Source organism: Maricaulis maris (assembly GCF_049116555.1).
Classification (GTDB): Bacteria; Pseudomonadota; Alphaproteobacteria; order Caulobacterales; family Maricaulaceae; genus Maricaulis; species Maricaulis maris_C.
This window is the reverse complement of sequence record NZ_JAGDYT010000003.1, coordinates 57,672-115,342: the sequence shown is the minus strand read 5'-3', so window position 1 is coordinate 115,342 and position 57,671 is coordinate 57,672. Positions and strand designations below refer to the sequence as shown.

General features: G+C 58.7%; 38 protein-coding genes and 1 pseudogene (2 of these 39 cut by a window edge). 13 read left to right on the top strand and 26 right to left on the bottom strand.

The genetic code is table 11. The annotated features are described in order from the left end of the window. From JXQ94_RS05205 to JXQ94_RS05190, 4 genes are all read right to left on the bottom strand, one after another. Nucleotides 1-1,498, bottom strand: the 5' portion of a protein-coding gene (locus tag JXQ94_RS05205) for a TonB-dependent receptor (protein WP_421922751.1). It extends 731 nt beyond the left edge of the window; the window shows 1,498 of its 2,229 coding nt (coding positions 1-1,498); the start codon lies at nucleotides 1,496-1,498; its stop codon lies beyond the left edge, outside the window. A 163-nt stretch (nucleotides 1,499-1,661) separates the two neighbouring features. After that, nucleotides 1,662-2,297, bottom strand: a complete 636-nt coding sequence (locus JXQ94_RS05200; protein ID WP_421922750.1) for a glutathione S-transferase — start codon at nucleotides 2,295-2,297, stop codon at nucleotides 1,662-1,664. Further along, the gene (locus JXQ94_RS05195) at nucleotides 2,294-3,229 is read right to left on the bottom strand and encodes a rhodanese-related sulfurtransferase (protein ID WP_421922749.1); all 936 of its coding nucleotides are present in this window, start codon (nucleotides 3,227-3,229) and stop codon (nucleotides 2,294-2,296) included. Before JXQ94_RS05195 ends, JXQ94_RS05200 begins: the two co-directional genes overlap by 4 nt. Before the next feature lie 154 nt (nucleotides 3,230-3,383). Next, nucleotides 3,384-4,235, bottom strand: a complete 852-nt coding sequence (locus JXQ94_RS05190) for a hypothetical protein (RefSeq protein WP_421922748.1) — start codon at nucleotides 4,233-4,235, stop codon at nucleotides 3,384-3,386. A 93-nt stretch (nucleotides 4,236-4,328) separates the two neighbouring features. Here JXQ94_RS05190 and JXQ94_RS05185 point away from each other — a divergent pair, with 93 nt between their 5' ends. Beyond that, nucleotides 4,329-4,988 carry a Fe2+-dependent dioxygenase gene (locus tag JXQ94_RS05185; RefSeq protein WP_421922747.1) on the top strand — a complete coding sequence of 220 codons (660 nt, stop codon included), beginning with the start codon at nucleotides 4,329-4,331 and terminating at the stop codon, nucleotides 4,986-4,988. A 14-nt stretch (nucleotides 4,989-5,002) separates the two neighbouring features. Here the strand turns inward: JXQ94_RS05185 and JXQ94_RS05180 are convergent, their stop codons facing one another. The 7 genes from JXQ94_RS05180 to JXQ94_RS05150 all read right to left on the bottom strand — a co-directional run bounded on the left by JXQ94_RS05180 (nucleotide 5,003) and on the right by JXQ94_RS05150 (nucleotide 11,271). Then, a complete protein-coding gene (locus tag JXQ94_RS05180) occupies nucleotides 5,003-5,305 on the bottom strand; it encodes a GNAT family N-acetyltransferase (RefSeq protein ID WP_421922746.1) in 303 nt (100 codons plus the stop codon). After that, nucleotides 5,305-5,472, bottom strand: coding sequence for a hypothetical protein (locus tag JXQ94_RS05175; protein ID WP_421922745.1), 168 nt, complete (start codon nucleotides 5,470-5,472; stop codon nucleotides 5,305-5,307). Before JXQ94_RS05175 ends, JXQ94_RS05180 begins: the two co-directional genes overlap by 1 nt. Before the next feature lie 116 nt (nucleotides 5,473-5,588). Beyond that, nucleotides 5,589-6,398: a crotonase/enoyl-CoA hydratase family protein gene (locus tag JXQ94_RS05170; RefSeq protein ID WP_421922744.1), complete on the bottom strand. Its 810-nt coding sequence runs from the start codon at nucleotides 6,396-6,398 to the stop codon at nucleotides 5,589-5,591. A 91-nt stretch (nucleotides 6,399-6,489) separates the two neighbouring features. Continuing rightward, nucleotides 6,490-7,377: an alpha/beta fold hydrolase gene (locus JXQ94_RS05165; RefSeq protein WP_421922743.1), complete on the bottom strand. Its 888-nt coding sequence runs from the start codon at nucleotides 7,375-7,377 to the stop codon at nucleotides 6,490-6,492. 115 nt (nucleotides 7,378-7,492) lie between these two features. Then, nucleotides 7,493-8,545, bottom strand: a complete 1,053-nt coding sequence (locus JXQ94_RS05160) for an SMP-30/gluconolactonase/LRE family protein (protein ID WP_421922742.1) — start codon at nucleotides 8,543-8,545, stop codon at nucleotides 7,493-7,495. Nucleotides 8,546-8,756: 211 nt separating this feature from the next. Beyond that, nucleotides 8,757-9,821 (bottom strand): NAD-dependent epimerase/dehydratase family protein, encoded by a 1,065-nt coding sequence (locus JXQ94_RS05155; RefSeq protein ID WP_421922741.1) that lies wholly within the window; start codon nucleotides 9,819-9,821, stop codon nucleotides 8,757-8,759. A gap of 67 nt (nucleotides 9,822-9,888) precedes the next feature. Continuing rightward, the gene (locus JXQ94_RS05150; RefSeq protein WP_421922740.1) at nucleotides 9,889-11,271 is read right to left on the bottom strand and encodes a cytochrome P450; all 1,383 of its coding nucleotides are present in this window, start codon (nucleotides 11,269-11,271) and stop codon (nucleotides 9,889-9,891) included. A gap of 162 nt (nucleotides 11,272-11,433) precedes the next feature. Between JXQ94_RS05150 and JXQ94_RS05145 the strand changes: the two genes are divergently transcribed. From JXQ94_RS05145 to JXQ94_RS05135, 3 genes are read left to right on the top strand one after another with little or no spacing between them, the layout of a single operon-like run. Beyond that, entirely contained in the window at nucleotides 11,434-11,727 is a 294-nt protein-coding gene (locus tag JXQ94_RS05145; protein ID WP_421922739.1) for a hypothetical protein, read from the top strand. A 24-nt stretch (nucleotides 11,728-11,751) separates the two neighbouring features. Then, complete coding sequence (locus JXQ94_RS05140) at nucleotides 11,752-12,369, top strand: hypothetical protein (RefSeq protein ID WP_421922738.1); 618 nt, start codon at nucleotides 11,752-11,754, stop codon at nucleotides 12,367-12,369. Nucleotides 12,370-12,407: 38 nt separating this feature from the next. Beyond that, nucleotides 12,408-13,385 (top strand): oxidoreductase, encoded by a 978-nt coding sequence (locus JXQ94_RS05135; protein ID WP_421922737.1) that lies wholly within the window; start codon nucleotides 12,408-12,410, stop codon nucleotides 13,383-13,385. Nucleotides 13,386-13,478: 93 nt separating this feature from the next. Here the strand turns inward: JXQ94_RS05135 and JXQ94_RS05130 are convergent, their stop codons facing one another. Then, a complete protein-coding gene (locus JXQ94_RS05130; RefSeq protein ID WP_421922736.1) occupies nucleotides 13,479-14,450 on the bottom strand; it encodes a hypothetical protein in 972 nt (323 codons plus the stop codon). 176 nt (nucleotides 14,451-14,626) lie between these two features. Here JXQ94_RS05130 and JXQ94_RS05125 point away from each other — a divergent pair, with 176 nt between their 5' ends. The 3 genes from JXQ94_RS05125 (at nucleotide 14,627) to JXQ94_RS05115 (ending at nucleotide 20,858) form a co-directional block, all read left to right on the top strand. Then, entirely contained in the window at nucleotides 14,627-16,339 is a 1,713-nt protein-coding gene (locus JXQ94_RS05125) for an alpha/beta hydrolase (protein ID WP_421922735.1), read from the top strand. Nucleotides 16,340-16,413: 74 nt separating this feature from the next. Next, nucleotides 16,414-19,692 carry a CHAT domain-containing protein gene (locus JXQ94_RS05120; protein WP_421922734.1) on the top strand — a complete coding sequence of 1,093 codons (3,279 nt, stop codon included), beginning with the start codon at nucleotides 16,414-16,416 and terminating at the stop codon, nucleotides 19,690-19,692. 560 nt (nucleotides 19,693-20,252) lie between these two features. Next, nucleotides 20,253-20,858, top strand: a complete 606-nt coding sequence (locus JXQ94_RS05115) for a hypothetical protein (RefSeq protein ID WP_421922733.1) — start codon at nucleotides 20,253-20,255, stop codon at nucleotides 20,856-20,858. A 76-nt stretch (nucleotides 20,859-20,934) separates the two neighbouring features. Here the strand turns inward: JXQ94_RS05115 and JXQ94_RS05110 are convergent, their stop codons facing one another. From JXQ94_RS05110 to JXQ94_RS05045, 14 genes and pseudogenes are all read right to left on the bottom strand, one after another. After that, entirely contained in the window at nucleotides 20,935-22,233 is a 1,299-nt protein-coding gene (locus JXQ94_RS05110) for a hypothetical protein (protein WP_421922732.1), read from the bottom strand. Nucleotides 22,234-22,272: 39 nt separating this feature from the next. Beyond that, entirely contained in the window at nucleotides 22,273-22,953 is a 681-nt protein-coding gene (locus tag JXQ94_RS05105; RefSeq protein ID WP_421922731.1) for a hypothetical protein, read from the bottom strand. 142 nt (nucleotides 22,954-23,095) lie between these two features. After that, nucleotides 23,096-25,813, bottom strand: coding sequence for an ATP-binding domain-containing protein (locus JXQ94_RS05100; protein ID WP_421922730.1), 2,718 nt, complete (start codon nucleotides 25,811-25,813; stop codon nucleotides 23,096-23,098). A 29-nt stretch (nucleotides 25,814-25,842) separates the two neighbouring features. Further along, nucleotides 25,843-28,269, bottom strand: a complete 2,427-nt coding sequence (locus JXQ94_RS05095; protein WP_421922729.1) for a hypothetical protein — start codon at nucleotides 28,267-28,269, stop codon at nucleotides 25,843-25,845. Next, nucleotides 28,266-29,795: a hypothetical protein gene (locus JXQ94_RS05090; RefSeq protein WP_421922728.1), complete on the bottom strand. Its 1,530-nt coding sequence runs from the start codon at nucleotides 29,793-29,795 to the stop codon at nucleotides 28,266-28,268. The genes JXQ94_RS05095 and JXQ94_RS05090 overlap by 4 nt, the downstream gene beginning before the upstream one ends. A gap of 2 nt (nucleotides 29,796-29,797) precedes the next feature. Next, on the bottom strand, nucleotides 29,798-30,529 hold the full coding sequence (locus tag JXQ94_RS05085) for an HNH endonuclease (RefSeq protein WP_421922727.1): 732 nt from the start codon (nucleotides 30,527-30,529) through the stop codon (nucleotides 29,798-29,800). A 39-nt stretch (nucleotides 30,530-30,568) separates the two neighbouring features. After that, entirely contained in the window at nucleotides 30,569-31,234 is a 666-nt protein-coding gene (locus JXQ94_RS05080) for a hypothetical protein (RefSeq protein ID WP_421922726.1), read from the bottom strand. A gap of 139 nt (nucleotides 31,235-31,373) precedes the next feature. Further along, a pseudogene (locus JXQ94_RS05075) lies at nucleotides 31,374-31,708 on the bottom strand (DDE-type integrase/transposase/recombinase); the annotation flags it as partial. 51 nt (nucleotides 31,709-31,759) lie between these two features. Then, nucleotides 31,760-34,918, bottom strand: a complete 3,159-nt coding sequence (locus JXQ94_RS05070; RefSeq protein WP_421922725.1) for a UvrD-helicase domain-containing protein — start codon at nucleotides 34,916-34,918, stop codon at nucleotides 31,760-31,762. Continuing rightward, a complete protein-coding gene (locus tag JXQ94_RS05065; protein ID WP_421922724.1) occupies nucleotides 34,915-37,587 on the bottom strand; it encodes a PD-(D/E)XK nuclease family protein in 2,673 nt (890 codons plus the stop codon). The genes JXQ94_RS05070 and JXQ94_RS05065 overlap by 4 nt, the downstream gene beginning before the upstream one ends. A gap of 36 nt (nucleotides 37,588-37,623) precedes the next feature. Then, complete coding sequence (locus tag JXQ94_RS05060) at nucleotides 37,624-39,801, bottom strand: UvrD-helicase domain-containing protein (RefSeq protein WP_421922723.1); 2,178 nt, start codon at nucleotides 39,799-39,801, stop codon at nucleotides 37,624-37,626. Next, the gene (locus tag JXQ94_RS05055) at nucleotides 39,798-46,175 is read right to left on the bottom strand and encodes a DEAD/DEAH box helicase (RefSeq protein WP_421922722.1); all 6,378 of its coding nucleotides are present in this window, start codon (nucleotides 46,173-46,175) and stop codon (nucleotides 39,798-39,800) included. Before JXQ94_RS05055 ends, JXQ94_RS05060 begins: the two co-directional genes overlap by 4 nt. Further along, entirely contained in the window at nucleotides 46,172-51,031 is a 4,860-nt protein-coding gene (locus JXQ94_RS05050; protein WP_421922721.1) for an N-6 DNA methylase, read from the bottom strand. Before JXQ94_RS05050 ends, JXQ94_RS05055 begins: the two co-directional genes overlap by 4 nt. A 4-nt stretch (nucleotides 51,032-51,035) precedes the next feature. Further along, a complete protein-coding gene (locus JXQ94_RS05045) occupies nucleotides 51,036-53,990 on the bottom strand; it encodes a DEAD/DEAH box helicase (protein WP_421922720.1) in 2,955 nt (984 codons plus the stop codon). A 744-nt stretch (nucleotides 53,991-54,734) separates the two neighbouring features. On the opposite strand from JXQ94_RS05045, the gene JXQ94_RS05040 reads away from it, so the two are divergent. The 6 genes in view from JXQ94_RS05040 to JXQ94_RS05015 are tightly spaced (at most 47 nt apart) and all read left to right on the top strand, a layout consistent with a single transcriptional unit that may run on beyond the window. After that, complete coding sequence (locus tag JXQ94_RS05040; protein WP_421922719.1) at nucleotides 54,735-56,090, top strand: site-specific DNA-methyltransferase; 1,356 nt, start codon at nucleotides 54,735-54,737, stop codon at nucleotides 56,088-56,090. 5 nt (nucleotides 56,091-56,095) lie between these two features. Further along, nucleotides 56,096-56,515, top strand: a complete 420-nt coding sequence (locus JXQ94_RS05035) for a DUF5681 domain-containing protein (RefSeq protein WP_421922851.1) — start codon at nucleotides 56,096-56,098, stop codon at nucleotides 56,513-56,515. Beyond that, nucleotides 56,505-56,924: a DUF5681 domain-containing protein gene (locus JXQ94_RS05030; protein WP_421922718.1), complete on the top strand. Its 420-nt coding sequence runs from the start codon at nucleotides 56,505-56,507 to the stop codon at nucleotides 56,922-56,924. The genes JXQ94_RS05035 and JXQ94_RS05030 overlap by 11 nt, the downstream gene beginning before the upstream one ends. Before the next feature lie 47 nt (nucleotides 56,925-56,971). Beyond that, nucleotides 56,972-57,241: a DUF3489 domain-containing protein gene (locus tag JXQ94_RS05025; protein ID WP_421922717.1), complete on the top strand. Its 270-nt coding sequence runs from the start codon at nucleotides 56,972-56,974 to the stop codon at nucleotides 57,239-57,241. A gap of 2 nt (nucleotides 57,242-57,243) precedes the next feature. Beyond that, a complete protein-coding gene (locus tag JXQ94_RS05020; protein WP_421922716.1) occupies nucleotides 57,244-57,651 on the top strand; it encodes a DUF2924 domain-containing protein in 408 nt (135 codons plus the stop codon). After that, nucleotides 57,648-57,671: the start of a recombinase family protein gene (locus JXQ94_RS05015; RefSeq protein ID WP_421922715.1), read on the top strand. The gene runs 1,635 nt beyond the window's last position; the window shows 24 of its 1,659 coding nt (coding positions 1-24); it begins with the start codon at nucleotides 57,648-57,650; its stop codon lies beyond the right edge, outside the window. Before JXQ94_RS05020 ends, JXQ94_RS05015 begins: the two co-directional genes overlap by 4 nt.

Here is a 57,671-nt window from a genome sequence, read left to right as displayed (position 1 = left end):
GGGCCTGGATTGACGGGCCGCGGAAGCCGCGGGCGAGACGGGCGAAGACAGCCTGGCGATCGTCAAGATCGTAATAGGCCGACAGGTCCCAGCTGAACTGGTCGTCGGATGCGGAGACCGGTGCCACCGGAATCGAGGTCACCACGCCGACCAGCTCCTTGGCGTCATGCGTGAAGCGCAGGCCACCCGAGAGTTGGAGATTGTCGTTCAACTGGTGGCTGACCTGACCGAAGGCGGACCAAAGCGTGTTGTCATGGCGCACGGTCGTGGACGGCGGAAAGCCGCCATTTGGTCCAACCGTGGTGATGTCGAACTCGCCGGAGAAATAATAGGCGCCGATCTGCCAGGTCGTCGGCTGGTCATCGCTGGAGGCGATCCGGAATTCCTGCGTGAACTGCTCGAGCGAGTCGATACCGTCCTGGGTTTCCGACGGGAAGGGGATGAAGCCCGGGCCGGTCACCAGATTGCCGCCATCGATATCGCCGAGCGAATAGCCCTCGGCGGCCTCATAGCCGGTGATCGACGTCAGGGTCACGCCGGCATCGGTATAGTAGTTCAGCGCCGCGCTCGTGCCCCAGCTGTCATAGGCTTGCGGGTTGTTGAAGGCGCTGTCGAAATAGACTTCATCACGAACATAATTGCTGTTAAGCGCATTGCTGCCCGGGGTCAGTATATTGGCGCGGAACACGGCAGAGGTGCCGACCAGCGAGCGGGCATGCACATTCAGCAGGGCGTCGAAAGACTCGGTCGGGGTATACAGGAGCTGGGCGCGACCGGCCTGCTCGTCATACCCGCCGAGCGCATTGTTATCGCCGGTGAAGCCATTGTCGATCCAGTCATCGCGATGCTGCGAGAGCAGTGACAGGCGCGCGCTCAGCACGTCTTCGACCAGCGCGCCGCCCATGGCGGCTTCAAGGTTTGTGGTGCCGTAGGAGGCAGTCGAGACGCTGACATAGCCGTCGGTTTCCTGGGTCGGTCGGACCGAGTCAAACTTGATTGTACCGGCCGTCGTATTGCGTCCAAACAGCGTGCCTTGGGGGCCGCGAGCGATCTCCACCTGGGCGATATCGAACAGCGGGAAGGATTTCAAGATGACGTTTTCCATCACCACATTGTCCATGATGACCGAGACCGGCTGCGACGCGGCGAGGTCAAAATCGGTATTGCCCAGGCCACGAATATAGAAGCGCGGGGCGACACGGCCATTGGAGCTTTCCGCATAGACGGAGGGGATGCGGGCAGCGAGGCTGAGAATATCGGCGCCACCTTCGGTCAGCGGGGCGAGATCTTCGCCGGACTGGGCCGTGACCGAATTGGCGATGTCCTGGACGTTTTCTTCGCGGCGCGTGGTCGTCACGATGATCGTTTCAACGGTCGAGGTGGACGCCGGCGCGGACTGGGCGACAGCCGAGGCAGGGATGAAGGCGGAGGCCGTGAGCGCGAGGGCGCTGACGCCGGCGAGCTGCACGCGTTTGCGAGCGGAAGAGGCAAGGGTCATGAGGGAATCTTTCGAACCAACCAGTATGAGCTGCACCAGCGAGGTGTGCTTCGCGGGAAGTGGAGCAGCCAGGATGGACTTTCCGATAATGGATATTGCAGTTCGGTGACAGCGTTATGTTGCGGTGCAGCAGAAATCTGGCCGGGGATGTGGATTCAATGCATCACACGCCATTTTGCAGGTCGGCATCTGACGTCCACAACGGGTGTTTGCGCATGATTTCGGCAAACCGGACGGTGTTGAGATGAGTGTCCAGCCAAGCCTGTACAGAAGGCCAGTTCTGGGCGGCAAACCAATCCCTGTCGGTATGGGCATATTGTCGGATAAACGGGAAAATCGCGTAGTCGGCGAGCCCGGCTTGCGCCCCGCCCAGGGCGGGTGAGTGGCTGAGCCTGTCTTCCAGGTCGGTCACGAATTCGGCAGCGGCGGCGCGGTGTTCCTGTGGGTCGGTGTCGGCATAGCGTGTCGCATACTTGTAGCGGTCAAGATGTGGCTTGAACCGGGCGTCGCAGGCTGCGGCCAGCTTCAACGCGTCGCGCTCCTCGCGCAACCACCCCTCCGGGTCATGCTGCCGCAAGGCCCACAGCATGATGTCCAGGCTCTCATCGATGACCTGGTCCTCCAGGACCAGAACCGGAATTGTGCCTTTCGGCGATGCTTCCAACATTGCGGGTGGTTTGTCGCGCAGCAGGATTTCCCGGTGCTCGACCGCGATCCCGGCAGCATGCAGGGAGAGGCGAGCGCGCATTGCATAGGGACAACGCCGGAATGACCAGAGAATGGGCAGGCCTGGCGTCATCCGTCAGCCTCACGCGGTGCTCCCGGTTGGCCGAGATGCCGTTCACCGCGGGCGCGCGCCAGGCTTTCCTGGCGATGCCGCTCGGCATAGCGTTCGCGTTGTTCCGGCGTGCGGATCTCGACGCAATGCGGGCAGGCATGGCCGGGCAGATAGTCCGGTGAGCGCAAATCCTCCGGACCCAGAGGTTCGCGACAGGCATGGCAAAGCGTGTGCGTGCCGAGGTCGAGCCCATGGGTGACAGCGACCCGACGGTCGAAGACGAAGCACTCGCCGCGCCAGCGGCTTTCGCTCTCTGGAATGGTCTCGAGATATTTCAGGATTCCACCCTTGAGATGGAAGACGTCGTCGACTCCTTCCATCCGGGCAAAGGCCGTTGCTTTCTCGCAGCGAATGCCGCCGGTGCAATACATGGCGATGCGGGCATTGGGGCGGGTTTCACGGAAGCTTCGGAACCAGTCTGGAAACTCGCGAAAGGAGACTGTCTTCGGGTTGATCGCTCCCTCGAATTGCCCGATCCGGACCTCGTAGTCATTTCGCGTGTCGATCGTCACCACATCGGGCGCGGTGATGAGGTCATTCCAGTCTTCAGGCTCGACATAGGTCCCCACGGCTCCGACCGGGTCGATGTCGGTAACACCCATCGTGACAATTTCACGCTTCAGGCGGACTTTCATGCGCAGGAAGGGCTGGGTCTCGGCACGGCTTTCCTTGTGCTCCAACTCCGAGAAACCGGGCAGGGCACGTAGCCTGGCGAGCACGGCGTGCACGCCGCCATCCGGGCCGGCAATCGTGCCATTGATTCCCTCGCTGGCGAGCAGAAGCGTGCCGAAGACATGCTCGGTGACACACAGATCACGGATCTCGTCCTGAAGTGCGGCATCCGCCTTCAGTGGGGCAAATTTATAGAGAGCGGCAACCAGGAAGGGGGGCATGGCGGTCCATTGGAAACGAGATGTCCCGCCTATACCAGTCGAGCGCCATGTCTGTCAGGTGGCGCTGCAGCCTGTCGGTCACCCGCGACCTGTTGTTTGCGGCGGCCAGCTGGCCTGTGGTGAGGCTCCGGCGATCAATTCGCAGGGAGGATCCTCAGCGCAAGCCGTCAGCTTCGGTGCGAGCCTGACTCGCGAGGGAAAGCAGGACTGCGCTGTCGCCTGCCAGTTCGCGCGGCCGCAGGGCTGTCGGAAAGGCTGTCTGCATGGCGCTTACCGCGCGCCCCAGAAGGAGGGCCGCATCCGCATCACCTTCGGCAACCTGTTCGAGATGATTGCCGGCATAGCGTTGCGCGGCGCGGGCAAATCCATAGCCGTCGAGATAGGCTTCGCGCGCGTCCGGATTGGTGGCGAGGACCTCGTATTGGAGGGCCGCACGCTCAATCAGATCGGTCAGGACCCGGGCGTGGACACCGGCAGGGGAATTGTGGCTGCGCGGTGCGAAAGCGGAGGCCGCATCGATCGCCGCGATAACGTCGTCAACGCGCGCGGCAATGGCTTCATCGCTTTCACCGGAATAGGGGGCAACCGATGCGTCGGTCATCACATCCCCGAAAAGTGGCGCGCCGCGAGCGTCCAGGGCGGGTTCGAAATCGATATAGATTTCCGAAATCGGGTGGGCGAACATTTCTGCACCGGCAGTACGGTCACCCGCTTCAAAGGCGTCAATGCCGGCCAGGTAATGGGCGCGCATGACTTCGAGTGCGGTGAGAAAGACCACCGGATTGGATTCAGCCTCGACCGGATCGATTCCGAATTCGCCGCCATTACCTTCGCCTTCGCCTTCTCCTTCTCCTTCCGAGAAGGCGGGCGCGCTCGCCGTCCCGGACGGCGCTTGGGTGTCCGGGGCGCCCGGCGTTTCGGCGGGCTCACTACAGCTGGCCAGCCCCCCGAGAAGGGCGGCTGTTCCGACCGATGTCCAGACACGCGTGCGACGCTTGATCCCCATGAAACTTCCTTTCGCGGATGGATTTCGCTCTCATCAATGCGATAAACGCCTAACGGTATTCCAAGCAAATGACAATTAGTCGCAGGAGCCCGCATGCTCATTCATCTGCAAAATGTCTGCTCACCTGAGCAGGTCGAGCATCTACGCCGCCTGATACGCGAAGGCACGTTCGGGGATGGGGGCAAGACCGCCGGCCGGGTCGCCCGGGGCGTGAAAGCCAATGAGCAGCTCGAGACCGGTGCCCGTGTCGATACCGTCCGCAGCGAGGTCAGAAAGGCCTTGATGGCCCATGCCGGTTTTGTCAGCTTCGCCCGGCCCAAGACGCTCTCGCGCATTCTGGTGTCGCGCTATCGCGAGGGGATGGAATACGGACCTCATATAGACGATGCGCTCATGGGTGGCCGCAGGGCCGATCTTTCCTTCACGCTCTTCCTCAGCGAGCCGGACCGCTATGACGGCGGCGAACTGGTCATGGACGGGACCGAGGGCGAGACCGAGATCAAGCTGGCTCCCGGCGATGCTGTGGTCTACGCCACATCGGCCATTCATCACGTCGCCCCCGTCACGAGCGGTGAGAGGCTGGCGGTTGTCGGATGGGTGCGATCACTGGTGCGACGGGCCGATCAGCGCGAAATCCTGTTTGATCTGGATCAGGTCTCCACTCGGCTCTTCGAACGGGACGGCAAGACCCGTGAGCTCGATCTCATCTTGAAGACCAAAGCCAATCTCTTGCGGCAATGGGCAGAGGATTGAAGATCATCGGCGGGTCAGTGCCCGATCGTCTCGATTACGTCGGACCAGTCCGGATGGCGTTCCGCCTGGGCCTTGAGGAAGGGGCAGAGAGGCAGGATGGTGACGCCTTCCGCCCGCGCGGTTTCGACAACCTGTCGGGCGAGCGCGGCGCCGACGCCCAGCCCGCGCAGACTGTCGGGCACACCTGTATGATCGACGATGATGCGGCTGGATGACAGGCGGGACCAGGTCATTTCGCCGGTCTCTGCCTGGCCCTCGACATGGGCGATGAAACGCCCTTTCGAACCACTGTCCTCGCGTGTGATCCTGATGGTCATTACAGGGGCTCCCGACGGGGTCGGGCGAGGGGCCGCGCCGGTGTGGCGAGGTCGGTTGTCGCCGGAGCGCGAACGACCAGGCCGTTGCCGGTCAAACCGTCCTGCCAGACGAGCGCGCCGGTTCCGGCCAGGATGAGAAGTGACAGAGCTATACCGATGTATCGCATGACAGCCTCGCTTTCGATGACTGACATATGGGAAAGCGCGGCGCTTTGATTACCGGCGCCAGCGGAAACACTGTCCCGCCAGTCCCGCCAGTTGCTGTGGGATGCGGTCAGCGGGTTCAGTCGAAGACGGGCGGGCGCTTCTCCATTTGCGCCATGACAGCCTCGACCTGGTGGGCGCTGCCCATCAAGCCGGCCTGTTCACGCGATTCCGCCAGCAGGACCGTGGCAGGGTTATCCCCGGCCGCCTGGTTGAGAAGCCGCTTGCTTGCCCGCATCGCGGACGGGCTGCGCGTGGCCATGGCGCGGGCCATGTCTCGCGCGGCGGCGAGCGGATCCGCTTCGACTCGGGTGGCGAGGCCGAGTTCAACAGCCTCCTCGCCGCTCACATCGCGCCCGGAATAGGTCAGTTCGCGGATCTGGTCGTCTCGCATCAGCCCCGGCAGGACGACGCAGCCGCCCATGTCGGGCACCAGGCCCCATCGGATTTCGGCGATGGCGAGCCTGGCATCCGGTGCGACCAGGCGGATGTCCGCGCCCAAGGCGATCTGAAGTCCTCCGCCCAGGGCGCCGCCCTGGATGGCCGCGATGACGGGCATGGGGAGCTCCCGCCACTGCAGGCAGGCATGCTGTGGGCGATTGCTCAGGCCGTGGGTCCGTGTCTCCAGCGGCTCCATGGCTTCCGCATCGCCGGCCATGGCCGCGAAACTGGCAAAGTCGAGCCCGGCGCAGAACATGCGTCCTTCGCCCGAGAGTATGACGGCGCGCACCTGGTCTTGGGCGGCGAGATACTTGCCGGCTTCCAGCAGCCCGTCGAACATGGCCGGGTCGATGGCATTGAGCTTGTCAGGCCGGTCGAGCCGGACATGGGCGACATGGTCGGACGTCGAGACTGTGACCCGATCGGCGAAGCGTTCTTCCTGTGACATGTCGATCTCCTTCGTGCTGGTGGATCCAGTCGGCTTGAAACCGGCGTCAGACCGGCTCCGGCCTCGCGACGACCGGGACGGTATCGCCCGATTAATCCGGGTTTTTCAGTTTGCCACTTATCCAGTCGGCGACCCGTTCGGGAGCCTCCATCGGTGCAAGATGTCCGGTCCCCGTCATCAAATCGATGCCGATGCCCCGACTCGTGAGGGCGCGGGGCCTGACGATGGTCGATCCCTTTTCCGCTTTCAGCACACTGACTGACCCGGCCTGCTGTCGCAGGGCTGTCCCGATATCATGACCCTGGGCTTCGTAGTTGGCGGCTTCCCATAACGGGTTGCAGGACAGGTGAATTTCGCCCGCTTCTGACTTTGCCAGCCCATCTTCGAGATAATCATCCAGGACCCCGGGGGCCCAGTTCCGGAAAGTGGGGTGGCGGGCATAGCGCGTCGCGGCGTCTGATCGGGCTTCCCAGCCATCGAAGCGCCTGCGGGCTGCCTTGGCGATCGGAACTCGGCCGCGCATCAGACCTCTCAATGGGCCTTGGCACATCAGGTAGAAAACGGGGGGCAATATGACCGGTTCGACCAGGGCCAACGGAACAGGTCGAGACAGCCGGCTGGCAGACAGTAGCGAAACGATTGCGCCCATCGAGTGCCCGGCGAAGGCGTCCGGGCTCCGGTCGAGCGAGCCGAGCCAATCGCTGATGTCCGCCGCATAGATATCCCAGCTGCGATGCTGGTCGGGGTCGGCGGTCAGGTGTGTTCGTCCGTGTCCGCGCAGGTCCGGTGCGAGAATGTCGAAGGCGGTCGACAAGTGTCCGAGCATCTGCCGATAGGCGCTGGCGCAAAATCCGTTCGCGTGGATGAAGACGAGGCGCGGTTTCTCCGGAGCCGGCCAGGCCAGGCCGCTCAGCTCGCCGTCCGGCAGGGCATGCCGGAACCGCACCGGGTTGGCGCCATCGCCCTTTGTCTCGTTCATGCCGCTACTCCGATGCCTGCACTCAATCCAAGCTAGGCGCAGCCGCCATGCGGTTCGACCGGCGAATGCAGATTTGTCTGCATGTCGCGCATGCAACCGTGTCGCCGGGGCGGAGCTAGTCGCCAGCGTTGTCGAACACCGTCAGGCCGTCGCGGGCGAGCCCCGCTGTCCACAATTCGTCGTTCCAGACCAGCACGGTGGTGATGCCGTCGGAATCCTCAAGCGGACCGCGCAGGGTTCGAATGGTCTCGCCCTCCGGTGTGAGCGCGATGGCCATGGCGGGACGCTCGGGTAGGGGCGGCAGGCCGGCAAGCTGCAACCATCGCCAGACCAGCCGCTTGAGCAGCGGGCGGGCATGCAGGGCGTCCAGCTCTTCAGACCGCAATGACGGCATCGCGCTCCAGATCAGGCCGGTTTCCGCATCAAACTCCAGATTGTCGGGATATCCGGGGAGGCCATCAATCAGGACGGTGAGCGTGGCGCTGTCCGGGTCCAGCGTCCAGATTCGGCCCGCCCAGGTTTCGTTGATGAAGACCTGACCGGTGGCGGGGTTGTGATCAACGCCATTGATGAAGCCGAGCCCGTCCGCGAGCACCGCATACTCCTCCGGTGCCGTGACCGAGAGGATACGACCGGTCTGCTCTGCCTCGAGGAAGGACATCATGTGGTCGCCGTAGGCATGGCGCAGCGACGCATCAGTCAGGATCACACGACCATCGGCGAGGACGGTGAGGTCATCGGCGAAGACCAGCGGTCCGCCATTTGGAGCGGCGGCGAGCCAGACATCCCAGCCGTTCTCGGATTGGGCCAGCAGGCCCATCAGCGCGTCCGCGACGAAGAGGCGCCCGTCCGGACCGAAGCTCAGTCCAAGCGGGCGGCCACCGGTATTTCCGACTTCAGCCCAGTCACCCTCCGGGGAACGGGCCATGATGCGGCCATCGGCGAGGGACGCGTAGAGGCGACCATCCGGGCCGGGTTCGAGATCTTCAGCGCCGTGGAAGTCCGGGCGCTCCGTGCGGACGGGTTCGCGCTCGGTCTCAAAACGTGCGGCGAGGTCCGGATCCGGCGCCGGCGGCGCGAAATGCATGGCATCCAGGGATCCGGGGCCGTAGGCCGCCAGTCCGAATAGCGCGGCCAGAACCGCCACCCCGATCAATATTTTCCGCATGTCTCCAGCCCCCACAGCGACAAGTTCGGCCACGAGCTAAGCGGAAATTGCCGTGTTGGAAAAGCCTTGTGGCGTTGGCCGGAGCTTTGCCCGTACCTTCAGGGGGCTTGCCCCGGCCTTGCGCTCACTGTGTCAGTGCCGGTTCGCGCGTGCAGACTTCGGCCCCTGCGTTCCCAGCCGCGATGTCTGGGACCTCGCTGTCACAAACGGGTCAGGCGGGTTCGACGCGGCCGGCATCGATCAATTGCTGGAAGTGCTCGGTGAGGGTTTCAGTCAGCGGGCGATAGGTGACACCAAGCGCTGACCGGCTCTTGGAATTGTCGGCGAGAAAGGGGATGCCCACATTGCGGCTGACCATTGTGCGGGTCAGGCCGGGATTGATCATGGGTCCGACCAGCCAGACCATGAATTTGGGCAGGGTGGACTTGCCGAATTTGTAGGTCGAACCGAAATGCCCGCGCAGCAGGGCGCTCATTTCGACCAATCCCGTATCGTGGCCGGACAGGATATGGCGCCCCTCGGCCTGGGGTGTATATCCGGCAGCAATATGGGCCGCGGCGACCTCGCGGACATCCACCGCACCGATCCGGAAATCGGGAATGCCGGCGGCCATCGTTCCATTGCCGATTTGCGTCAGGATCGCATAGCTCTCGCCGCTCGCTTGCGGATTGATGCCGGGACCGAGAATGAAAGACGGGTTGATCGTGACCAGGTCCCAGCGCGACTGGCCCTCGACCATCTCCCACGCGGCCTTCTCTGCCAAGGTCTTGGATAGGGAATAGGCCTGGTGAGACAGGCTGGACGTCGTATTCCAGACCGCCTCGGTGAGCTTGCGGTCGGGCATGCCGGCAATGTCGCTGTTATCGCCGTAGATCGCGGCACAGCTTGACGTCAGAACGACCCGTTTCACGGTGTCGGTCGCGTCGACGGCGGCGAGCACATTGCGCGTGCCCTTGACTGCAGGATCCACCAGATCACGCTGCGGGTCCTTCACATGCGCGATGAAGGGCGAGGCGGTGTGGATCACCAGCTCGCAGCCCGCCATCGCCGGAGCGAAGGCGTCAGTGTCGAGCAAATCGGCCTTGAAATAGCGGATTGAGCCGGGCGTCGCCGCCGCGATGGTGTCGAGATGTTTCAGCTTCTCGCGATTGTCAGGGTCCCGGACCGTTGTGTGAACATCATGCCCTTTTTCCAGCAGGTTCGCGATAATGACGCCGGCCAGATAGCCGGTTCCGCCGGTAACCAGGACGGGATTGTCGGGATTGATCTCGGTCATGCGGCGCCTCGCTCCTTGTTCAGGGTCAACCTAACCCGATCCGGGCTGACCACCAGCGTATTGATGCTCAGCCTTCGCTGTTGTGCGAGGCCGGAACCGTGATGTGGGTCGGCCGCTGCCCGTCCTTGCCGTAGAGATTGACCTCCAGGCTGGAGATTGCGTGAACCAGCGTGTTCGGCGAGATGGTCTGCCGACCGGTCCAGGCAATATTCGGGAAGCGTTCCAGGATCTTGGTGAGGGCTCGCTGCAACTGCATTTGCGCGATCCGGTTGCCGAGGCATTTGTGGGGGCCGTGACCGAAGGCGATGTGCTTGTCGACATTCTCACGGGACAGGTCGAAACGGTCCGGATCCGGGAAAATGTCCGGGTCGCGATTGGCGGCTGGATACCAGAGGACGACCTTCTCGTCGCGGGCGATCCGCTGGCCGTTGAGCTCGGTGTCCTCCATTGCCGTGCGCCGCATGTGCTGGACCGGTGAGATCATCCGCAGCGCCTCATTCGTCAAGGCCGGGATCAGCGAGCGGTCGGCGAGAACGCGTTCGCGTTGATCGGGGTGTTGGGTGAGCAGGCGGATCGTGCCCGACAGTGAATTTCGCGACGTGTCATTGCCGGCGAAAATGATCAGCAACCAGGAGCCGTCGAGATACTCTTGTGGCAGGGGTTTTCCGGCCATCTGCGTATTGGCGATCGCGGTCATCAGATCCTGCCTGGGATTGACCCGCCGGTCTGCCATGACACGCTCGCCATAGGCGAACATCTCGTTGACATAGTGATAGAATTTGATCGGGAACCAAGGCCGCCGCGAGAGCAGGGTCCAAGGGTTGACGAAATACTGGTTCGCCAGCTCCAGATAGTGCATCCAGCGGATGATTTTCGGCCGGTCTTGTTCGTCGATCCCCAGCATTTCGCACAGCGTGAAGAGCGGCAATTCCTGCGAGAAAAGCGGGACGAAATCCACCACCGGCCCGCGCCGCTCCATCTCGTCGAGCAGGCTGTCGATCTTGGCGTCAACGCGCTCGCCAAGTTCGGCGACAAAGCGAGGAATGAAATAGTCTTTCTGCTGGATCCGCATCTGCATGTGCTGCGGCTGGTCGAGATTGATGATCGAGTTGAAGGCAGCCGGTATCAGCTTTTTCGGCTTCCATTCCCTTCGCGGCATCACGAACATGTTGATGCTGCCACGCTCGGAGGAATAGACCTCCGGTGCCAATTCGACCGTCTTGATGTCCTCATAGCGGGTAACAGACCAGTATCCGGCGCGTTTGGGATCGGCGCTCTGCCACATGACCGGTGCTTCCTCGCGCATGCGGGCGAAGAAGTCGTGCGGGTGACCCGCCGTCCAGGCCTGTGGGTCCCACAGATCAAAGCCGTCCAGGGATGGATATCGGGCATCGTATCGAGGCTCGACCTGGGGCTGGTCTTCCAGAATGACGTCACTGACGAGCTGCATCGGATCGGGGCTTCCCTGGTAAAAAGCGAACAATGTTCACGGTTGACGTTAGGTCGCACCGGGTCCGCGTGGCAAGCGAAGTTCGCGCTGCAGCAAAGAATGCAGTTGTCTCGGCGCGATTCCCGGGCTTGTCTTGCAGGGAAACAAAATGGGGAAGAGGTCATGCATGTCCGGAACTCGGGATTGAAATCTGTTGCGATTGCGGGAGTCGCCTTCGCTGCCGGAGTTGCCGCAACCGGCGCAACGGCCTTTTCCCAAGGGGGTGGCGAGCCCTGCAATGCCATCCCGATGACCGGCGTGACCTATGTGGCGCCAGTGACCCCGGAATTTTCGACCGATGTCGCTGCCCTCACCGTGGGCTGCGCGGACGGGACGGTTCATTATGTCACCATCTCCCGTACCGGCGCGGTCGTAGCGGATGGGCGAGCGACCAGCCCGCGAGGCCAGGTGTGTTGAGGCCGGCCGAGCGGGAGGTCTGAAATGGACAGACGCCATTTTCTTCTCGGCGGCCTGGCGGCAGCGACGGGCGGCGCGGCAGCCTCGGCAGATTATCAATGTCAGCAGCTGCCCAATGCCATTGCCTGCAGCGCCGGCATTCCGGCCATGGATTTCTTCTACGCCCAGCAGGCCTGTCCGAACTGGTGCTGGGCAGCCTCTATCCAGATGTGTCTGGCGGTGCAGGAACTCAGGGTCGATCAGCGCTACATCGTCTCGCGCGCCTACCCGGATCTGGCCTGTAACCCGGCCACGACCTCGCAGATGAATCAGGTGGTCAACTCGACTGTCTGGCCTGGGGGACGCCGCACACGCGCGCGGATTGTACGGCAATGGGACCGCGGCGTTGATGCCAATGACCCCAATAGTTGGGTTTCGCAGTATCTCGCCAACCGGATTCCGGTCATCGTCGCCGGGCTTGGCCATGCGATGGTGGCGACCCGGATTGACTACCGGATAGACCGTTACGGACGTGCCCAGGTTGACCAGATCACTGTGCGCGATCCCTATCCCTATTATCCGGCGCGGCCGAGCCGGCAGGTGCTGGACCGCTATCAGCTCGACAATGTCAATTACATCATGGCCGTTACCCGGCTGAACTGAACCGACCGACACGCGGGACATCCGCAGGGAGAAGAGACATGGCTGTATCCGACCAGGTGCCGACACAATCGGGCTTTCATGCCAAGAGCAGCGGCGCAGAGGTGCTCGCCGGTATCGATCTCGCCGGCAAGTTCGCCATCGTCACTGGCGGCTATAGCGGGATAGGCTTGGAAACCGTGCGGGCCCTGGCGGCGAAGGGCGTGTCGGTCCTTGTGCCGGTTCGGTCGCCGGAGAAGGCTGCCGCGGCGCTGGCGGATGTCGACGGAGACGTCACGACGGCCGTGATGGACCTGGCAGACCTCACCTCGGTACGACGCTTCGCTGCGGACGTGCTGGAGGCGCGCGGCTCGATCGATTTCCTGATCAATAATGCCGGCATCATGGCTTGTCCCGAGGCCCGGGTCGGCCCGGGCTGGGAGTCCCAGTTCGGGGTCAATCACATGGGCCATTTCGCATTGACCCAGGCCCTGATGCCGTCCTTGATCTCGCAGGCCGGCACTCGGGTCGTGGCGCTGTCCTCCACCGCCCACAAGATCTGCGGAATTCGCTGGGACGATATCCAGTTCAACGACACGCCCTACGACAAGTGGCAGGCCTATGGGCAGGCCAAGACGGCCAATGCGCTTTTTGCCAACGCCCTGTCACGCCGTCTCAAGGCGAGCGGCGGCGCCGCGTTTTCGGTTCATCCCGGCGGTATTTTCACGCCGCTGCAGCGCCATCTGCCGCAAGAGGAGATGATCGCCCTGGGCTGGCTTGATGAAAATGGCGATCTGTCTGAGCTGGCCAAGCAGGGCTTCAAGACGCCGGAGCAGGGCTGTTCAACCACGCTCTGGGCCGCCAGTTCGGCCCTGCTGGATGGCAAGCCAGGCGTCTATTGCGAGAATTGCGACATCGCCGCCCCGACCGAATCCGAAGGCCCGCTCGCCCGCTATGCCGGCGTGGATGCCCATGCCTGTGATGACCAGGCGGCCGAGCGGCTCTGGGCGGTGAGCGAGGCGCTACTGACGGAGGCGTGAGGCTCGCGCCGTGGAAGCGTTGCGCTCGTGTTCAAATTCTTCGAGAGCACGCTCACGCGCCCGTAGCGCCCGATACGAGGACGGTCTCTCTCGTCATCCCAGCCCGGCGAGCACTTGCATCATGCTGAAAGCCGAAATCAGGAGGATCAAGACGATCCAGATGGTCAGGATAAGTGCCGATTTGGGCAGGAGCCAGAGCCAGGGTGTGCGGTAGACGCGACGGTCCACGGCGAGCAGTACGAGCAGACTCGCGGGTGTCAGCCCGAACAGGAAGGGGCCGGCGAGGGAGGTCGTCCAAAGACGGACGTCAAACAGCGCGCCTGCCCACACGCCGATCTGCACCAGCATGATCAGTACGAGTGTTGTCGAGGCGGCCTCGAACGAGACCAGGGCATGATCCATGACAAGTCGGCGTCGGCGCGAAATCAGGCCGTTGATAAGCAGGATGGGAATGATCGTGCAGAGCGGTGCATAGGCCATCACGGTGTTGAGACGCTGCGCCAGCCGGGCCTCGGCCAGCGGCGATTGCGATATCGCAAGCAGGGCTGGCCAGAGATCCCCCCGTGCGATCAGTGTATCGGGGCTTTCGGTCTCGATCATCGCGCGAATGCCGGGCGAGATCAGGGCCGTTTGCTGCGGGGCAAAGAGCAGGAAGCGGGGCTGAACGCCCGACTCGGGCGCCAGTTCCGGATTCGTGAAGCCATACTCCTCGGCCGTAACGAACTCGATCTGTGCGAACTGGTAGGGATGAACCGTGTAGAACAGGGTGAAGAGCACTATCACGGCAAAGAAGATCTTCACTGGGTCGGTGAAGCGACCACGATCCTCGATCGCGTCCCGCGTGATCGCGCCGGGTGTTGCCAGCAGGGCAGCGATCGAGCGCAGAGTCCTGAAGTCACTATTGATAACACCGGAGACAAAGCCTCCCAGTAGCTCCCGGATCGTTCGCCGCCCGGACCGGACCGGATGACCACAGCGCGCACAGAAGCGATCCAGCTGGTGCGACCCGCAAGCGCGACAGACCGGCGTACCCACGCTTTCCTTTCCATTCTCGAGCTTGTCCATGCCGTCTCCCGGACAGGTCGTGATGGCGGTATTCGGCCGCCGCTGACATCCGCCAGTCTATCGCCCGCGCCGCGAAATCCCAGAGTGGTACCGGACATCGCCCAGTAATCTCTTGCTCTTGTCAAAACAGCTGTGTTGGATGGCAGAGTTGATCTGGGCGGGCTGCGGAGAAGAAAATGAAGTCCTTTTGGCTCTCGACGCGGATTTTTGTTGCGGGGATTTTCTTCTTTGTTTCGACAGCGAGTGCTCAGGATAATGCCGTCCTGGCTGCATTGGCTCGCTATGATCAGGCTGTTGCCGAGTCGGACGCGGCCTCGCTGCGCGATGCGGCAATCATACTCCTCGCGAATCCGGAAGACTTGTCCGACCTCCTGACCGGAATTGAATTGTCGGAACTGTATGGCGACCTGACACGACAGCTGAGCCGGAATGGGGACATGTCGCTCGCTCAGAGTGCGTCCGAACTGGCCTTGGGGCTTGCCGAAAACCACCTTGCAGCTCTCGAAACATCCGGGGCATCCGCGCTCGAACTGAACGAAGCAGAATTCCTTTTGTTCAATCGCCTGTCCCAACTCGCCGCGCTTTATCGCCGACATGGGCAGGAGACCGACAGGGCGGTCGCTCTGGAACGCCGTGCCGGCTTTATCGCGCGGCGCTTCGAGGTCGAGGGTCAGGGCGGGCAGGTTTTAACGCCGTTGGGCGGCGAGGGTGAGGACCCCAGCTTTGAAACGGTCGAAGTTTTTTTCGGAACCAACAGAGCGCAGGCCGGGGATGGCCCACGCGACACGCATTCTAATGACCGCGGCCCGCTCGCTTATGGCCGAATGGAGATAACCGTACCACGAGACCGGGCACCGGGATCGATACCCCGACCGGGAGCGTTCGACATTCAGGGCCCGCGTAATGGCGTCCATATTGTCATTTCGAACACGCACCGCATTGGCAGTGACGGATTTGGCGGAGCATTGAGCCAGGCCCTGGAGAATGATGCAGGGTCGGAGCGGTCGCCGGCGATGTTCGTCTTCGTTCATGGTCATGCCGTGAGCTTCGACAAGGCGGCTCGTCAAACCGCTCAGCTCGCTGTCGATCTGGACCTGCGTGACGGTGCGACATTCTATTCCTGGCCAAACGGCGAGTCGGTTGGCGCCTATCAGGTCAGCCAGAATAATGTGGGTCTCTCAGCACGTCATTTCACGCGCTTTCTCCAATCGGTCCTTGCCGAGGCCGGGGAGAGCGAGGTTCATATAATCGCCCACTCCATGGGCAATCGCCTGTTGTTGGAAGCGCTTGAGCAGCTGTCGTACCGGGCTGACGCGTCTCATGGGCCGCTGTTCGGTCAGCTCATTTGGGCATCGCCTGATGTCGATGCTGAATACTTTGCCGCCGTGATAGATGAGGTGTCGCCTCTGGCGGCCGGGATGACGGCCTACACGTCCAGCCAGGACCGGGCCCTGCAATTGTCTCAGGCGTTGGGTGGAAATCACCCGCGGGCCGGCCAATCCGTACCGCTCCCGCAGATCGCCGAGGTGATAACGGCTGTCGATACCAGCTCGGTCTCAACAGGTATCGGCCATTTTGATTTTACGCATGGGGCAATCAATGATTTGCGGGCTGTCGTCTGGTTGAGCCTGCCGCCCGAAGGACGTTGCATTCTGGACCGACAGGATATTGATTCCGAGCGTCAGTTCTGGCGGACGGTTGATGATCGGCCAGAATGCGATGAAGACGCCTTTCGACGCGCCATAAGTGCCGCTCGAATGTACGGGCCGTCCGCACCAGAACGCGTATCGGCCTTGATCCAACGCCTCGAGACTTCCGGCGTTGATCCGGCCGCTTTGGAAGATTGGCGCCAGGCCGAGACCATTCTCGCCAGGATCCCGTCTCCATGACGCGCGTTGGGCTGCCGATGGTCCTTCGGTCCCTGTTGGCGCTGTGCTGCACTTGGCTCGTGACGAGTGCGGCCATGCCCGTCGCTTGGGCAGTACAAGGCGTTGATTACGAGTCCGTCAGAGACGACGCCACAGCCGATGCGGTCAAGGCATTTCTGGGTCGCGAACGGGGCGACGACTCCGGTCTGAGCGCGGCAGAGATCAGCCGGATCACCAATGGCTCGCGCTTTATCGGCGCCTATGATGTTGAAGTTGAGCGCATGCTGTCCGGCAATGCTGAAACCCGGACCCCGCTCAGCCTGCCTGAACTGGACGACGACGGTGAAACGCTTGCCCGCCTGATCCTGACGGCGCGGATCGAGGCTGAAATCGACGCGACTTTCGAGCCGAACCCGCGAGACATCACTGAACTATCCGACAGTATCGTTGCGATTGTCGATTTGGTGGTGCAGGCGGCCGGTGCCCCCGCGCGCCCAGGTGGCGTGTTGCTCCCTGCGCTCGACGCTCAACATGCATTGTACACCCAAATCGCATTGGCTCGCATACCGGATGAGCTGGCTGCTTTCGATCGCATGCCGCCTGATCAACAGGAAGATGTGCGAGATGATATCATCGGATCTGTGCGCAACCTCCTGCAAATCCAGTCCTTGGGGCTATCCCAAACGAGCGGTTACACGATCCAGCAATTCATTCGAGACATGGGAATCGAGGCGGCCAGAGCCGACGCTATCCTTGGGGTGGACCATGAGTGGAGCATCCGCGCACTCAACGTGTATTCACAACTGCTCGTGGAAAACGGGGACCTTGAGTCTGCTCTCGAATTGAAGCGGGAACTGCTGACACGGCGCCAACGTGTGTTCGGATCAGAGAGTGACGAAGCGGCGACCGCTGAAGGTGGCCTCGCCTGGGTGCTGGCGGGAAATGGCCAATTTGATGAAGCCGATGAATTGATCGAACGACTGCAAACGCGAGCGTGGGACCGCCCGCAATCGATCGAGACACTGCTTCTTCAGCACTATGTTCGCGCCGGGCTGACAGATAGAGCCGACGCCTTGCTGCAAGAGCTTGATGTCGACAGGCTGACCTATGGCTGCGGGCCCATCAGTGAAGTCCTGATCCAACACTATCTTCAGTCAGAGGCCTACGGTGAAGCCTTGGGACTGGCAATCAACAATCTGGATAATTGCGGCAGGACTTACGCGCAGGCCGGCTATGCCAGCCTGTTCACGATTGGCGCATTTGTCAGTCTGATGGAGGTTGCGCTGGCGCTGGCGCCAAACCCGGAGGTCCACCCTGACTTTGGACCCGGGCAACCCACCTTGCTGGATTTATTCCCTGTCCTTCTGGAGGATGCCGACGCGCTGCAGGCGGTGAACGAAACTCGGCTGGAGGACGATCACCCCTTGCTCCTGCGTTCGCACGCCAGTGCAGCAGGACTGCTCGCCTATACAGGCCAATTGACCGAATCTGATGAGCGCTTTGAACTGGCCCTGGAGCGGGCCGAGGCCCGATTTGGAGCATCACATCCTCTTACACTGAGCATTCTGCGCCAGTTCACGACCGTTCAGGCCGATCTCGGCCTGACGCGCCGTTCACGCCCCAAAATCAATCGCGTCATCGAGAACAGCTTGCGCGAGACGGCTCACGATCTGGGCCAGCGGTCATTGTCCCGAAATTCGGATGGGTCAGAGAACCAGATATCCGGTCAGGCCAGACAGAGTTTGTCGATCGCCCGGGACGCGCTGTTCAGGCGCGAGAACACGGATCTGGACCGAGCGACCATTACCGAAGCAGCCTTTGTCATCACTCAGGCATTTTCTGCGTCTTCGGCTGCGGACGCCCTGGAGGCGTCATCCGCGAGGTTGGGTATCTCAGATCCTCGTCTGCAGCAGATTCTCGACCGCCGGCGCGCGGCGGAGACCAATATGGTCAGCGCGCGTGCGCTGCTCTTTGGATTGAGGTCTGCGCCGAATCCGCGTGCAGAACGCCTCGCTGGCGCGGAAACGGGCCTCCGGCTGGCCCAGGCTGAGCTCGTCGAGGCCAATGCCGCACTGGAAGATTTCGACCCGGAAGTCGCGGCTCTGATCGCGAGACGGGCAACGGCCGCGCGCGACGTTCAGGCACTGCTTCAGCCCCACGAAGCGCTGATCACCTATTCCTTCTCTTCTGATGACGATCGTCTGATTGCATTCGTGCTGACGCGCGAGCGTGTGGCCCTGCACGCATTGGCGACGGATATCGAGACCGTCCGCTCCCGGGCTGACCGTCTGAGAGAGGCTCTAGAAGTCCCGTCCAGTACCGATGCGCTCCGCCATCAGGTATTCGACCTGGATGCGGGACTTGCGCTCTATCGCGACATTTTCGAACCGCTTCAGCCATACCTCGATGGGAAACGTCAAATCCTGGTTGTCAGCGACGGTCCGCTTGATTTTCTGCCGCTTCACGTCCTCCCGACAGCACGGCCCGACGACTGGACTGGGACATTTGACGATTATCGCGCGACCCGTTGGCTGTCCGAGACATATGCATTCGCGCGGCTTCCTGCGGTCTCGAGTCTGGGCGCCCTCAGACGAGAAGGACGCGCGGGTGCCAGTGGCATCCAGCCCTTGCTCGGTTTTGCCGATCCGCTCCTGTCCCGCCAGATTGAGGCTCAGGGCGAGGCTGTGACAGAAACCGTCTTCGAGGACGACCTCCTCCTTAGCTTGTCTGGCAATGGGGCAGGCGCGTTGCGCGACCTGCCCGCTGTGCCTCAAACCCGGCAATTGCTCGAACGTCTGGCCGAGACCTTGATGGCTGACAGCTCAAATCTGTATTTTGCTGAAAATGCTCAGGAATCCAGAATTCATCGCCTGAATTCAGAAGGCGTTCTCACCGATTATCAAAACATCGCCTTTGCCACACACGCGCTCATCGATGGGGCCGAAGCCGGCATAGATGAGCTGCTTGAACCGGCGCTCGTTCTGACACCACCAATGGGTGGCCGCCTGCCATTCAACAATGATGGGCTACTTCGGGCGAGCGAGATTGTTGGCCTGCGTCTGGACGCAGATTTCATAATTCTGGCGGCTTGCAATACCGCGGCACCAGACGGGTCTTCCGGTTCGGAGGCGTTGTCGGGACTGGTGAAGGCGTTCTTCTTCGCCGGCGCGCGCAGCATTCTCGTCTCCAATTGGCCAGCCGAGGCGTCGGCGACAGCCATACTGTCTTCGCGCCTCGTGGAACACATGGTCGTGCGTGACGAGTCTCGTGCGGTCGCGCTCCAGTCTGCCATGCGCCACCTGCGTGAGAACGAGGCGGAACACTTTTCGCATCCGGCACTTTGGGCGCCTTTCATGGTTGTGTCCGATGGCTAGCGGGGCAGTCGAGCCCAAGGCTTCACGGCAGGTGGAGCCTCCGGGAAAACTTGCAGCCATACCTTGTGAGTTCCGCCCGGAAATCCCGTGAGGCGCTCGATGAGGATGGCGCGCGCGATTGGCACCATCTGACGCGAGAGCTGTCGCTGCGCATCGGGAACGGTCCGCGATCAGGCTGTCCTGTCGCGCGAGTCTCGCGGCATCATCTGCGGCAGCTGCTGAAAAGGGTAGTGGCGGTGGTGTCAGACGCAAGCGAACTGGTCTCAGAAGATAATGTTTGGTTTTGGATCGAACGCTCGGTTTTGAATTAATTTGGACAGGTTGCGTCCGCGCGCCCAGAGCACATTTTGAACAGGATGCAGGTGCACCTGGGAACTCATGCAAAATACTACTGAAGCAAGGATAATTTAGATTTTGGTTCGAAGGGGCGGTACAGTTAAACTCGCCGGTTCAGATGACGTGGGACGCAGGTATAGCCAGTTCATTCGACTTGAATTTCAGCGCTGTTCGAATCCCGAAAATGCTTTAAGAATTTCACCTTGAGGTGGCAGGGGTCGAAAATGTGTGCAGTCAATTGGGGTTTGTTAGCCGATGTGCTGGGCGCGATCGCTGGACTAATAACGGCGGCAGTCGCGGCTTGGGCCTTGCTTAAGTCATATCCGGGCTGGCTACGCCGCCAGAACCACCTGCGAAAATCCGAGCGCGCAGAGCAGATCCTGGCCAGTTTCTATGAGTGCCGTAGATCCATCTCTTCGGTCCGCCGTCCGTTAATCACCGGGGCTGAACTCGCAGCAGCTGAAGAGAAGCTGAAAGATGAAAAGGTCCCTCTTGAAAATGGCAAGGACCAACTTGTGACTGCACAAGCGATGCTCACACGGATGCACGAAGACCGATCCGTGTGGCAAAAACTCAATGACCTTATGCCGTTCGCATCTGTTAATTTCGGGGATGAAGTCGATGGTGCGCTCAAAGCGACCATGAAAACCCGAGCCGAGTTTATCGCGAGTGCAAAATCCTACTCTGACGCACAGGGCGAATTCCGCGAAGGGGTTCGTCGTAGGCTTTTTGGAATTCCCCAAGAAGGTCAGGAAGATCAGCTTGAGGTGTGCCTCAAAGAGCAGGAAATCATTCTTTTCCAGCATCTGCGGAAGTACATAGAAACATAATAACGCGACCTACGCTTAAAGCGCACCACTAGAATTTCCAGGAAACGAAGTTCTTTGAGCGCGCTCCTGAGATCGCTCACCTGCTCTTCCAGAGCCTCGCTGCGTTCTTCTCCGGATATAGAGGCGAGTATATTTTGTCTGGAGTTTTCCAATCCATAAAGGCATCCATTGGGTCAGCTGACCCCAGAAAATCGCGAGCTAGCGCTAGGCGCTGCATGACAGCGGCGCGCTCTTCTTCCGCGAGTTTGGCTGCGTGCTGTTCCACTCCGTAGAAAAAGCGCGCGATACTCATTTTCTGGGACCATTGATCAATGACTGATGCAAGCATTTCTTTGCTCTCTTGCCTCGATGCCTCGATCTTGCGTTGGTCCTCTGCCCGTTTGTACCGCTCGAATGCCGCCTCGCGCTCTATCCGTTCAAGCTCGGCCTGACGCTCCGCTTCTTCGATACGAGGAATAAGATCGCGGGCCGCGCTTTCGATTGAGCGGGCAATGTCGCCTAGAGAATGTCGCAGTGAACCCGGTTTGGACTCCGTCCAAGTTTCAGACCAATCCACCCTTGGGTAAGGCGAGTACGCGATGACACGGAGCCGACCTGTTGGCGTTTCTCGATTGCTGGTCCAGTTAAACCGCTCATCGCGCTGAGATTTTGGCACGAGCCTGCGAAACTCTGCGTCTGGAACATAGCGGCCATTGAAGTATCGCATCTCGACCATCTCGGTTGTCTCAACAATCGCCAAGCCTACGGCGACGGTTCCGACAAACACGACCGTTGGTCGGTCTGGAGCCCACCTGGTGCGATATGAGTGAGTGACCTTGGCTTTTTCGTCGTCACTTACGCCAATTGCACGTCGTTGAAGATCCGATCCTTTCGGAGCTAGACCGACGCGATGCCCCTCCATTGTTAGACCATTGAATAGCTCGTTCGCGAGCCTCAATGACCCGTCAAGGCATCGCTCCGTTGTGGTGATATCAACCAGCAATCGCTTGAAGGGCTTGATATGCTCTCCGTCACCAATGCGGCGCGATTTGCCGAAATGCGCCTTCGCTCCGACGAGCAAGCCATGCGTCGCGTTTCGAGGTATGCGCTTCTTAGTCTCGCGCTTCGGCGTCGCTTGCAATTTAGTTCTTGCTCTTACTGCCTTGGGCAGCTCGCCTGGGGACCAAGACACAGGCGCGCCTGGAAGCGCTTCGGGCAGCGGCGTTTGTGGAGGCGCTTTCCCGACTGCTTTCTTTGCCCAATATCCGCGGACCGGTCGCGGAACATTTAGCTGGTCGCAAATTCGAGCGAGATATGACCCAGATACTCCCAGGCTGGCGCCGAGCTGGTTCATAGGAACTGCCCAGACGCGACGGTAGAGTTCCTCGCGCGTCATGAGAGGCCCTCTGATTGAGATAGACCACTCGCGTTCCGGTCATAGAGAGATTCTCCAATAGGAGAGTACGCTTAACACCTCTTCGCGGGGGTAGTGTTGTCCTGCGAGTTTAAGGTCTTTTCGGATGTTGGCTTTGCGTCGATCGGCTGCTTTTCGAATTCGATCGGAAAATGGAATTGTTCCCATCGGCGAAGATTGCCTTTGAGGGGTGGGCCAACTCTTGGGGTAGCTGTCCCAATCATCCCATTTTGCGACCCGGTCAGCGATGGCTGAAACCTCTTGGTGTTCACAAGCCCAATCATAGAAATGGAGAGCGCAAACCCGCAGCATCATTTTCACCTCCGGCATCACGTCCGTGAAGGCCTTAAGCGGGGTGGGGAGTAGGAGCATATTGGCGACGCAGGAAAAATAGCGCCTGTCCTGTACTACCGCATTGCTGAATTGGTAACTGGCATCATCTACCCCCCAGATATGGCAACACGACCAATTTGGTCGTTCGCCTGCGCGCAATCCGAGCGATAGCGTGAGCGCTTTATTCGCATGAACATTGCCCTCGGTCTTGTGAACACTCTGTCCGGTTTGCCGATTCCTATTCATCTGAGGTTCCGACCAGTTTTTCTTGTAGAAAAATGCTCGTCGGGCGTGTTCAGGATACCAGACTGGTAAATACTTGAACGTTGCTGGATCCACCCATCTAGCTGTCCGCTCAATCAGCGTCATAACCTCATTCAGACTGAGCTCCGTTCGGAGAGCTTCCAGTCCGTCCGGAAGGTCGTTCGATTCACTTCGACCGTGGAGGGGGTGACGGGTCAATTCAACAAACCTTCGGCGCCCTGCGCAGCCAATTTACCTTTATGCATAGCTACTGCCCCCATGCCTCTTCAAAATGATCCGCCAAAGCGTGTAGTGCGACCGGAACATCATGGGAGAAAGTCAAACCAAGGTACGTCGCTGCTCGTGTCGCGCCGACATATAAGAACTTAGCGAACAAGTCGGGAAATTGATCCACAGTTTTGTCCAAGTTGACAAAGAATACCGCCTCAAACTCCAACCCTTTAATGTGGCGAATATTGAAAACGCGAACGTCCCGGTCGTTGCCAACGACTTTGCCGTCCTTGCACGGTACGGCATTGAGATTAATCTCTTCGAGCCGTTCGCCGAGTGCACGCGCAAGGGGCTCCACCTCTTCTTCGTCATTGACCAGAACCGCGATTGTCGTGGCTTTTTGAAGCGTACTGTCTATCTCCCGAATACGCTCAGCAAGCCAATCTGAAATAGATTCATTCGTGCTGAGCCGCGTTTGCCAAACTGGGGGAAGACCTTCCGAGTCCAACCGATCGGGCAGGACAATATCTGACGGCTCTGAGCCGCCTATTGTGGCGATGTCTTTCGCCAACTCCACAAGTCGTTGACTTTGTCGGTATGAGACCGTGATCGACTTTCTCTCAATGTCAGGGTCGATCCAACTCAGGGCTTCATTGGACTTCAACCCCCAAGGGGTGAGGCGCTGATTTATGTCGCCGCACAAGAAAAGCGACCGCAGGGAGGGATGCGCTAGTTCACGCATACAGGCCAGCTGCACTCGGGAGAAATCAGTGGCCTCATCCACGAGTATTTGGGCGCGTTGCAGATACCGAATTGCTCCAAGAACACCAGCGGATGGAAGTTCCGCCGTCGGCCTTGAACGAATGCTGGATAGCAGTTCGTTGCCTATTTGGAGTGTGGCAAGAATGACGAGGTCGAGCTCACGCCAATGTATATCCGCTCGTTTCTCGGGTTCAGCAGAATACCATTGCCTAACCTTCGCCATCTCTGACCGATATTTTTTATATCGGGGCGCAATGCCACGAAGAAACAATCGCTCAAGGCGCTCGAGTTTTCGCAATCGCGATTGCTCATTGAGGAGTTTGCCAAGTCTTCTCAGCGCTTCCTCTGACGGAATGCGCGCGTCACCAAGCCATAAAAGCAATTTGCCCGCCAATGAGGTGTTCGATGGCCTGCGACCTGCAACACGAGATTTTGCCAGAGTACGTAAAGCACTTTCGAGCCGGATGAGAGCTTGGCGGCGAGAAACAGTCCGCCCCGTTGGGAGCTCGGAGGCGTCATCATCGTCGTTTGCCAACGCGGCTTCGAATTCATCCTCTTCCTCGTCCTCAACCTGCTTATCCTCCAACAATCTCAACACTTCCGCCTGCAATGCACTCGGGAAGTCACGATCGTCGTAAACCAAGCGGTTTCTCGCCTCCGACAGTATTTCTTCGATTTCGGTTTGTCGGGATTGTGAGGCGGAATCGATATCTGCCCGCACACGTTCGACTACTCGAACCGCATGCGGGTAGAAGCTGCCAGTGAACTGCTCGAAGGAGGCCGCAAGTTTTTTCCCTAAACTGCTAAGGTCGTGTGCCGTGCTTTTCTCAAGCGAGGCGGCATCCGCGATCAGCTCTTCACGCACGTCCGTTGCGACGTATGCATAAAAGTCCTGGTACCAGGCTACATCGTCTGTGTCGGGGTTCGCGATATAACCTTGAGCGCTTCGCTCAATAAATGGCCCTGAACCACTGCTCGTTCTCAGTAGGCCAAGGGCGTCGCGCGATATTTCACTACGATATTCGCCCCAGGTTCGAATATGTCGATCGCTGGCTGGTAAACCTTCTCGATTAAATGCTTCCTTCACATACTGGCGCAGCAGTTCGGTCGGCGAAAATACTATCCAGCTTTGAGCGTGTAGATGCCCAGTATCGTCCTCAACAGAATCGATGAGGCGGGTATTTTCACCAGATTCAAGAAGGGCATCGCGATCGGTTTTTTGTGCCAGACGCCTAATCAGAGTAGTCGTTTTTCCAGTTCCCGGCGGCCCAGATAGAAAACAACTCGTATTAAGAGGCAATCGAAAAATTTCATCTTGAAATCGATCGAGAATAGGCTGATCGCGAAGCCCCATTTTTGTCAGGATAGCGCGCCTAATGCCGTCAACTATGTTGATATCAGCATCGTCGTCCCAAAGCGCTTCTAGCTCACTCGCGCTGTTTCGAGCGCCACTTTCGATCAGGTCCCGAAAAGAACGGACAGTGAAGCGACCTAGATCGACTAGATCGATTTCGGACTCGATTGAATCCCAATGTCCAGCTGTTTTGTGTGGGGTAAGCTTGGCGTTGCTCGTGACCGCAAGCTCGCGGCTACCAGCCGGAAAGTTGAATGTGTCTTCGTCTCCAGCTGCTAAAGTGGCGATCCGTCCAAACGGAGTTAGGTAACCTGCGATTTTGAAGCCAGGGACGCTTCGTGGTGTGCCACGAGAAATAAAAATTGTGGACTCGCGGTCATCCTCGTCAACGAAATCAACCCTGGCGATAACCGGTTGCTTGATCAGCGTTGAGAGCGCCGCCATTTGAGCCTCCGCCGCTTCGGTGAGGTTTTTAACCTGCTCGGGGCTATTCAATGTGTTGACGCTTGCGAAGGCACTAGGTCCCGCATTTCGACGATCTCTTTGAGCCTTCTCTGCATCACTTGCCACGAGCTCAATGCACTCGAGCGCGTCTTTAGCGATTTCTCGTAACACCGCATCCTTGTTCGATTTTGTCATTCAGACTTGCCTGTCCTTATTTAAGGGCCTCAAGCTACGCCAATAGCCAACCCAGGCGCATCAATGCGCGTATTGATCGAGAGCCGCTCGCTAAACCGCTCACCAAATCTTCCAGCGAAATCCGCCACCGCGTCGCTGTCTGGTGTTCTTTCGCCAAGTTCGTCCTTGATGCATTGCCGCAGCTGACCATCCAATTTGGCAAGCATCGGGACTAGGCCCTTCGCTTCCGACACCTGGCCACACGTGCTCAGCGCCGCATGAACACCCCAAAGACAAGCCCCCCAGGCCTCAATGATCTCGTCGGGTGTGCGCGCGAGTTCGTTTTCAAGCTGAAGGCGACCAAACGGTGATGCTCCGAGTCGCATCACGCCTGAGACAACGCGTCCGATAAGTCGCGGCCAGCCATTCGCCTCCTCAGACCACACGGGCAGCGGGCGCGCATCGCTGGCTTCAGCACCAATCGATGTTCCGAAGGCGCAAATGATTTGAATGAGGGCCCTGAGTCGAATTAGGTCCACCGGTTCCATGTCGACCTCCTTGAGCTCCTTGAGGCGAACTTCGAACGCCTCCACCGCCGAAACCAACTGCCCGGCCATGAGCTTGTTGCGTTGACGCCGCTCCCGCTCTCTCTGGAGATCAAGGTCCTTTTCGGGAGGCGGTTCAATCGTGTCGGCGACGGCCTCGCCAGATACACTTTGATCATCTTCGAGAACATCATCCTGGCTCATGCCAGATTCTTTCGGCGCCAAGTCGAATGCGTCGTTCAAGAGCTCTTCGTCTGCGGCCTCGTCTTTATCGTGGACCATCAAGCCGATGAAGCGATTGAGCGCGCGCGGCACTTCTTCGATAGGACGACCGGCGACTAGCGATAATCGTGCATGGGAACCCGGTTGAGTTGGCTTCGTTCTCACGAAATCCGAATAACTCAACCGCTTACCCTGGGGGGGCACCTCGTCTTCTTGTGCTTTTGCTCGGGTGGCTGCTTCCGGGAGGTCCGTTGGCGTCTCTCGAAGCTCGGCTTTGTTGAAGAGATCGAGAGCCTCAAGGATATCTAGCCCTTCATCAGCCATGTCGCGAAGGCGCGTTGTGGTCTTGCCTACGCCGCCGCGATCCTTGGCGGATGCGTTACCGCGCAGACGTTCTGTATGTTCAATGATGACGGGCGCGCTCTCTCGACCGTCATGCAAGGTCAACTCCGCTGTAATGCACTCATCAACGTTGCCGCTGAGCTGGAGACGCCACCGATTATCATCAACAGCATCAAGCGCGTCGGTCTCCGCCCGGACTTCGCCGTCCTCCGACAGAAGTCGGACTAATCGCGGTGGCGATTTCTGGGACCGATGGCTCCAGTAGATAAACCCACCACGCGCGATCAATCTTCCACCGTCTGGCGCGTAGATTTTTGCCCCCGCATCTCCGGGCTCAATTGGAGAAAGTGACTTTAACTCAGAGCGATCAAGCTGCTGTTCTAGGCTCGACCTTAGTCCGAGGGCGTCGACCGCACTCCCAGGGGCGAGGCGGCGGTATATGCCGGCCTCAGCATTGCCGGACTGTCGGCTCAGACCAGAAAGCGCCGGCCAGCTACAATTGATGCTGCCGGTCACAAGGTGGTCGGCATTGCGGCCTTCTGCAATCATGAGCTTGGCATGGAGGAAGCGCGACTTGGCCTGGAAGTCGAGCGTGTGGAAGCAGGGTTCCAGCGGTTCCAACGCCGCGCTTGGGAAACCATGCTCCTGCTGGTCCAGAATAACCGCGATCGGAGGACTTCCGGCCGCTTCGGCAACGCCCTTCAAGCCCCGAAGCTCTCTGTCCCAATAGGGGGACAAGACAATGAGCCGAGATATCTCATCGTCCTGAACAAGGGCTCTGATTTGATCAATCGGTGGGGCATCAATGGCATCTGTGATTAAGGAAAGGAGCCCCTCGGAGTCCGGTAGGTCTGCCGTTCTCGCCGGCTCGACACCGCGAAGGAGCGGCGTTTCTTCCAAAGCGCGGCTGGCGGCTTCGTTGAGCCAAGGGTCGTTCTGCGCCCAGCCAAGAATGTAATCAAATGCCTGGCGTACGATTGGTAGAAGAGGGTCGGCTGCGTCATCACAGCGAAGTTCCGTGACGAGCTCCAAATTGCCGGCTAACCCAGGCCCGGTCAGATTGGCAGATCCCACCATTAGCCTGACAGACTTTGCGCCAAGTTGAAGCGCGATTTTGGGATGGAAGGCCGCGTTGCCCGGGGCATTTATTTTCAAGAGATGATAGAAGCGGCCCGCATAACGCGGTGGTCCGAACTCCGCGAATTCGGCATTCAAGATCGCTTCGTCAGCCAAGACATGAATATTCCGGCATCGCGCATTGCGAAGGCGCGGTAGAACCGTGTCCTCAAATGCGCCTACAGAGAAGGCGTAGGTCGTGAAAAATGCGGAGTGGTAACCGCTGCGATCAAAGGCTCGATAATACTTCATGCTAAAGCCAATGCCTCCCGACCACCTGGGGTCAGCCCATCGGCGTCCAGCAAGCCTGCGTCAGTGAGGAAGGTCAGGGACTGCTCCAGGCGGGGATTGGAGAGGGTCGCAGCAAAGCTAGACCGAAACCGGAGCTCACCATCCGTTACGTCCGCCAGGTAGGTATAAGCGCGCTGGGTACGCAGCTTGCGCGCTGCCACCCATAAATGCCGCTTGATCACGCGCTCCTTAAGGACGGCGGCCAGAACCTCCGCCGCTGGAGCGTTCGCTCGGTCGTCTATAAAGCGCCTCTCGGACGCTAGGGAACGAAAGTGCGTTGATCCGTAGGGCCCGAACTCATGCTCGACGAGTTCGCTCTGCTCCTCTGCACGCGAAAGAACCACCGCCAACAGACGCACAGCTGCGCGCAATGTGTCGGGTTGAATGACACCATCATGACCGCCGCTACGGCTTATGGCTTCTTCAAACTCGCGCTCCCCCAAGTCCGAGGCAAGCTGAGTGGTCTCCGATTGAAACTCAGCCCAGCTGGTTTCTGGAAGCTCGCTTTCCGCAACAACCTCCTCAATTAGGTTGGTGAGCGTGAGGGCGCGCCGCGGCATCGAGGCCAAAACACCAAGGGCTCGTTTGAACATGCCCTCATAGGCCAGGCGCAGCAGGTCATTCGTTTGATACAGCCGCCAAAGCGCCAGAGAGAGAGGCCTAGGCTCTGCCTCCAGGACACCAGGATTAGTTTGTGTGTCATACCACGCCCATTTGGCGTCCTCCGGGCGCGGGCGTCGCCCTAGCTGATCAGCGAGATCCAGCAGTTGTCGCATGGTCAGATTGCGGGCTTCATCGGCAGCCAGAGCTTCTTCAAAACCGCCTAGCAAGAGTGCGCGAAGCAATCGTTGCTCTTCGCTTCCTTCGGGAATACGGCCCGGCTTGAATATGGCCAATTGTTCGAGCTCTTGAGCGGTGACAATACCGCGCTCAACGACCTCTAAGAACAGCGCTTCTTGCTCTTGTACGCTGTCTGCGAAAGCTGTCGCGATTTCACGCCCGCGAGCATCCGCGATATCGATCGGATGACCTTCAGCAGCACGAACCAGACCCATCTCTCCCATTTGGCCCGCATAGATGGCTCCATAGGCACCGGCCTTGTTTTTCAGATATCGGATCTCAGCGTCTGGAGCGGCGGCATCGGCGAAATTGAATATCTCGCCTCCTTCCGAAAGAGTGCGGCTGGCCCAGTTCGCGCCGGTGATGCCATTCTCATAACCATTGCTGATCCCGATTAGGGCGTAGAGCGCCTCGGCCCTCCGTTGAAACACCCGGAAGGTCTCGAGCGATGTATCGCCAATCGTCCGGGCATATTGCTCCAGAAGCCAGGGGAAAAAGGCGTAGTAGCGAAGCCGGAGTGTGATCGTGCTGATGCCCGGCACGAGCCGCTGATAGAGCGCCTCTGTTGGCCGAACCATTGCCAGCGGATCAAGGCCTGTGTCTTGTCCGATCTCTGTCCATTCCGGTAGGTGAAGTCCTGCGGCCATAGTTACGACTTGATGCCCAATTTTGCTCGCAACTCCAGCGCGGTTGGCCAAAAACCTTCGCGAGCGATTACTCGATGAATAAGCCGGTGGCAGTTTGCACAGAGGAGGGCGATGTCCGAGAGTTTAGTTGTTCGCTTCCCCGTTTTCGCGATTGGCACCACATGATGAACTTCCAATGCGGAGAGGGGCCAATCGGCATCAGGAAGATTTGGAGGACGGTAGCCGCAACAATCACATGAGGGCTCACCGCTCTCACGTCGTGCTTTCAGCGCCTCATGGCGCAAAGACTTAGAGCGCTCATAAGAAACGTGAGCACGCGTCACGACACGGCCTTCTGGGGAGGTTAGTTCGTCTTCTTGATCACGCGGTTTAAGTTTTGAAGTGGCTTCGATGGCCGCTCGTATTTGCGAGGCGAGCTCTCGTACCTTCTCCGGTTTCTCGCCAAATTCTTCCCAGACTGCTTGATCGGTCTTCGAGGTGTTCTTCAATCCGACACCTGTTGCAACGGATCGGATATTTTGAAGGTTGAAAGCGACACCCGCCGGATTTCGAAACTTCTCATTTGTGACCGCCTCAGCATGCTCAGGATTTCGCTGAAGCCACTTCGAGAGATTTACGACCCTCGGATCCGAAGGGGATGGGATTTGATCTGCACACTCAAGGTAAAGTTCCAGCGCGAGAATTACCTCATCGCGGGTCCAGTTCGGATTTCCCTGACCTTTCGTCTTCGCCACAATTATTCCCCCTTTGCTGCCCTGGATCTCGTTCGCTGATTAAGCTTCGACCACGGGATAGTATGGACGTTTCCAATCCAATTCCGGCGCATCCATCATCAACTCGATGAATAGCGGGATCAGCCAGCCCAATATTGCAACACCATCTCTGAGTTGGTCGCGATTGACCGAGCTGTTCCAAGTCGCACCACCGTGCATGACCTGGTTCCTGAGGACATAGAGGCGGTCGAAAATGATCTCGAGAACCCGCTGTGTGTCCTTTTGCTCGACGGCACTGTGGGCAACATCGACGCTTCGTGCAAATGCTCCCTTCCAGGCATCGCCGTCTCCCGCTCGGTTGGAGTTCCAGAAGGGGGCGAAGACGTAAGGGTTGTCCAAGAGTATCCGAATTGGCCCGGAAAAACGCGTCCAAATCGCGTCGTATATCGCGCTCTTTTTGTCCGCCAGGAGCAGTGAAGCGAAGTATTGTCGGAATTCCTCGCGCGCACTGGGGCTTTCCTCTAGCCCATCGCCTATTTCACCTGCATACGCGGCATTAAACGCAATCCAATAAAATACGAATGCACCGTCGTGGTCGCCCGTCGACCGCTCGGTTTCGGCGCGCCCTAGCCAGCTAAGAGCGCGATGAACGCGAAGGCCCATATCCTCGGGGTAGTTGGCGCGCTCTTCTCGTTGACGTGCTTTGAGTGCTTGGTGGCGGTTCATTCAGTTTCTCGGAAAGTTGCGGCCAGCAAACACAACCTCCGATGGCGGCTCAAGTCAAGTCAAAGGCAGTCGTACTAACGCGCTGAATTCAAGCTAAAATTGGACGAGATGAGCTGCTGCCGGTTCCGTGGGCAGTCGCTTAAGCTTTCATAGCTTTCCTTTCGTCGTCCATCGGGCTGAGATATCCCAGCGTCGAGTGACGGCGTCTGGCATTGAAGAAGCGCTCGATACAGTCGAACACATCGGCCCGGACCCGATCGCGTGTCCGATAGACCTGCCCCCGGATGCGCTTTATCTTGAGCGAGGAGAAGAAGCTCTCCATCGCTGCATTGTCCAGCAGTTGCTTGACCGGCTCATCGAACAGGTGATGCCATGATTTGCTGTCAGTCGCTGGAAGCTCTCGTTGGTATATTGGCTGCCTTGATCTGAGTGGTGCAGCAGGGGATCGGGGCGGCCGCGCCGCGACAGCGCCATGTCAATTTTTCTCGGCCGCGGGTGGCGAACGCAGACAGGCAGCTTGAGGTCTCATGAGCCTGCGGAGCTGATCTCTAAAACCCCCTCGTCGATCCAGTGTATCGCCAATACGGGCTCCAGATCATCCGCCACGCCGCGCATCATGACGCTGTAGGCATCCAGTTGTGCCAGATACTCGCTGAACAGTCCGCTTCCGCTTTTGTGGTCGAGTATCAACCTTTTCCCGGCGCCTTCGGCGAGAAGGTCTATGACACCATTACATTGCGCTCCGGAAGGGGCGCATGTCTGGATCGGCACCTCACACCGGATTTGTGTAAAGCCTTCCGAGGTCAGCCAGTTCCGCAACTCCGATGCTCGCTTACTAAGCGCCTCAAGGGCTTTTTGATCTATCGAGAGCGCATCCAGAAGGCGACGGCTGAGGTCTGGACGCATCATCAGCACCTGCATTGCCTTGTGAAGGATGTTGCCACGTTCGGTGGCTGACCCAGGAATGAAAAGTTCGATCGGTGGCCCTTTGAGGTGTGTTCGCCTTGTATCGATAGCGGTTGGTTGTTTGACTGCTATCGATGACGGTCTGACGCGCCAAGGTGTGTGCGTTGTCTCAAAGGCGGGCCGCTTCTTTCCAAACCTCAGATGCGCTGGAGGCGTAACTGCCTCGCACCGACCAGATTGCTCGGGGGCCTCTGTATCGCAAATGCGCGTTGGAAGGCTGAATTGATGGCCCCCGACTTTTATGCCGTTCGGCTCGATCTCCAAGCCGCATTCCAGCGCCAGCACCTCGGCGTAATTGCCGAAGACCTCACTTTGTCCGACCTTCTTGAAAGTGAAGTCCGGCCATTCTAGGATGAGGCGGTCTCGCGCTCTTGTAAGCGCTACATAGAGAAGACGCCGGGCATCCCCTTCCGCGTCTGCCTGGCGATCATCCACGAAGCGATCCTGTTTTTCCTTTACCGGCAGGCTGGGGGTCCAGATAAGGCGGGCACGGTCGAGCACGGTGCTCAACTCGGTGAAATCGGAGAATTCTGCTCTCAAGGTGCCCGGGCGTTCGCCGATACCATGGTCGAGTCCGGCGACGATGGTGATAGGCCACTCACGGCCCTTGCAGGCGTGCCAAGTAACGACTTCTACGCCTTGGCTATTCGATTGACCGGGGTCAGGGTGACGATTGAAATCGCGCTCGGCCCGGCGCGCCTCCAGCCAGCCAAGAAAGACCTGAACTGTCGATCCGTGGAACCCGGCCGCGGATTTGAAATCGCGATGTGCGGCGGTGAAGGCGGCGGCCTCCGCCTGGAGGCGCATGAGGTCGGCGTGGGCTTGATCCGCATCTGACTGCCCCGCCACCCATTCGAGAATGTCGCCTGCTTCAAGGACGCGTGAGAAGAGCGTCTCCAGCGGCAGAGTGTCAGACGACTTGGAGAGCGTTTTAAGCGCGGAAAGCTCGATGTGATCTTCCAGCTCTTTGTCGGCGAGGTGTCCGAGGGCCTGTTCAATCGACATCGCTGCGGGCCCGAGTGTGAGATAGACAAGCGCGGCATGGTGATCCGAAGGATCTGCAGCGAACCCAAGCGCGTTGCAGGTCGCCATGACCACAGGGCTGTCCAGCCAGCCAGGTTCGTTGATGCGCACGGGTATGCCCTCTTTACGTAGGGCGTCCGCATATCGTCCAGCCATGGCGTGTGTTGGACAGAGGACCGCCAGGTCGCGTGGCTCCACCGCCCTATAAGCGGGCGATTTGGGATCGCTGCCGCGTTCGGCGACCAATCCTCGCTGTGCGAGCAGATCGGCTATGTGAGCTGCAACATGGTCTTCCGGACGGGATTTTCTTGATCGTCTGCCTTCGGGGATGCGCCAAACCTCCGCAAAGGTCTGGCCGGTTGACGGTCGTTGCGCGTCCAGCGGGACATAGCTGTCCTTAAAGAGCTTCTTTGAAATCGCGTTGATCAAATCCATCATTCGTGGATCTGAGCGCCAATTGCCGGTGAGAGGGTCCGTCGCTTCGGGGTGTTGTTGTTGAAGCGCCTCGCTCAGCCGAGGATCGGCGCCCTGAAACCCCATAATCGATTGTTTTGTGTCGCCCACGATCAGGACGCGTTTGGCTGATTGCGCGATGCGCCAAAGGAGCGCGAACTGTACGGGATTGGTGTCTTGGAACTCGTCGATGATCACGCAGTCGATTTCTGCGAGCAATGCCTCGAGGATGTGCGGCTGCGTGCGCAGCAGACGCTCGGCATCGCAAATCATATCGGAATAGTCGATCACGCCGAGCTCGCGCTTTAACTCTCCGTGCTTGGTCATGATTTCTTGGGCACCATGCACGAGTGCCTTCAGGTGCGCGCAGGTGTCTTCCAACGGGCCAGGGTGACGGCTTAGCTGGCTAGCCGCGTCGACAACTCGAACCGCCAGGTCGTCATATCCCTGAGGGGTTGGCGCACCCCGTTTCGACAGGCGCAGCTGGCTCAGGGAATTCCAAAGGCCCCAATCCCGGCTCAACACGTTTGGTCGCAGGGCCCGCTTCAGGGCCTGGTGGTTTTTCTGGAAGTCATCTTTCGCACTTTTTGACGATGCTATGGCCGAGAGGTCGTCCGGAAACGCTGCCAATAGATGGGCGGCAGCGGAACAAAGGTCGTCCTCCAGCCTTTTCGGGTCGGAGGTGACAGGGCCATAGAGGTTTCGGATGCGTTCAATCGCCGGCTCGATAAGCTTGGGATCTTCTCCCACGTCTCCAAGACCTCGAAGCAGGTCCAGCGTGGACATGACGCCCGCCCGAAAACTGTCTTCCATGGTCGTATCGGACCCAAAACCGGGGCGATAACCAAATCGGGGTAGATCGGCCTTTACCTCGTTTAGAGCGGGCGCGTGTGCCATAGCTTGGCGGATCAGCAGATCGCGCTCGGCCTCGGCCAGCGCGCGTGGGCGCGGCGAGCCCTCTGTTGCGAAAGCGTGCTCTGACAGGATCCGAAGCCCTAGCCCATGTATCGTCGACACGTAAGCTTGCTCTACGGCCAAGGCCTCTTCGATCATCCCTTCCGCCAGCAAGCTTGATCGGATCCGACCGCGCAATTCCGCTGCCGCTGCCTCGGTGAAGGTGACGGCCAGGATCCGGTCTGGGGCAACTTTCTTCTGCCTGACCCAATTGGTCAGGTCCGTCTTTATCCGGTAGGTTTTGCCTGAGCCTGCGCCTGCAGGAACAATGGTGAGATCTTCCATCATTCGCCGCCTTTCGCGTCGCCATGGGCTGGTCCACCTTCGAGCATAAACCGTTCGATGAGCGGCGAGGCTGTTAGCGCATAGGGCGTCAACTTGGCTGTCTTCTTGAAAAAGTCCCGGTCGTTGACCGAGTTGAGACGGACCTTTCCGGTGCGGACCTCAGAAAGGCGATCGGATAGTGTGCGCATCGCTTGAGCTGAAATTTGACCATCAATGATGGTGACAATGCCCGGTGGCAGGCTGAGCCCCTCCAGTAGAACACCCTGATCATTGATCAAATGATAGGCCACGCCGATTTTGGGATTTCCCTTCAGGGCTTCTTCCAACGATGGCGTCAGCTCTTCCGGACTTTGCAGCATGGACCGGTACAGTCCGAGCTGAAGGTCCCAGCCCGCATCGAGCCGATCTCGTCTAGCGCGAGTGCCGCTCTTCTTGTGATCGACGATCAAGAGGCTTCCATCAGGAAGTTGGAGTAAGCAGTCCGCGCGACCGCGCAGACGAATGCCCAAGCCTTCTCCGTGCAGCAGTATCTCATTGTCCACGACGCTCGCGCCAAGCTTATCCATGGTGTCGCGCCAGGCGATTGCCGCCTTCAGAATGTCCCGTTCCAGGCCAAGCCGCTCTACCGACCAGATTGCGCGCTGCATGAAGGGCGCATGCCTTCGAATGGCCTGCGCGAGGAGCTCTGGCACTTGGGCTTCGATTTGGTTCTGTGCGGGAAGAGGGCTTTCCTTCTCAAAGAGGTGTTCAAGAATCTCATGTGCAAGCGTACCGGCAAGCATGATGTTGAGACTGTCCGGAGCCCACAAGATAGGTTCCGCAGAGAACTCGGAAAGACACCAGGCCAACGGACTAACGAGCAAGGTCTCCAGCCGACTTGGCGATTGTGGACGCATATGGTCGTCCTTGGTCACCCGGTGAAGCAGGAGATCCCGCTCGAGCTTGATGACGCCACCCATGGGCAGAGGCGGGGCGGGTGTTCTCGGTGAGGCCTGCTCGTGCTCGCATGGCCACTGGGCGGGCGGTGTCGAACGCAAGTCGTGAAACAGAGTGTTCGCATCCTCGACGACCTTTGTGTTTTTCGAGATCGTTCTGGCCATCAGCGCGACTGCAGGTGAGCACGGCTGGCGAACACCATCAGATGATAAAACAGGTCTTATGACGCTCAGACTTTCTCGGGCGCTCAGGAGTTGGCGCCGAATGCGTTCCATGCGCCGGGCCATCACGTCACCGCGCGTCTCGACTTGAAGACCGGTCTTGGCCTGTAGGAGTCTTATTTCTCCATCAAGGAAGAGCGGTGAGGTGGTGACCGCGCGCGGCCACCGATAGCCGCTCATACCCATAGCGATCAGATGGCGTGCTGATCTCCAAGGAAGGGCGGTTTCGGTAAAGATGCTCACACCTTCAACAAAGCGCTCCGATGCCTCGGGTGTCGGCGTTGCCGGGGCCGCCAGGCGATAAAGCGTCGGCCAATCGATTGATCTCGCTCCAACCAAGGCAGAGCGAACAGGCGACAATTTGGACCGGAAGGCGCTGATGTCGGCCTTGAATTCATCAGCCTTGTTGAGCAATGGGCCGATTTTTTCCAGCGCGCCCAATATGCCCGATGGCGTTTGGGCGACAGGCGCGCGCAGAAGCTGGTAGAACTGCTTTGATCGACCAGAAAGTGCCTTGGCCAGATAGGGCTCATACCGACCCTCCATGACCTCTCGGGCGAGTTGTCGCCCGATGTCCGGAGCCCATGGCATCAGCGGGGAAATGTAAAGGCTCGCCAGGGCCATCGCGGGCGCCGGTCTTTGTAGGCACACCAAAAGGTGCAAGAGCGTCTCACCAGCGATGTCGCGTTTTTCGGGAAGCTCCGGCAGTCCCGATATCGGTATGCCAAGCGACCGAAACGCTTGGGCTAAATGTCCGAAGTATTCAGCCTCGTCCGGGATAAGGAGCGCTATGTCGCTGGCCGCTGCCCCCGCATCGATATGTCTCTGGGCTATACCAGCGGCCAGCTGAGCTTCCTCCGCAACATCTCGAACAGCGTAGAAGCTGAGTGAGCTGTCGAGTTCTCCGGTCGTTGCTGGGCCTCCAATAAGACCCCTCTGAACCCGACCAAGGCTGGATGGTTCAGAGGCACCTTGAACCAGGTCGGCGCGACGCTTTGCCCAAGTTTCGCGACACGCTGTGTCTGCGAGGCCGTGATGATCGAGGATTTTTTGATGAACCTGCCTTGCGATCGGTGACGCGTGGGCGCAGGCGGTCTCGCTGGTGAGCGGGAGTGCCTCCAAGGCATCCTGGGCCGAGCAATTCAGGATATGTGCGAAAATCTGAAAATCGCGGGGCAGGGCGGCAGGTGCTCGCCGCCAAAGTTCGCGAAGAGCCTCGACGTGTTTGAAGATGCGTGTGCTTTGGTCGAGTTTTGAAAGGTCAATTTCTTCAGGGGAGAGCGTGCTTGTCGCCTGGGCCAATGTACGAAGCGCATCCGCGACAGCCTGACCGGTTTCTACCGGCGCCACTTGCATACTCGCATTCCAAGGGAATGCTTCGTCCTGCAAATTTTCTACCCAATCAAATTCTACGGGCTTGGGTGTCAAATAAGTCTCAGCCAGGAGCTCGGGAGTGAGCACCCGAAAGGCACCCGTTCGGGGACGTGCGGTTGCGATTTGTTCAAATCCATCCATGAACACCCCCGGCGTTATTGGAATTGGCTCGCAGCATCAGTCGCACTGAGGGCTCTCAGGAAACATCGACGACGGCCTGCCGGTCCACGAGACCAGAAGCGCCTTTTTTGCCCGGGTCGCCGCGACATGGAGCAGCGACCGGAACTGCCTGTGAATGTCTTCAAGATCGGCGGCATCGACAGCGTTCTGTAACGTAAATTTTGGTGGGAACTCACCCTCGGACAAGAACGGAAGGGCTACGGCGAAAAATTCCAGTCCTTTGGCCCGGTGCATTGTGGTAACCCGCACGCCAGGCTTAGTTCGGTCATCTCCGGTCGTGGCGCTAAGGCGAAGTGTGTTGATACCTCGATGCCCAAGTTCTTTGCAGACTTCGTCGGCCGATGCATTGGTAACGGCAAGCACACCGATTTCCTCAACGCTTCCGCCTTGCTCGACCTGCCTCTTTATCCAGGAGGCAAGTCCATCCAGCTCCGCCGCCCTGTTTGAATGATGAATGGTTTGCGGAGCGGGACCGCTCATCAAACTCGTGTAGCCCGCAAATGAATCTACCCCGTCATCGAGGTCATCGACCGCGATGCCCTCAAGGATTGCTACGGCCCAGGCCCTGATCTCTTGAGTGGTTCGATAATTCAGCTTCAACCGGCGCGATCGGCCTCGGATGTTGATGCCACAGGCCTTCATCGAGGCGCGTCGCGCATAGATCCGCTGGTGAGCGTCTCCAACAATGAAAATCGAATTCGTATCGCCGCCGGCACTTTCAGGAATGATCGCGCGCACGAGCCGAAAGGCTTGCTCGCCCATATCCTGCGCTTCATCGATCACAACGCCGGCATAGGGCAGTTGCGGGGCTTTGGCCTTTAGGATCTCGATCGCCTCGCGATAGGCATCGTCGGGCTCTGCGAGATTTTTCGATATCAAACGTGCGCGGTAGTCGGAGAAGATATCCCAGAGCTGGGCGCGCTTTCGGCGGTCAAGTGGAGTGCCTCGCCCAACCCGCGACGCCCGCAAATAGCTCGACTTTTCAAGCAGGCCTTGGGCCTGAATGATTTGAGACCACTCTGCGCGCACGAAGGCTTCGCTTAACCCGTCTGGCAGGGCGTGATCGATGAAGACATCCTCCCAGATGCTATCGAGTTCAGCACGGTCCTCTCCAAAAAAGGCGATACGGCGTTCGAAGTCTTTTCGCTTCAAAAACTGACTCACCCACCGATCCAGGTTCACGACTTCAATGCGGGAGGCCTCTTTTGACAGATGCTCGGGACAAAGGGTTTTGAGGTTGGCCTCGATGTCTTGCGCAAGCGATCGAGTGAACGTGGTGACAAGGATGCGCTCGCCAGCTCGTTTCGGGTCGAGTTTGATCTGATCAGCGAGGTGTTTGGCGCGATGCATGGCGACGACTGTCTTGCCGGTGCCTGCACCCCCACGAACCATGGCCGGGCCATTGTATTCCCGATAGGCGAGCTTACGTTGCTCCGGATGTAGAAATACGCGCCACCCATCCAGTTCGCCCTCGAAAAAGCGACGCAGCTCTTCCTGACTTTCCGGGATGAAGATCGTCTGACGGCTTTCTTCGCTGGAGATCAAATCCTCGAAGGAGGCTTCGGCCGGAGATTGCGCTGTTTCCTCCTGCGCTATGCCCGTAAGAGCATAGACCTCTTCATCGGAATATCCCGCAGCCAGCCCATAAAGCACCTGGAAGGTCGTGGCGTCGAAATGACCCTCCCGGCTTTCAAGATCGTCAAGTGAGCTGATGGTGCGAGCGGCGGGAATTTCTTCCTCCGTGACGCCCAGCGCGATCAAGCGCTTATCTGCGATACCAGCAAACAGGGTGGGCGTTTCAGCGGTGATGGGCGATACGGTCTGTGCCTCTTCCAACACCTCAACGATCCGCACGCGGTTGGTTGATGCATCCAGTTTCACGCGGCGTCCAGATGCCCAGCGATAGGCTTTGTCGTGCTCGTTGACGTGCACAAACATGATGTCGCGCCCCGCCTCGAAGGCGATGGCGCGATAGCCTTGATCGACCCGAAGGGACTTGAGCGCCTTGTCTTTCGAGCCTTCCACGGATTCCAGATTCAGCCCGCCGGCCGATGGATCGCTCATATATTTGGTCATCAAATCGAGAAACTTCTTCACGACCCGATCGGGCAGGCTGCGAAGCGATTTCATGCAGCCAATGTCATACGAAACGCGTTTGGCGGTTGCTGTGCTCATGCTTCAACCTTCCCCATTTTCTTGATCAGTAGTGAAACCGTCTCGGTGATCGACGAGGAGCCTGGGAGGAAAACAAGGACGTCGTCGACGGGACTGGCTAGCTCGCTCTCGCAGACAGCCAGCGAATGTGAACTCCAGCCGAACTCGATCATGCCTGTGACACGACCATTCTCGATCACATCATCGCCAAGTCGGTCTGGGGCTGGCAGTCCTGCTGCATGGATTGCGTCTAACAAGGGGTGAAAACCCTCCTCACACAGCTCTTTCGCCAATATCCAATCTTCGTCGGTACTCGGCGGATCGGCCGCTTGGTTGGGCAAGAGCAGTGTGTCGAGGCCAGGTATGTCCACATGCAGGCCCGGCAGATTTTGCAGTAGATTGGTTAGTCGCCAGAACCCCCGCAGAATCGACCTGGTTCGTTCGCGCTGCGCTTGATTGACAGGGCCGGCAGCCAAATCGACGGCTAGGACGACCCTCAAATCTGAAATTGCTGTAGGCCACTCGTTGGGTCGCAATTTGTCCGAAGAGAGCAACAAGGTAAGGCCACCTTCGGTGATGTCAGCGCGACACACGCCAGCTTCGAGGTGCAGTTTGGTGTCGTCGTTCAGCGCCTCAAAAGGTCCAGGTGAGGCAAACTTTGAGTTCAAGCCGGTAATCGTTCGAGCCAGGACAGAAACGGCCTTTTCGCATTCGCCGTCCTTCCTTCGCAGAGCTGTTACGAGACTGGCAAAACTGGACTGAAGTCGAATTCGATCAGTTTCGGTGGACAACATCTCAAAGTCTGGATTGGTAAGAACACGTCCTAACCGGCCCTCTGCTTCTGCCCCGACGGCCGAGGGTTTCAATGGGTTGGAGAAATCCGGATCGGCTTCACTTGCTAGGTCCTGCCAGAGGAGTGTCCAGACCCGCACCTGCCCTGACCGGATCATCTCAAATCGGTCAGTGACATCTTTGGCGATCGTGTCGGCGTGGTACTCTAGGCCGTCGGTCTCGACGATTATTGGTTTGACGTCAGACCGACCAATCGGTTGCAGAAGAAAATCAACTCGCTTTCGGGGCAGGCCTCGATAGCGCGCATCGATTTGGACCTGGGTTTCGATGCCCCATAGCTTGGGACTTTCATCTGTTCCCGCATTGATCACGAAACCTCGAGCCCCGCCGGGTAACACCTGTGCACGGAGACTTTCTGGGCCAAATGTTCGTTCGAGGGCGGCGAGGAAACGTTGCTCCAACTCGGTCTCGACCAGAGAGGATCGGATTGAGGTGTCGATACTATCGCTCGCCTTGCTCAAACTTTCCCACTGTTTGAGCATAGCCTCCATCAAACCCAGCGCCCGGTCGCGCTCCGGCTCGCCTGGACCAAATTGTGAACGATAGGATTTGACACAGCGATAGCAGCCGGATTTTTCCTCCTTCGCGCAGGGGCAATCGCGCAGCTTGACGATTGCTCGCTCAATAATCTGACGGAGCGTTTCAGGGTGTTCGCCAATCTGACGGAGATAGCCCGAACCACCTGGCACGCTATCGTAAAGGAACAAGCTGCGAACTGTGGCCATGCCATCGAGCTGCGTTTTCACGACAGCCGGCCGAATATGGTCAACCTTCCCGGCGAAGACCTGGCGCATGCCCAGATTTATCCCGGCAACAAAACTCTTGATGTCGTTCTCATCCGCCTCACCACTGACCGGCATGACGATTCGGATCGCTTCGGTGTTGAACTTGCGCATGAGGAAGGCTTTGACCAACCAATCCGATTGGCGTGCCTCCTCGTCCGCCGGCACCGCACAGTTTGGAGCGTGTTCTCCCTTCGCGTCCGGTTCCAGGGGACCTGATTGGACCGCACCGCATTTCTGGCAGAGCTGGAAGGGGTAGGATTGCCTTTTTTCGCCGGCGATCTGAGGGCCGCTTGGAGCGTTGGATTGTCGACCGTAGTTTATGTCGTGGAAGCGGCAATCAGTTATGAACTCGAACCCGAAGGGTGCATCCTCTGAGCCGTTAGAGAACCATGCCGAAACAATATCGCTGGGCCCGTAGCTGGGGATCATTCCCCGATCGAATAATTGTTGTTGGCGTTGATCACCGTCCTTGATCGCCGCCTTGTCTTCCGAGCTGATCGCCAAGACGGATTTGAGGTCGACAACCTCATGACGCGATCCGCTGTCTGACCACATTTCATCGCCGCATTTCGGACAAGCATCGCTCGGGTCGTCGGCCAGCTTGTCCGAGGCGTAGGAACAATTCTGACAGAAGCGCCACTCGGAAATATCGTCTGGTGAAAGATCTAGGCGATCAATCTTCACCTGTCGGCCATCGGCGTAGAATGTCTGGCCGGGCGCAAATTCTGAAAGCGCAGAGCTCGCGGATCGTGAGTACTCCAGATACAGCAACCCGTCATCATCGGCCGGAGACTCTCGACGTGCCAGAATTGAGGTGAGCTTCACCCCTTCTTCCGGGAAGGCGTAGTTGGGCAATAGGCCTCTATCCGTCAGGAACTTCAGAACGCTTGCGTCTTCAATCCCGCTGCGGATGAGACGATTAATCGCCTTCTTGTCGCGATCGAGTTCTGCTTGAAGTTTGTCGTATTTGTCTTTCTCGTATTCCTCTTTGCGGCGTTGGAGGCGGCGTTGTTCCTTGGTGACCTCATCGCGCTTGGCCTTCAAGCGAACCCGTTCACCCTCCGCGGCGTCAAACGCGCTCAAGACTTGCCAGCTCAAAGAGTGTTCGCCTCTCTCACATAGATATGCGCTCAATCGTTCCGTGAGATCGGAGCGGCCTTGAACCGCTTGGGGCAGGATTTTGATAAAGCGATCCGCAAGCTCGCTCGCGCGCACCTCGACCATTTCCAGCCAATCAAATGGAAACCCAATCAAACTGCCCTTCGCTCTGCGGGCTAAGACATCGCGGACCTTACCGTAATCACCGGCCGCAGGGGTGCTGGCCACGTACTCATCCAGCGTGAAAGCGGCGATCTGCCGAAGAAGAACGGCTTCTGCGGCGATATAGACGCCGGGGGCCTTGACCTCGCCAGCCAGCATAGGTTTGGGGTCTTCCCAAAACTGCAAGTCGTGGGCGCGTGCATTGGCGAGCACAAGATTGAGCGCGTTGCCATCACGTCGCCCCGTTCGCCCCATCCGCTGGACATAGTTGGCTTCTTCAGGTGGGACAGAGCACAATAAGAGCGTCGACAAGTCGCCAATATCGATACCCATCTCGAGAGTCGGCGTCGCCGAGATCAAGTTGGGGGCCCAGCGGGTCTCTTCTTCGATAAAACCGACCTCGGTGCGTAAGCGCGCGTCCGTCTCAAGCAGGCCTGTGTGCTCGCGTGCGACTACGCGATGGTTTCGGTCCGATTGGAGTGCCCGCTCGGTTGCAGCTACTTGCGCGGGGGCGATCTGCGTCAGCTTGCCGTCGCAGCCCATGCGCTGGCAGTTGGAGCCCTCCAGGGCTTCGACATTGCCTGATAGAACGCGGTCACGGCGGCCACATCGCCCACAGGCCAAATGCGCCACGTCAAGCGACACATCGATGGTGTCCCGGTCAATGAGATAGCCGTGCCCGTCAAGGCCATCCGGTCGCTCAACCCGACGGAGCAAGCCGTCCGCCTCAAGACGTCTGAGCACCAGAGGCAGCACCGTTGAGGGATCGGATGCGATCGCCAGGTCCAGCCGCGCCAGACACCTGAAAAGCCAGTCACGATACCAATTGCCGCTATGATCACGCGTAATGCCTTCAAATCCGACGAGCGAGCGTTTCAGCGTGATCGGGATTGGTGCGAGTCCGCGTCGATGATTGAGCGGCGGCAGGGTCTGGCTTCCACCCACTCCAAGTTGTCTTGCGCCGCCAAAGTAATTGAGCCCCTTATCACGCGTGTTCGTGGCGATGCTGGCCGCGACGTAGGGATGGTCGACCGAGCCTTGCCGGCGCATGCGTTGGAGCAATCCGGCGAGAAACGGAACAAGCGCTTCTGCATCGATCGGATCGCTTGAAGGAAATTCGTTCCTTATCCCGTGCGCAAGTTTTTCCGCACTGTCCGTCAGCCGCGCCGCGGAAACATCCGCGATACCAAAGCCGTTCGCCTCAAGCGTGTGAGGCAGGTGGGATCGATAAGTGAGGTCGGCGAAATACTCCCACCCCAAACGCATCGCCATCTGGTCTAAGAATCGCGCATCCGTGATGGACGTGCCAGAGTGGATGAGCGCTTGGTAGTCCTTTCTCCAGGTCTGTTCCTTGGCGATGAATTGGGCCGTGAAATCATCACCGCCCATTTCATCGAGATAGCGCTCGGGAACATCCTTGATGACCGCGCTCAAGAGTTCGGACCGCGCAGGATTGGCCTGCAGGGCCTGATAGAGCGACTTTTGCGAGACGGTGCGGGCATTGCGCGTCTCGGCCACCGCCGCGCGATGAGCGGCGTCCTGGACTGAATCCGAGAACATCAAAAAGCGAGGCTTGGCGGTCGGCTCGTCTTCATTTTGTTTTGACGTGTAGAGCGTCCCAGTGATGCCGGTTGTTATGCGCGCGGCGCGCATTCCGAAGAGAATAAGGCCCTGTGATTGCCCGCAGGCTGGGCAGGTTCGATCTATCCGTCCGTGATCATCGGTGGGGTCGTACATCCAAACAGGACTTTGCGGGCCCGGTTCGAGATCGTCGTGGTCGCCGGGCTGAAACTCCAGGCTTTGTGCATCGAGCAGGCCGGAGACGATGCGCTTGCCGCCACTTGCCGCCTTGACGGTTCGATCAATGCTCTCGTGATAGAAAAGCCGGATCTTTTCCCCGCCACGATCGTCAAAGAATTCCTCGTAGATCTGATCAAGCGCCGCCCAATAACTCATCCCCTTGGATGACTGGCGGCCTACATGCGCTGAGGCTCCGCATCGATTGCAGTTGACCATCGGCAGCATGGAGCGCAGCTCGGCCTTATCAAGGTCAGCGCCGTGATGAAGAGTGATGGCTGAGCGCTCTCCACCCTCAAGGGTGCGCGGGAGATCCACGACCATCCGCGCCATCTCGCGGATCCAGGTTTGCAGACGCACATTGAAGAGCGGGCGCGGATGCGCTGAGTCGCCCGAGCGTGCCCAAGCCACCAGCGAGACAACAAGCTCGGCGAGCTCGCGTGAAGCAGCCGGACCCCAGTGGCGAAGTGCTTTGGCCTGGCCCAGAGCCTCAGCGATGTCGGACAGGGAAGCAGGTCCAGCATGATTGTGGATGATGGTCAGAACGCGCTGGCAGATATGATGTTCGACCAACAGCTGACCCAGGCGTATGCGCCAATCTGACGAGCTTGGATCGCCGGCGTGGAGTTCGGCAAGATCTGGGTCGCGCTCATCCGGAAAAAGGCAAAAGGCCAGGCGACGCGCGGCTTCGGCCTGGTCCATGTCTCCTGCTGCTTCCAGCGCCTCAGCGACATCTTCTGGCTTGGGCCACACGAAATATTCCGGCGTCGGGAAGACGGCCTCCGGCTCAAGTCGCGTTTCGCGGATGACCGCGTCCTCGTCGAAGGCCTCACCGAAGATGGTTTCGGCATAGTTGCGAAGATCCTTGAGCGCATCATCGCCAGTACCCAGCGTGGCTGATGAACCTACACAGACCAGATGATCCTGGGGCACCTCCAGGCGGCTTTTGAGGCGGCGCAGCAATAGGGCAAGGTCAGCCCCCTGCGCCCCGTCAAAGGTGTGCATCTCGTCGACCACCAGAAAGCGCAGCGTCTCGGGTGCGTTCTTCTCCCAGAGCGCCCTGTCTCGGGCGCGCAGGAGAAGATAGTCGAGCATTTTATAGTTGGTGAGCAGAATATCCGGCGGATTTTGCCGGATAGTGTCGCGATGAGTGATCACGCTGTCCGGCGTCACCTCGGTTTCGGCATTGGACGGCTCGGCATCGGCGTAGATGCCGGCTCTGACCCCTTCCAAAGCCGGTATGGAGGTGATCGCGTTGGCAATACGGCGCGCCTGGTCGGTCGCCAGTGCGTTCATCGGGTAGATGAGGATGGCCTTGATGCCAGGCTCACCCTTGTGCTGGCGGCAATGATCCAGGATCGGCCAGAGATAGGATTCTGTCTTACCCGAGCCTGTGCCCGTCGCGACCAGGGTTGAGCGCTTGTCAGCACCCCCCAGACGCTCAAACGCGCTCATCTGGTGCTGGTAGGGCGCAAACTTAAGCGGGACTTCCGGGAAGGGCTGCTCCCAGCCTTCCTTAGCTCCCTCAATCTGCTTGAACGGCATGTCGGCGGAGACCCACGGCCCCTTGATGAAGTTGTGTGGTTCGCTCAGGAAGCGATCGACGACGCCTTCAAAGGCGGGGCTCGTGGTATTCAGAGTTGAGCGCACAAGGTCGGTTAGACCTTCCTCGATATGGCGCGCGAGCAGGATGGGATTCATGTATCGCCTCCATCCGCCTTCAACGCCCCAAAATGCGCCCAAGCGCGTTTGTAGTCTTCCACCCGGTCGCAGGTGTCGAACGGACCCACGAAGCGTCGTGTTACTTCGCGCGGCCCTCCCGGCATCGTGTCGTCAAGGACCGTGCAGGTGAGTTCGGCGGGGTTTTCGGCGAGGATCTTCTCCCAAGCAGCGCGGCCGGGGCTTTTCATCTCGCCTTTCTTGTTGGCTTCCATATAACCGACACCGGGCAGGCCTTTTGAACAAGTCCAGACGATGCGGCCATTCTGGTCGTACCACGTGCCCGCTTCGTTTTTCTGCAGGACCGGAAAGTATATGCGATAGATTTCGATGAGCTGGTCGAGGGTGAGCCCCAAGGCTTGAGCGACGAGGACGTCGATTTCGACAAGAGCGAGGCGGCGGGCGAATTCGGTGCGGAGAGCAGCTGAACGTTGCCAGCTCGCTGGACCCGCGATCGGGCCTTCAAGCGTTAATCGGTGATCAGTCGATGACCAAGGATGAGCTACAAGCGTTACTGCTTGGTCATTCCAAAGATCGGAATACTGTTCCGTGAGGCACATCAGACGCAGGGCACGATGAACGGCTGTAGGCGCCGGAACGACCCAAGGCCATCCTTCTACAGTGGAAGAGTGTATGTCTTCCTTGCCGCGGATTTTCGTAAGAAAATCCCATACCAGCGAAATAGCAGCCGTGCTGGCCAACACGAGCTGCTCCGTTTCCCGGAATGCAATACTTTCGACACCATGCACATGGGTGAGTTTCGGCGGGAGGAGAGCCCCGCTGAGTGTCCGCTCCATGTTTAGATTTAACCGCCGTCTGAGTGAGAAACGAAAAAAGTCTGCGTGACTTTTAGTCGTGTCCCAGTCGCACTTGGTGATGCGCGAGCTGTATGTTTTTAGGGGCACCGCCGGGGCATAATTCGAGCGGGGCAGATAATCTGCCGGGGCATAGAGTAGGTCCACCAAATCGTAATCTGCTTTAGCTCTGCAGATTGATCGTGGTGTTTTGTAAATAGGGTTCCCAACGTAGATATGCGGTCCCTGCAAAACGATCTCATCAGCGGGGCGGAAAGCAGTTTCGCGTCGTATCGTCCCATCTTTTTGCGCAGCTGTTTCGTTCCAGTGAGCGGACATCTGCCAATCAGACACAGCAGATCCTAGCTTCGGAAAACGAGCCATTCGCTTGAAGACATCTAGCGTGTTCTCCGAGAATGGCTGGATAAATCGTGCTTGTTCAACGGGGACATCGTCATCTTCGGAAAGTGCGTGAACGACTTCCAATGCTCGTTGATCGATTTTGACGATGCGAGCCCGGTGGCCGCGCGTGTCCCAATTGCCGGTCTTGTCTTTTAAGTCGGGCAGCTCTCCTATCCCATCATGGTCATATGAGTCCGTAATCTGGGACGGCAAAAAAGCGGTAGTGAACTGGTCGAAGCACGGCTTGGCATCACTGCCGCGATAGATATTTTGACTAAAGCGCATGTAGTGGGCGGCATCCGCGAAGTTTTTCGACTTGATCGTGTTTATATATCCAAAGTGTTTGACGATGCGGGCGTACCAATGCTGTCTAAAGGCTCCCGCTTTCGGATCGCCGAGATGCCCGTCCTGATGGATCAGCGCCGAATAACCTGCAGGTGCTACCAGCCTCCAAGAAAGATCAACGAAACACCGATAGAGGTTGTTGGAGCCTCCGCCAGCAAAGGGATTCATGACCTCTGATGAGGTCACCTCCATTGCTCCACGTGTTGCAGCAAATTCCGCCACAAACCGGTCTTTGCCCTTCGTCTTCGCAAGAGCGTCCGGCAATGCCTTCTCGGCATCAGACGCGCTCAAGCCGGCGTAGAGCGGGTCTATATCGGCCAACACGAGCCCCGCATTCCAGGAGGGCTTTGCCCAGGGCGGATTTCCGACGATAAGATCGAAACCGCCCCTAGACCGCATCACATCCGCGAAGATCAAGTCGAAGTGAACGAATCGGGCTTCTTCGGCCACCTCGACCGCCACCTTGAGCCAATCAAAATTCTCAACCAGCGCTTCGACGTTCGTTTCATGGAAGAATTCCGCCTGGCGGCGCTCAGCGACCTTGAAAAGGTCGCGCGCCGGCGCATCCGGTTCCAGCTGGTCGAGAAAGTCCGGTTCGGGATCGGCAAATTCATCAAGGCTGGGGGCGGCGAGCGTGCCAGAGGCCGAGAAACCGCCTTCCAGCAACATCGTCATGCCGTGAAGGAATTCAGTTCGATCCGGCAAAAGGTGCGCCTTGTCGAGCGGCCACAGCCAGAGCGCACACCACGCGTCCATCGCGGTCTTGAGGCGCTTGTAAGGCAGTGTATTGGACGCGTGATCATCGCCGGTCAGACGCGCCGTGATGAATTCCTTGCCCAGAAAATCGAGCTTCTTATTGCCTGACATTTCCCTGTCCGGCCAGAGCGTGATGGCATCATTGGACGCCTCGCGGGTTTTGGCTAAATCATCGGCCACTTGATCGAACAGCTTGTCGGCAATCGCACTAAGCTTTTGGACCAGCTTGACTTCATGCGGTTCGAACTTTTTGAAGAAGCCCGCCTTGCGCCAGGCCTTGATCGCATCCTGCGCGTCACCCGCAAACGGCTTGATCGACGTATCCTTGTCGAAATTCGCCATGTCCTTTGCGGGCAATAGCCATTGCCAGACATGGTCTTCCGGCAAGCGGTTGCGCCAACCGATCTCTTCCGGCTTGGTTTCTAGCCAGAGGTCGTTCTTCTTGCTCGCTCGCAGCGAGAGGGGGGCATAGGCGGCGCGGCGCGCGCCCAGGAGCGAATTGCCTGCATGAAGTTGATCGCCAAACCAGGGCGAGAAATCACTCGCGTGAAGACTATTGAGCCAGAGCGAGATCGCGCCGAGCTCGACCGCGATCGGATTAAGGTCGACCCCGAAACAGTTTCGGTCCGAGATAAAGGCGCGGACCTTTTGCTTCTCCAGCACGATCTCATCCTGCGGGATGGTCTTGCCGACTTCTTTTTGCTTGCGCTCGAGATAGAGATCGGCGAGCTGGTTGGCGGTCTCCACCAGGAAGGCCGCAGAACCCATGGCGGGTTCCAGGATTTTCAGCTCCAGGATTTCGTCGGCGGTGAGGTCCTTGCACCGTTCCATCAGCGCATGTTTCACCAGAAGGCGCGCCAGCGGTTCTGGTGTGTAATACGAGGCCGACTTTTCCCGGTCGCGGCCGGCGAGGCGATAGGTGAAGCTGCCCTTGGGATAGATGAGCGCCTGGCCGCCCTTGAAGATGACATCTTCGGGGTCAAACTCGTCCAAACGGCTGCGCGGCACGAAATAGCTCGGCGCCAGTTTGTCGACGCGGTCAGACCGGCCGGCGCTTTCGTCCAAGGCCTCCGAATCGTCATCGTTGGACTCTGGCGGGGCTTCCTCCTCAACATCTGATCCATCGTCGCCGCCGTCGTCCGACGCGTTCGCCTTGCCACCTGACTTCTTTCGGTCCTTTTGCGGCTTGAGCTCGATCATATCGGTCTTAGCGACCGTTCCCGTGAAGGAGATGAGGGTCTCGTAGACCGCGCCAAGCTGTCCGATCCCGAGTTTGGCGTAAGAAATCCGGCCTGTGCTCTTGCCAGTGCGAAGCGAGAGGAGCCGAATGATCTTCTGAATGGCCTGATTGCGTAGTGTCACCGAGTTGAGCAGCGGGGTGCTTTTGGGGTCGAGAAGCGAAACCTTTACGGAGGGCAGTTTGAGGACCGCATCCTCGCCCTCGAAGAGCAGTGTCAGCGTCCGCTGCAGGCTTTCCCAAAGATAGCTTCCATCGCGCTCGGACGGCGTGCGAAGCCGGACGGATTCCAGATCACGCAGGGCTTCGATCGAATAGCCGCTGGCGTAAACCGAGTTCTTGATATCCAGGATATTTAGCCGCGTGTTGGCTTCGGCGTAGAACAGGAAGAGCAGTCGGTACATGTAGCGCAGGCATTCGCGTGAAAGCTCTGGCCCTTCGATCCAGACGCCGGCGCGTTTGTGCCCGCTCGGGTGCTTCCCCCCGGTCACATCGAGCACTTCCTGTCCTAGGATCTCGATAGCATCGCGAACGGTTCGTTTAAGTGAAGAGGTCACCGCGTTGGCATTACGCTGGGCTTCTTCTTCTAAACGATCGGCAATTGGAACGCCTTGGTCAGGCACACGTGCTTCGCGGGAAATGAGACACGCCATGACTGTCAGCGTGTCCTTGTCCTGGTCGGCAAAGATCTCCTGCAGGTCAAAACGCAGAACGGAGCGGGCAGGCCACTTGCGTTTGTCGATCAGTACGATCTGTGAAAGACCGAAGACCAGAACGTCCTTGGGCGCGTCGTCCAGCGCGAATACGCCGTCGGCCAAAATCTCTTCGAGGGGGCGCTTGAGTTCAGCGTACTCTTGTTCACTCTCAAGGAACTGCGTCTCATCGAACAACAAACCCAAGGGGTCATTGGCTTCATCCGCCGTCGAGGGCAGGGCGGCCTCAACCGCCCAAAGCGCCACTCGCCCCTCCGAGTTGGCGACTTGCGCCAGCAGCGGGATGTGGGTTGCCTCTTTAAGGGCAGTCAGTCCCAAGGCTCGTTTGGGTTCGTATCCCAGCGCCTTCAGTAAGCCCTGCTGCATCTCGCGATAGAGCTCGAGACGACGCTGACTAGCGGTTGTCGCCCGGATCTGCTGGAGTTTTGAGAGGCAGGCCTCACCGGCGGCTTGGAGGCGATCTACGGGGTGATCCGCGCGCGCCATCGAGCGCCAGAGCCCGGTGATGTCTTGCAGCTCGTCTTTGAGAACATCAGACAGCGTGCCAGACGGGAAAAATTCCGCTTCGTTTTCAATACCGGAAAGCTTCATTTCATCACCCAACAAATACCGCTTTGACGTCCACATAGGGGTGCGGGTCGTCGACCATCGTTCGGGTTTTTTCGAACCACTCCTGCCAATCCCCAAAGAGCTGGTCGATTTTCTTTTCGCGCGCTTGCTTCAGCGCTGAACGCCGTCGCGAGTGGATTGATGTTTCCGCATCGTCGAGTTCTGGAAAGTCCAGACGTAGCTGAGATCGATGGCGCGCTTCGAACTCGGCGAGTCGCTCGAGTACCTGCGAGAGTTCTTCCTCGATTTCGGCTGCTCTCAGCTTGCGTTTCTCAACCAAATGCCCCTGAAAGGCGTCCACCGCCCTGCCGATAAGGCTCTGATCCGGAAGCCTCTCCAATGGTCGATTGGGCACTTTGTCGCGTAACCGCGCTCGGTCGATGAAATCATCGACCTCTTCGACCAGCACCTCACCGCTTGGCCGAATGCGAATGACCGCCCATCGATCCACAACTGGCGCGCCGGACTGGTTCGGTATTGCGCCGTGTAGGATCACCGCGACTTCGCCAGGTTCGATCCGACCTTGAAGATTAGCGACAGGCGCGCTGTGATCGGCAAAGAATGCATCGGCACAATCTGCGAACCACTCCAACATGGGATGGCCATCCCAGAGGAATTGCACGCTCGGCCAGGAACGTTCCTGCATCTTGGCTTTCTCGATCGCCGAAGTGATGACATCAGCGCGATCCGTCAGTTCAATTTTTCCGCCGGGGCTTACCGCCTCCGCGGGCATGTAGCGATCATCAATCGTGTTCTTGTCCGCATAGCCGAGCGTGTCGGAAGCCAGCAGATCAGCGGGCGCCTTGAAACGGATAGTCCTGTCCTCAGGATCGATCTCCGGGGGATGTTCAAAAACGCCAGCATTGGGATCGGCCAACCGCTCCAACATTGCGCTCGCATAGGCGAAGGTATCGCGATAGAGGCGCGGCGGCGCTGTTTTAGATGTGGGTGTCGTGGATGAGCTTGTTGGCTGTGGAGACGATGCATAGTCACCAAACAGAGCAGCGTACTCATCGTCGATGCTCGGCCGGGTTTCCGCGTTCTTTGCGCGAGCGTCCATTTCGCGCTCGAAAGCCTCAGCGCCTTGCCCGCTCGCCACGCTTTCCGCAACGACCGCTTCTTCACCGTCTGCATCGCCCGCGCCGAGGAAGACCGACGGGTCACCGACGCCCTGTTGCACTGCCTCGTCTTTCTCAACGAGCTTGTCGAGCACCCACATCTGCCGAACCTTCGGGTGGGAACTCTCGCCAACAAAATAGTAAATTTGTGGGTTGCGATCCTGGCCATACCGGTCGATCCGGCCGTTACGTTGCTGAAAACGAAGAAGCGACCAGGGAAGATCGAAATGGATCAGGCGATGGCACTGGAAATGGAGGTTTAGACCTTCGGATGCCATGTCAGAGGCGATCAAAATTCGGAGTGGCGATTTTTCCTGTCCAAACGCCTCGAGCGTCTCCTGGGTTTTAACATCGGCTTCGACGCTGCCACCGTCGACGCGACCGACTTGTTCATCGCTAAGCCCCAAGTCAGCTTGCAGCCGCTCTTTCAGCCAGGAGACCGTCGCGATCCGTTCGGAAAAAATCACCAATCGATCGCGTTTGGCTTTGCCCGTCCATTTGATGTTACGCAGCAACGCCAACAGTTCCTGATACTTGCTGAAGCTCGCCATATCGATCTGCCGCACAAGATTGGCAAGATTGCTCAGGCGACCTCGATCATCCGCGGTACCGCGGGCGTTTCCGGCATCAATACGCTTGATGCGCCCTTCGACGGTTTCCAAGCACGCGGCTGGACTTGAGAAGATTGCCTTAGCAAGCGTTGTGCGGAAAAGGTCAATTGCCCGACCTTTGTGGTGATCCTCATCAAGGTCCAGTTTTAGCTCGGCGATCGCCTCATAAGCGGCTTCTTCGTGCGCGCTGAGTGGAAAGTCTTGTCGGTGAAGCTCGCGCTGCTTGGTTGTTTTCTTCAGCTCAGAGACGATTTCCGGGGACGACCGAAACCGGCGGACGACAAGGTCCTCGATGTCCTCGCGCCTAAGGTGGGCGGGGTCTGGAACGCGCGTCGGATCGAGCATCTCAATGAGACTTGCAAAACTTTCCTGGGATCCGTCATGTGGAGTCGCCGTCAGAAGCAAAAGGGAATCCGTGCGGCGCGCTAGGAGATTTGCGAGCTTGGCACGAAGGGCAGTGTTGCCGCTCGACTTGGCCCGGTTGGCGGCATTATGCGCTTCATCGATGATGATCAGATCCCAGAATGAGTCCTCGATCGCAGCGCGGATCTGACCATCCTTTTTCAGCGTATCAATGGATACGATGGAGCGGTCGAACTGATCGAAAACATTGTAGTGTGCGGGAATGTTGTTTCGCATTCGCCGGATAGCGGCACTGTCCAGTCGTGAAAGCGGGATGGAAAACCTGGTCCAGAATTCCTTTTGGAACTGGGTCAGCATTGCTCTTGTTGTGACCACCAGAATTCTGTCGGCGCGACCACGCAGCGCCAACTCTGAGGTGATCATTCCCGCCTCCAGGGTTTTACCCAAGCCGACATCATCCGCGATAAGCAGACGAACACGGTCTTGGCTAAGTGCGCGTTCGACTGGCAAGTGCTGGAATGTCAGATCATCGATGGCTGCCTGTCCGAGAAGCAGTGGTTTCTTCGATGTGGTGTGCGTGCTGCGAAAGGCTGAGGCGAGGTAGAGCTTCGTGTCGATCACCCCCGGAGAAGTGTCCGCGACCAAGTTGATGGCGGCCGGGTCTAGAACCTTCCGATCAGGTTCAAGCTCCCAAACAAATTCCGCAGCTTTACTTTTTGTAAGCCCCGAGAGCCCATGGCACCTGACTACATTGTATCCGCGACGGCCGATGATTTTTTCTTGGATTTTCCAATGTGCCGATCGTATGCGCACTATCGCGCCCGGTACCGGCGAACTAGTGATTTCCATTTCCGCCCCAAACATTGTTCCGTCGTGCAGCCGCACTCTCGAAGAGACCTATTGCCACAGACACATGACAAATTCGGTCGCACTCGACTCTGCAATCCCTTTAAGTTGCAGGAGTTTGTAAAAACCGACAAGCGTGTGGCCTCGGGTTGTCTACAGGCATTTTGCTGGCTGGCGGTCTGTACCAGTGTCAATCGGAGAGTCTTGGACATATGCATTGCGAGAGTCACCGGCGAGGCCTCCAAATTTACCCTGGTGAACTTTGCAATTTTTGTTCTATTCGATTTGCCCCTCTTCGCTCATAGAGTGGCCATAGGAACGATTGATTTCATCTTCGCTCCAGCCAGCTTGCCGCGCTCGCCGACGCGTCTCCTCAAGGGCTCTTTCACAGGAGCCTTCGCGAAGAATCTCCTCATGTAGCCACTCGTCGCCTGTTGCAGTAGTGAACTCCGCCATCGCTGGGCTCCTCAATTCAACCGTTAGAATTGGCTTGCTAGCGGGGACGAAGTCAAACCCGTGACTTGGGGGCTTCAGGCCGTTTAAACGCTCTTAATGACATAAATACAATGGGTTATGGTGAATTCTCTTGCGCTTTACCCAAAGTCGTGCAATCTTTTTTGTTACGCGATCACCGGCACCGCTGGTTCGAGCGCGCCACAAACAGCAATCGAAATCAACGAAACCGAAAAAGACAGACGGGTTTAGCCCGCCGGGCTGTCTGGCGGGCGTTGTTCGAAGGAGGCTGTTTTGGCCAAGAAGAAGGTGGCGACGCCAAGTTTGCCGGCGGCATTGCGACTGAAGGTCGTCTATCGACGAGTTGATGACCTCACAGCATACGAGCGCAATGCTCGCACGCATTCAACCAAGCAGATCAATCAGATTGCCGCCTCTATCGGCAGGTTCGGGTTCGTGAACCCGGTCCTGGTTGATGGCACGGGCACGCTCATCGCCGGTCATGGACGCGTTCAAGCCGCGCGGCAGATCGGTATGAAAGAGGTGCCAACGGTCGCGCTGGAACATCTCTCTGACGCCGAGCGGCGGGCCTTGGTTATCGCCGATAATCGGTTGGCCGAGCTTGCCGGCTGGGACGAAGACGTTTTGAGACTTGAGCTGTCCGATCTGGAGACGCTTGAGCTGGACTTTGAGCTCGAAGTCACGGGCTTTGATACGGGTGATCTGGACAAGCTGTTGGCGGATCCCGGTGATGCCCCGGACAGCGATGACCGCATTCCGCCTACTCAAGATCGCCCGCCGATCACGAAGCTGGGGAATATCTGGCAGATCGGCGATCATCGACTGATCTGTGGTGATGCGCGCGACCCGATCGTGGTGGAGCGGCTTATGGAGGGGGAAACCGCGGATCTCGCGTTTATGGACCCGCCTTATAATGTGCCGATCGACCGTCATGTCTGCGGAAGTGGAAACATTAAACATCGCGAGTTCGCCATGGCGTCGGGCGAGATGTCGATTGGCGAGTTCACACAGTTCTTGTCTGATACGTTCGCGCTGGCGGCGGGGCACAGTCGAGACGGCGCCATCCACTTCATCTGCATGGATTGGCGCCATATGGGTGAGGTGCTCAATGCTGGTGGCCACATCTATTCAGAGCTGAAAAACCTCGCGGTCTGGGCAAAGACCAACGGCGGAATGGGGACCTTCTATCGCTCACAACACGAGCTGATCTTCATCTTCAAGGTCGGCACCGCGGCACACACCAATACCTTCGGACTGGGCAATAAAGGGCGCTATCGCACGAATGTCTGGACCTATGCGGGCGTCAACAGCTTCGGTGGCAACCAGAAAGACTTGGCGCTTCACCCCACGGTCAAACCCGTCGCCTTGGTAGCCGATGCCATCAAAGATGTAAGCCGGCGCAGCGACATCGTCCTGGACCTCTTCGGCGGCTCGGGGTCAACGCTGATCGCGGCCGCCCGGTCTCGGCGCCGCGCTCGCCTGGTCGAGATCGACCCGTCTTATTGCGACGTGATCATCCGGCGCGCTCGCGATGTTCTCGGGCTTATCGCCGTAGACGCCGAAACCGGCGAGACGTTTGGGGCGATTGAAGCCGCCAGCGAAGCGCTTCACCAGGAGGATGTGGCGTGAGCGAAATGTCACCTCATAAGAAAGGCTATATGAAGCCGCCTCGGAGCCGTCAGTTCAAGAAGGGGCAGTCCGGGAATCCCAAAGGCGGCCCAAGAGCCGTGTCGGCGCCAGACGAGATCTTGCTGAAAGTGCTGGCCCGCCGGGTTAAAGTCGCCGGATCGAAAAAGAAAGTGACAATGCGGGAAGCTATCTTCCGAAAATTTCGGGAGCTTGTTCTCACGGGCGACCGTCAGGCATTGAAGCTGGCCGAAATGATTACGAACGCCAATGCAGAAGCGGCCCAGAACAATCTCCAACCCAAGCCCATCGACTTTGAAGCGGCCCGACGTCGGATTTGGTCTCGTTTGACCAATGATAATGACCATTACGACCGAGAGATTAAGCCCGTTATTGAGGGAAAGAGGTGGGCTGACGATGAGCGATGAAAGCTACCAAGTTGGCTACGGCAAACCCCCTTTACATACTCGTTTCAAGCCAGGTCAGAGCGGGAATCCGAAGGGGCGCCCGTCGCGGCGAGCGGCAACGCTTAAGGACGCCGCCGAAATCCTCGCAGAGCCGGTGACCGCGAAGGGCGCTGACGGTCGCGTGCAGCGCCTTGAAGCGTTGGAAGCGGCCTATCTGGGGATCTGCCGAAAAGCCCTCGGCGGCGACCGCCGCGCCATTCTCGACATTATGCGATCTATCCTCCTATTCGCACCTAGGCGCGAAGCAGCGGACGCGGCGTTTGAGCGCGAAGTAACCGCCGCGCGTGAGGCGATTTTTCGCAAGCTCGATCTCGATCCAGATCAGTATGACCGGATGCGGGCTGGACTTCCTCCTAACGGGAAGCAGTAGTTCGCCCGTGCCCGGTGTTAATCGGGCCTTTCCTGGTAGAAGCTGGCATGGCGCTGGCTTCCGACCAGGAGGCCTTAATGACAAAGAGCAATCTAAAATCGAACAAGACCGAACAGATTATCCGCGCCCTTCAAACTAAACGCGGCGCGGACATATCATCGCTGTGTCAGCAGACTGGCTGGCAGGCACATTCGGTTCGCGCAGCACTATCCCGATTGCGGAAGGCGGGTCGCAATATCGAACGTCTCAATTCCAAGAAATCAGGTCAGCCACCACGATATCGGATGACTGGCGCAGATGCACCGAGCGCGTCGTGAACATGCGCGATCCAGACATCAGCTCACTTACCGATCTGGCGCATCGTGAGCTGGCTGAAAAGTGGCAGGCGTTACTGGGAGAGCCTCCACCGCGTCGCACCAGCGCAGCTTTCATGCGTCGGGTACTCGTGTTTGAAATCCAGGCGCGACAGTCGGGTGGCATTGCGCCAATCACGAGGAAGAAGCTGGAGAAGGTATCGCGAACGGGGGATGCCGATTCCAGTCAACTCGAAGTCGGCGCTCGACTGATCAGAGAATGGAACGGTGAGACCCATGTGATTGAGGTCGTTACAGATGGCTTTGTCTGGCGTGAGCAGCGTTTTCGATCGCTGTCCGCGGTCGCCAAGGCGATTACCGGAGCCCACTGGTCCGGTCCGCGCTTTTTTGGCCTGAAAGGCCGAAGCGCATGACCGTCCAAAATACCAAGCTG

Bases quoted from the DNA above. Each gene is read 5' to 3' on its own strand.
- JXQ94_RS05185 (WP_421922747.1), top strand. From the start codon at position 4,329: ATGCTCATTCATCTGCAAAATGTCTGCTCACCTGAGCAGGTCGAGCAT.
- JXQ94_RS05020 (WP_421922716.1), top strand. From the start codon at position 57,244: ATGCGCGATCCAGACATCAGCTCACTTACCGATCTGGCGCATCGTGAG.
- JXQ94_RS05130 (WP_421922736.1), bottom strand. From the start codon at position 14,450: ATGGACAAGCTCGAGAATGGAAAGGAAAGCGTGGGTACGCCGGTCTGT.
- JXQ94_RS05190 (WP_421922748.1), bottom strand. From the start codon at position 4,235: ATGGGGATCAAGCGTCGCACGCGTGTCTGGACATCGGTCGGAACAGCC.
- JXQ94_RS05080 (WP_421922726.1), bottom strand. From the start codon at position 31,234: ATGAACCGCCACCAAGCACTCAAAGCACGTCAACGAGAAGAGCGCGCC.
- JXQ94_RS05170 (WP_421922744.1), bottom strand. From the start codon at position 6,398: ATGTCACAGGAAGAACGCTTCGCCGATCGGGTCACAGTCTCGACGTCC.
- JXQ94_RS05065 (WP_421922724.1), bottom strand. From the start codon at position 37,587: ATGGATGGATTTGAACAAATCGCAACCGCACGTCCCCGAACGGGTGCC.
- JXQ94_RS05095 (WP_421922729.1), bottom strand. From the start codon at position 28,269: ATGAAGTATTATCGAGCCTTTGATCGCAGCGGTTACCACTCCGCATTT.
- JXQ94_RS05070 (WP_421922725.1), bottom strand. From the start codon at position 34,918: ATGATGGAAGATCTCACCATTGTTCCTGCAGGCGCAGGCTCAGGCAAA.
- JXQ94_RS05110 (WP_421922732.1), bottom strand. From the start codon at position 22,233: ATGACGCGCGAGGAACTCTACCGTCGCGTCTGGGCAGTTCCTATGAAC.
- JXQ94_RS05025 (WP_421922717.1), top strand. From the start codon at position 56,972: ATGGCGCTGGCTTCCGACCAGGAGGCCTTAATGACAAAGAGCAATCTA.
- JXQ94_RS05160 (WP_421922742.1), bottom strand. From the start codon at position 8,545: ATGCGGAAAATATTGATCGGGGTGGCGGTTCTGGCCGCGCTATTCGGA.
- JXQ94_RS05125 (WP_421922735.1), top strand. From the start codon at position 14,627: ATGAAGTCCTTTTGGCTCTCGACGCGGATTTTTGTTGCGGGGATTTTC.
- JXQ94_RS05180 (WP_421922746.1), bottom strand. From the start codon at position 5,305: ATGACCATCAGGATCACACGCGAGGACAGTGGTTCGAAAGGGCGTTTC.
- JXQ94_RS05055 (WP_421922722.1), bottom strand. From the start codon at position 46,175: ATGAATCCCATCCTGCTCGCGCGCCATATCGAGGAAGGTCTAACCGAC.
- JXQ94_RS05090 (WP_421922728.1), bottom strand. From the start codon at position 29,795: ATGGCCGCAGGACTTCACCTACCGGAATGGACAGAGATCGGACAAGAC.
- JXQ94_RS05175 (WP_421922745.1), bottom strand. From the start codon at position 5,472: ATGCGATACATCGGTATAGCTCTGTCACTTCTCATCCTGGCCGGAACC.
- JXQ94_RS05165 (WP_421922743.1), bottom strand. From the start codon at position 7,377: ATGAACGAGACAAAGGGCGATGGCGCCAACCCGGTGCGGTTCCGGCAT.
- JXQ94_RS05135 (WP_421922737.1), top strand. From the start codon at position 12,408: ATGGCTGTATCCGACCAGGTGCCGACACAATCGGGCTTTCATGCCAAG.
- JXQ94_RS05035 (WP_421922851.1), top strand. From the start codon at position 56,096: ATGTCACCTCATAAGAAAGGCTATATGAAGCCGCCTCGGAGCCGTCAG.
- JXQ94_RS05200 (WP_421922750.1), bottom strand. From the start codon at position 2,297: ATGACGCCAGGCCTGCCCATTCTCTGGTCATTCCGGCGTTGTCCCTAT.
- JXQ94_RS05045 (WP_421922720.1), bottom strand. From the start codon at position 53,990: ATGGAAATCACTAGTTCGCCGGTACCGGGCGCGATAGTGCGCATACGA.
- JXQ94_RS05060 (WP_421922723.1), bottom strand. From the start codon at position 39,801: ATGAGCACAGCAACCGCCAAACGCGTTTCGTATGACATTGGCTGCATG.
- JXQ94_RS05050 (WP_421922721.1), bottom strand. From the start codon at position 51,031: ATGAAGCTTTCCGGTATTGAAAACGAAGCGGAATTTTTCCCGTCTGGC.
- JXQ94_RS05150 (WP_421922740.1), bottom strand. From the start codon at position 11,271: ATGCAGCTCGTCAGTGACGTCATTCTGGAAGACCAGCCCCAGGTCGAG.
- JXQ94_RS05100 (WP_421922730.1), bottom strand. From the start codon at position 25,813: ATGACAAAATCGAACAAGGATGCGGTGTTACGAGAAATCGCTAAAGAC.
- JXQ94_RS05115 (WP_421922733.1), top strand. From the start codon at position 20,253: ATGTGTGCAGTCAATTGGGGTTTGTTAGCCGATGTGCTGGGCGCGATC.
- JXQ94_RS05195 (WP_421922749.1), bottom strand. From the start codon at position 3,229: ATGCCCCCCTTCCTGGTTGCCGCTCTCTATAAATTTGCCCCACTGAAG.
- JXQ94_RS05145 (WP_421922739.1), top strand. From the start codon at position 11,434: ATGCATGTCCGGAACTCGGGATTGAAATCTGTTGCGATTGCGGGAGTC.
- JXQ94_RS05120 (WP_421922734.1), top strand. From the start codon at position 16,414: ATGCCCGTCGCTTGGGCAGTACAAGGCGTTGATTACGAGTCCGTCAGA.
- JXQ94_RS05105 (WP_421922731.1), bottom strand. From the start codon at position 22,953: ATGACGCTGATTGAGCGGACAGCTAGATGGGTGGATCCAGCAACGTTC.
- JXQ94_RS05140 (WP_421922738.1), top strand. From the start codon at position 11,752: ATGGACAGACGCCATTTTCTTCTCGGCGGCCTGGCGGCAGCGACGGGC.
- JXQ94_RS05155 (WP_421922741.1), bottom strand. From the start codon at position 9,821: ATGACCGAGATCAATCCCGACAATCCCGTCCTGGTTACCGGCGGAACC.
- JXQ94_RS05030 (WP_421922718.1), top strand. From the start codon at position 56,505: ATGAGCGATGAAAGCTACCAAGTTGGCTACGGCAAACCCCCTTTACAT.